The following is a 56,684-nucleotide window of genomic DNA, read 5'->3' on the forward strand; positions in this document are numbered from 1 at the left end:
GCCCTCCGCATACTCCGCATCATCCGCCAACCCACCCCACGACCTAGCCATCGACCGGATCGTCACCGGATCACCCGGAGTCGGATCCGACCCCAGATCCAACACCCACCAATCAGACGGACGCGCCATCACTCAACTCCCCCTCGAAACGTTCAACACCAACCCCAGCCCCAGACACCAGCCCAGTCCGCCCCGTGGAGCACCGCACCCGGACCTCACGACAAGCCACCGTAGCGAAACGGCCCCCACGCGTCACCCCGCGGTCCACAGCCGGGGCGGGGTCACGGCTCGATCGGGGTGTCGATCCCCTCGTAGGGCCGGGCCCGGGCGCCCGCGCTGGCGGTCATCTGGCGTACGCCCACCATGCCGAGCAGCGTCGTGTTGATCTGGAGCCGCACCTCGGTGACGACGACGAGCGGACGAGGATCGGTACCGGAGACCGGCTCGATTCCCACGAAGCTGCACTCGGTCACCGAGCCCAACGCCAACACGCGCCGGCAGTAGGCGTCGACGCGGTCGCGGGCCAGCACCGGGTCGAGCTCCAGGTCGTCTGCGCTGATGTCGACCCCCTGCGCGCCCGCCCGTGCCGCCTCCTCCGCGAAGGCGGTCGCCTCACCCCGGGCGTTGAGCTGCCGTGAGGCGTCGATCGTGAGACCCCCGAGGGCGAGAAGCGCAAAGGCGATGATCGGCACCGCGGGCGCCAGCGAACCGCGTTCGCCCCGCGCGCGCACGGCGCGCACCAGAGGCTCCATCCAGCGCCCGTTCACTGGATGCCCCGGTTCGGGTCGAGCATCGACGTGAACGACGACGAGGGCGTGATCGACCCCGGCGCACCGGGCAGGCCGATGTCGGAGATCGAGTACGTGCACCGCGCGGTCACCGTGATCGGCTCGCCGGCGCGGAAGTTGTCGGAAATGCTGACGGACAACGAGTTCCGGCAGGACGCCGGTGTCGCCTGGAGTGCGTCCGCCACGACCGCACGGGCCCGGTCCTGCGCCTCGGTGTAGCTGCGCGCCACCGTCGCCGTCCGCGCCGCGTCCCGGGTGCCGGACTCGAGCATCCCGTTGACCTGGGCTGCGCGCCCGTAGGCGAAGATCAGCCCGAAGATGAGCAGGATCGAGGGGATGATGATCGTCATCTCGACGGCGAGCGAGCCGCGCTCGCGCGACGCAGCGCGCCCGCCACCGGACCACGGCGACGGTATGCCGGGTGGTGCCCACGCGGCATACCTCACCCTCATGGCTGGTCCCCCTCGAACCGCTCCACCGGGCCGTGCGCCGTCTCGGTGATGTTCAGCTGGAGGAACGGCACCAAGGTGATGGCGTGGCCGCGCACGGTCATGCTGACCCGGCCGGCCTGCTCGTCGTAGGACGGCGTCGCGACCGGGTCGAGCAGGGCCTCGCGACCCACCGTGGTCGCAAAGCTCTCGGTGTTGTCCGCGACCCCGCCGGAGATGTTCTGGTAGACGGCGGCGTCCTGGGCCAGGCGCAGCTGCGAGACGCCTTCGCGCGCAGCCTGGATCGCGACCGACTTCCCGTAGAAGAACAGCGCAGCCTGGACGCAGAAGAAGATGAGGAAGATGAAGCCCGGGGCCAGCATCGCCAGCTCCACGGCACTGACCCCGCGTTCGCCCCTGGGGCGCCGCGGTCGGGTCAGCAGGACGAGCCGGCGGGCTGGTTTGCGCAGTTCTCGAGCTGCGAGCTCTTGTTGCTCACGATGCGGTAGACGACGCCACCGATGATGGACGCCGCCACAACGACCACGGCTGCGATCAGCGCCCACTCCAACGCGCTCGCCCCCCGCTCGTCGCGGCGGGCCATCTGGGCCCGCAGCAGCGCCATGCGCATGAGTGTCAGTCCTACATCCAGCATCGAACCGTGTCCCCTGTCTCGTGATGCTTGTCGACGTCGGCATGAGGATAACTCACGCCTTGAGCAGCTGGGCCACGGCTGGGAAAGCCAGGAACACCAGGAAGGCCGTGCTGATGAGCATCTGCGCCACCAGCATGGACTGTGACTTCTCGCCCTCGTCGCCCTCGGCCTGGGTCAGCTCCTTGCGCCGCATGGTGGCGGCCCGGGCGGACAAGGAGGCCTTGATCTTCGCGCCGTCGTCGGCTGCCAGCGACAGCGCCCCTGACAGGTCGGTCAGCTCCTCGACGCCGATCTCGCGACCCAGCTCGCCGAGCGCGACCCACGGCGTGGTGCCGAACAGGCGTGCGTTGGCGAGGGCCTGCCGAATGCGGATGAGGGACCAGTGGTCGGACACCGTGGAGGCCGCGAGCAGCGCCTCCGGGAGGCCACGTCCGCCGGCGAGGTTCATTGCGACCAGGTCGAGGAAGATCCCCACGGTGCGGCGGAAGTCGCGACGCCGCGCCTCCGCCTCGCTGCGCACGGCCAGGTCCGGCAGGAAGAACCCGAGGACACCGAACGCCAGGGCCGCGAACGCCGGGATCGTCGCGGGCAGCGGGATCGCGAAGAGCCGCATGATCCCCCAGATGAACGGCGCCAGGAGGAACAGCCCGAGCCCGGCCACGACCTTGGTCGCGAGGTGGGCACCGACCGTGCGACCCATGAGCGCCAGGTCGGTGCGGACCTTCCCCAGCTCCCAGCCGCGCTCGGTGGCCAGCACCTCGATCCGGTCGCCGAGCCGCGCCATGAACGACTGCGCCCGACCGGCCATCCCCCCGGACTCCAGCCCGGTCGTGGTGTGGGTCGACATCGAGCGCTGCCCGGTCTCGATCCTCGTCAGGACCGTCGCCAGACCGGGGCGAGGCGCGACGAAGACCCGCACCACGGCATACACACCCAGACCGGTGAGGGCCCCGAAGACCAGCGACGCGATCATGACTGCGCCACCTCGTGTGCCACGGCAGCGGGCGCCTGCACGCCCTCGGTGACGAGGAAGCGGTCAGTCTTGGACGGGCTCGCCAACCGGCGCAACCACAGCAGCCCACCGAGGAACAGCAGCGCGACGACGCCGAGGACCAGCTGGCCGAGGACGCTGTTGTAGGGCTCGACGTACTGCCGGTTGAGCGTGCTCATCATGCCCATGATCCCGAGCACGATGACGAGGACGATCCGCACGCTGCGACGGATGCTGCGCCGGCCCGCCTCGATGCGTCGGCGCATGTCGAGCTCCTCACGCGTCGAGACGGCGAGCGCGGTCAGGACGTCGCGCAGGCCGGGGCCGCGCAGCCGCGCGTTGAGGACGAGCGAGGCGCAGATGACGTCTGCGCTGGGGTCGTCGAGGTCGTCGGCGAACGCCACCAGGGCACTCGGCAGCGGCTCGCGGATGCGCAGCCGGTCGACCAGCAGGTTGAGGCTGGGCCGGATCGCGGGACCTGCGTTGGCCGCTGTCGCCGGGATGGCCTGCTCGAGGCCGATCGCGCCGGCGATGGTGTCGCGCAACGACTCGGTCCACGTGGCGAGGGCCTCGAGGCGGGCGATGCCACGCTTCTCCGAGGCCGAGCTGCCGGCGATGCGGTCCCAGTATGCCGCGAGGAGGCCGAGCGCGATCGCAGCGACGACCCACCGGGTCGCCACGAGGACGAGGGCCCCGACCACGCCGCCGCGGATGAGCCGCTGGGTGCTGTCGGCGAAGCTCGCCCGCTGGCGTCGCGGCTTGCCCGCCACACGCTCGGGCACCCCCACCACCGCGAGGACGCCCACGAACAGGCCGACGCCGAGGACGGCACCGGCGAGGACCGCGAGGAGGGTGGACGAGTCCATCAGTCCCACCGGGTCATCGTGTTCGGCTGGTACCCCGCGGCGATGAGGTCGTCCAGGCAGGACAACGGTGCGTGGCTGACCGCCTCGCCCGTCGGGCCCATCGCGAACACCTCGCTGGACAGCACGCGGCCGTCGACGCCGGTGACCTCGCGGACGCTCTCGATGACCCGGTTGAGGCCACCGCCGGACTCGTAGTCGTTGCGCTTGCGCAGGAAGACCACGAAGTTGATCGAGCCGGAGATGAGCATGTGGGTGGCCTCGACCGGGAGGTTCTCCTCGGCCTGCAACGCGTAGGTGGCGATGCGGTTGAACACCTCGAGCGAGGAGTTGGCGTGGATCGTCGACAGCGAGCCGTCGTTGCCCTGCGACATGGCGTTGAGCATCGTCACGATCTCGTCACCGAGGACCTCACCGACGATGACGCGGCTGGGGTTCTGGCGCAACGAGCGCCGCACCAGCTCGGCCATGCTCACCCCACCGAGACCCTCGGAGTTGGGCAGCCGCTCCTCGAAGGCGACCACGTTGGGGTGCAGGTCCTCGAACTTGTCCAGGCCCAGCTCGAGCGCCCGCTCGACGGTGATGAGCCGCTCGCTCGGCGGGATCTCGTTGGCGAGCGCCCGCAGCAACGTGGTCTTCCCGGAGTTGGTCGAGCCCGCGATCATGAGGTTCTTGCGGGCGCGGACTGCGGCCCGCAGGAACGATGCGACCTCGGTGCTCATCGTGCCGGTGGCGATGAGGTCCTCCAGCCCGACCTTGCCGAGGCGGGAGCGACGCACCGAGATGCTCGGGCGCGCGGTGACCGCCATGACGGCCGACAGGCGCGAGCCGTCGGGCAGCCGCAGGTCGAGCTGGGGGTTGGCGGAGTCGAACGGGCGGGAGGTCAGACCGACGTTCGCGGCCAGGATCTGGATCAGCTCGACGAGCTCCTCGTCGCTGTCGGCGACGGGTTCGGCGAGCTCCTCACGACCGTCGGCGTAGCTGACGAAGACACGGTCGCAGCCGTTGATGTCGATGTTCTCGACGTCGGGGTTGTCCAGCAGTGGCTGGAGCCGGCCGACACCGAAGAGGGCGGCGTGGATCGCGGAGGCGACCACCTCCTCCTCGTCCGGGCTGAGCGGTGTGCGTCCCTCGGTGATCTCGCGCCGGGCGTGGTCCTCGAGGACCTGCACGATCAGCGAGCGAGCGAACTGGCGCTCGTCCTCCGGCGTCATGGCGGCCCGACCGGCCACCTCGTCACTGCGGCGCTGCTGGTTGAGCCGCTCGGCCACCTGGCCGCGCAGGGCGCGGACGAGGACAGGGTCCGCCTGGACACGGGGCATGGTGGTCATGAGCTCCTCCTGGACCGGAGCAGGCCACGGCGGGCGCGGCGCTCGGCGCGGGTGACCTCCGCGTCACCGTCGCCCTCGGACGTCTTCGCATCGGGCTCGGCTTGCGAACCGCCTTGTGCCGCAGTGGGTTCCGCGGACGCGGTCGGGAGGGTGTCGTTGGTGTCGGCGGGGACGCCGTCTGCCTCCGCCAGGCTGAGCCGCGGCTTCACCCCACGGTCGAAGAGCAGCTGGGCGGCGGTACGGCCGCTGCGGGCCAGGAGCGTGCGCTCAGGCCGCAGCACGTCGACGCCGTCGAACATCGGCACCGCCTTGGGGTCCAACGCGACCGCACCGAAGTCGTGCAGCCAGTTCCAGTCCCCGCGCATGGCGCCGACGCTGCTCGTGAGGTCGGTGTCGCCCTTGGGTGGGGCCACCGCGAGGACCCCCGTGAGGCGGCCGGTCGAGGACAACGAGTCGGCCAGGCCCTCGAGGCGCTGGCGGGTGTGGACGACGCTGGGGGCGGTCGGGCGGTAGACGACCACCACGACGTCCGCACGGTCGACCAGCGCGCGGTGCGGCGAGCGGGCGCCCACGTGTCCGGCGTCGACGACCACGTCGGCGTCCGACACGGCAGCGAAGGCGTCGGCGAGCGTGGCCCACAACGGGCCCACCGCGTCGGCCTGCTCGGGGTTGGACAGACCGGCGACCACCGGCTGGCCGCCGAGCGCCACCTGCGAGTGCTGGGCGACCATGTCGGGCAGCAGGCCACGGCGGGCCACGGGCAGCAGCGACAGCAGCCCCCGGTCGCGGGACAGGGCGCGGCCGCCCGCGGCCGGCAGCCGCAGCGCCACGTCGCCACCCATGGGATCGGCGTCCACGACGATTGACGGGCGGGGCCACAGCGACGCGAGCAGCATCGCGGTCGTGGTGACACCAGGCGAGCCCTTGGCGGAGAAGAGCGTGATCAGTGCCATGGCTCAGTCGGCGAAGTCGACGGCCGGCCGGGTGTCCTGCGGTAGCACCGTGATCGCGACGTTGCCGGCGGCGCTCAGCTGCGCCAGCTGGCCGGCGTCCTCGTTCCTCACGAGCACCGTGACGCTGGAGGAGTCGGACCCCTGCCCGGCCCCCACCTGCACCACGCGCGCGGCGTCGACCACCGCGTCACCGGGTGACAGGTCCCCGGTCGGCTGACCGTTCTTCCCACTCACGTAGTAGATGCGGACGACGTCGCCCTCCTTGGGCAGGTCCGTCGTGCGCCGGGTCACGTCCACCACGACGCCGACGAGCTGGGCGCCGGAGGGCACCACGTCGGCGACGGTGAACATCGTGCGGTTGACCAGGGTGCCCTGGGGCACCCTGGTCGTGGCGTAGCTGCCGATGAACCGGGCGCGTGCGCTCGCGTCCACGACGTTGCCACCGTCCGCGGCGACCCGGGCCGTGCCGAGGTCGTCCGCGGTGATCTTCTTGCCGACCGGGATGTCCTGCCTGGCCACGAGCACGTCGACCCGCTCACCGCTGCGGTACGCCAGCAGGGCGCTGCCGAGCGCGCCGACGAGGACGAGCAGCAGCGCCAGCGCGGCCAGCGCCGGCCGGCGGTCACGGCGGGCGGCGGGTAGCCGGCCGCGCGCCTGGTTGGCCGTCGCGGTCGACGGATTCTTGGCCATGGAGCGGGTCCCCCTCAGGTCGCAATGGTGGCACCGGACGCACATGCCGGCGGGCCGAGGATACCGGGCGCAACCGGGACGTGTTGCCCAGGTCGGAAACAGGCCAAGCCCGGCGTACGCCGCGTGCTCCCGTCTCAGATCACGGGAACACCCGGGTGCCCGGTGGCCGCACTCGGGCTCCGGCGGCTATCGTCCTGCGCAGGTCATGAGTGCCAGCGCGAAGCCCCGGCTTGCTGGCCAGCAACCCTCCTCCGCGGTGGGGTGCTCCGGGTGACGACCGGGTCGGCTGCACCCGCAGTCGGCAAGCGCGGACTCGCCGGCACCACGCCGAGGGTCCCACCGGACCCGAGGAGCCGACGCACATGTCGATCGCCAGCAGCCAGCCGCCCGTCGCCCACCGCACCGCAAAGCCGGCCACGCGGCATACCGCACCGCTCGCCCATGCCCGGCACCACGCCCACCTGCGCCCCGTGCCCGACCACGCGGTCGAGCCCGCGCCGAGCCGGCGCATCGGTGAGGTCGGCACGGTGCCGGCCGTGGTGTCGGAGAACCTGCTCGTCCCCACGCTGACCGGGGCGGTCGACTACGCCAACTTCGACCACGCCGCGTCAACCCCGGCCCTGGTGAGCGTGAAGGCGGCCGTCGACACGGCGCTGCGCACCTACTCCTCGGTGCACCGGGGCAACGGCTGGGCCAGCAAGGTGACGTCGGCCTGGTACGAGCAGGCGCGGGCCGAGGTGCGCAGCTTCGTCGGGGCGCGCGAGGGTGACGAGGTCGTCTTCACCCGCAACAGCACCGACTCGTTCAACCTGCTGGCACGCGCGCTGCCGCGTGACACCCAGGTGTTCGTCTTCGAGACCGAGCACCACGCGGCGCTGCTGCCGTGGGCGGCCCGGCGCACCCACCGCCTGCCCGTGCCTGGCAGCGTCGCCGACGCCGAGACCCTGCTGCGGGCCGCACTCAAGGAGCACCACGGCCGCCACCGGCTCGTCGTCCTCGCCGGCGCCTCCAACGTCACCGGCGAGGTCTGGCCGGTGCGGCGGCTCGCGGCCATCGCACGGCGGGCGGGCGCGCGGGTCGTCCTCGATGCGGCGCAGTACGCGCCGCACCGGCCGGTGTCGCTGGACGACCTCGGCGTCGACTACGTCGTGCTGTCGGGGCACAAGCTCTACGCGCCGTTCGGCGCCGGCGTGCTCGCGGGCCGCGCCGACTGGCTCGACGCGGCTGCGCCCTACCTCGCGGGTGGCGGCGCGACGAAGGCCGTCACCGAGCGTGGTGTCGAGTGGCAGGCAGGTGCCGCCCGACACGAGGCCGGGAGCCCCAACGTGATCGGCACGATCGCGCTTGCGGCGGCGTGCAATGCGTTGCGCACCAACGGATCCGCGATCGAGGCGCACGAGACCGAGCTGGGCGACCGGCTGCGCGAGGGGCTCAGCGCGATCGACGGGGTCGAGACCTACTCGATCTTCGGTCCGGACCACGAGCGGGTTGCCGTGGTGACCTTCACGGTCGACGGGCTCGACTCCTCGCTCGTGTCGACGGTGCTCTCGGCCGAGCACGGGATCGGGGTGCGGGACGGGAAGTTCTGTGCGCACCTGTGCGTCGACGCACTGCTCGACGACCCGTATGCCGCGGGCCCGACGACCGCGGTCCGCGCCAGTGTCGGGCTGGCCACGACTGCCGAGCACGTCGAACGCCTCATCGCCGCGGTGACGGAGCTGGCCGCACACGGCCCGCGGGCGGCATACGTCCACGGCCCCGGCGGCTGGGCGCCCCAGCACGACCCGCGCGCCCTGGACGTCGCCCGCCCCTGGTGACCCAGCTTTTCCGCGTCATGCGGGAAGTTGAGGTTCGCATGCACTAGTAGCGCGAGTGAACCTCAAGGTTCGCGAGTGGAGTCTTCGTGGGGAGCGGTCAGGCCGCCGCGCGCTCCGCCGCGAGGGCGGCCCGAACCCGGGCCACGATCCGGCCCGGGACGTACAGGTCTGCCCAGGTGAACCTCACGACCACGTAACCGAGGCGCCGCAACTCGTCCTCGCGACGCTTCTCGGCGATGAGGGCCTCCGTGCCGTCCTCACCGCGGTACTTCTGCAGCCCGTCGAACTCCAGGAGCACCTTGCTCGCCTTGATGCGCAGGTCGACCCGCGCGACGAATCGCCCTCCCTCGTCGCTGATCTCGTACTGCGGCTCGACCTCGATGCCAGCCATGGCGAGCTCGACCCGAGTGCGAGACTCCCCGACTGACTCACTGCGCCCATCGGCATACGCGAGCATGGTCCGCACATGGCTCGACTTGGGCCAGCGCGTCACGAGCTCAGCCAGCTCCTCCACCTCGGCAATCTCGACCCGGGACTCGTGCAGCGCCTGGTCAAGAGCCACGATGCCGGCGATCGGCCCGTCCTCGAGGGCATGCAGCACCAGTGCCGCCGCGATGCCGGCGGCCCGCCCCGCCTCAGTGTCGACGGAGCCCAGCCAGTCGACCTTGGGGCGGGTTGTCCAGTGCTGAGCCACCCGTTCGGCCGTGACCGGCCGGGCGATGAGCGCCCGGCCGAGGTCGACGTCGAACACCGGCAACCCGTGCGCGACCACCGCCGAGCGGCAGATCAGCACCGCATCCGGGTGAAGCCGGGTGATGCCCGCCGTGAGGCGCCGATGAGCATCCTCCGCGCTGAGCGGCTCGGATGGGTGGAACGCGAAGAGGCTGCGCCCGAGGTGGTCGAGCACGGTCTCCCGCGCCAGCTCCACCAGCCTGAAGGAGCCGAGGCCGACCCGGCTTGCATCGCCAGTGGTGAACACGTCCCAGGGGCCGCGGTCGATGAGTTGCAGTTGCTTGTCCATGCGGCGCGACCCTGACAGGGCACCGGCGACCATGGAAGGGGGGCCGAGTGACCCTGTGGACGAGGTTCGCCCACGGGGCTGGCTGTGGACAGCCGGTGCGCGAGGAGCTTCGCTCGGGAACTGTGAGGTTCGCTCGGCTTAGTAGGCCGAGCGAACCTCGTTTTCCCGCTTGACGCGGAAAAGCTGGGGCGGGGTCAGGCTTGGATGACGACGGGGATGATCATCGGGCGGCGGCGGATCTTGCCGCCGACCCAGCTGCCGATTGCGCGACGCACGACCTGCTCGAGCTGGTGGGAGTCGGTGACCCCGTTGCCCGCCGCGTCGGCGAGCGCCTGCTCGATCTTGGGTCGCACCTGGTTGAAGATCTCGTCGTCCTCGGCGAAGCCGCGGGCCTGGATCTCCGGCCCGGCGAGCACCTTCCCGGTCGCGGCGTCCATGACGACGATGACCGAGATGAAGCCCTCGTCGCGCAGGATGCGGCGGTCCTTGAGCAGCCCCTCGTCGAAGTCGCCGACCGCCGACCCGTCCACGTAGACGTACCCGGCGGGCACGGCACCGACGATGCGGGCGCGGCCGTCGATGAGGTCGACGACGACGCCGTCCTCGGCGATGACGATGTGGTCGGCCGGCACGCCCGCGAGCTCGGCGAGCGCGGCGTTGGCGACGAGGTGGCGCCACTCGCCGTGCACCGGCATGACGTTGCGGGGCTGGACGATGTTGTAGCAGTAGAGCAGCTCCCCGGCGCTGGCGTGACCACTCACGTGCACGCGGGCGTTGCCCTTGTGCACCACCGTCGCCCCGAGCCGCATGAGCCCGTTGATGACGCGGTAGACGGCGTTCTCGTTGCCGGGGATGAGCGAGGAGGCCATGAGGACCGTGTCGCCCTCGCCCACCTCGATGCGGTGGTCGCGGTTCGCCATCCGCGACAGCGCCGCCATCGGCTCCCCCTGGGAGCCGGTGCTGATGAGGACCACTTCGTTGTCGGGCAGGTTGTCGAGCTTCTTGATGTCGACGAGCACGTTGTCGGGCACGTGCAGGTAACCGAGGTCGGCCGCGATGCCCATGTTGCGCACCATCGACCGGCCGACGAAGGCGACCTTGCGCCCGGCCTTCTCGGCGGCGTCGAGCACCTGCTGCACCCGGTGCACGTGCGAGGAGAAGCAGGCGACGATGATGCGCCGCTTGGCCTCACGGAAGACCTTGTCGATCGCCGGCGCGATGTCCCGCTCGGGCGTGGTGAACCCCGGCACCTCGGCGTTGGTCGAGTCCGTCATGAACAGGTCGACGCCCTCCTCGCCCAGCCGGGCGAAGGCGCGCAGGTCGGTGAGCCGGCCGTCGAGCGGCAGCTGGTCCATCTTGAAGTCGCCGGTGTGCAGGATCGACCCACCGGGCGTGCGGACGAACACCGCGAGCGCGTCCGGGATCGAGTGGTTGACCGCGACGAACTCGCAGTCGAAGACGCCGAGCTTCTCGCGCATCCCCTCCTTCACGCCCAGCGTGTAGGGCGTGATGCGGTGCTCCTTGAGCTTGGCCTCGACCAGCGCCAGCGTCAGCATCGAGCCGACCAGCGGGATGTCCGGCTTGAGCTTGAGCAGGTAGGGCACGGCGCCGATGTGGTCCTCGTGGCCGTGGGTGAGGACGACGGCCTGGATGTCGTCGAGCCGGTCCTCGAGGTACTCGAAGTCCGGCAGGATCAGGTCGACACCGGGCTGGTGGTCCTCGGGGAAGAGCACACCGCAGTCGATGACGAGCAGCTGCCCGCCGTACTCGATGACGGCCATGTTGCGGCCGACCTCGCCGAGGCCGCCGAGGGGGACGATGCGCACGCCGCCCTCGGGCAGCGGGCCGGGCAGGCTGAGCTCGGGGTGGGGGTGGCTCACAGCAGACCAGACTCCTTGAGCCCGGCGCGCAGCGCCTCCAGGTGCTCGGGCGGCGACTCGACCAGCGGCAGCCGCACCGTCGCGTTCTCCAGCACACCGGTCTCGACGAGCGCGGCCTTGGCCATGATCGCGCCCTGCGACGGCTTCATGATCGCGTCGACCGCGGGGATGAGGCGGGTGTGGATCTCGCGCGCCCCCGCGAGGTCGCCGGCGTCCACGGCGGCCAGCATCGCGGCATACTCGCGGCCTGCGACGTGACCCACGACGCTGACGGTGCCCACGGCGCCCAGGGCGAGCCACGGGAGGGTGGTCGCGTCGTCGCCGGAGAAGTAGAGGAGGTCGGTGTCGGCGAGGACGTGGCTGGTGGCCCACGCGTCGCCCTTGGCATCCTTGACCGCCTTGACGGTGGGCAGCTGCGCCAGCTCGAGCAGCGTGGCCGTGTCGAAGGGGATGGCCGTGCGCCCGGGGATGTCGTAGAGCATCACCGGCAGGTCGCTCACCTCGGCGACCGCGCGCACGTGCTGGATGAGTCCGGCCTGGGTGGGCTTGTTGTAGTAGGGCGAGACGAGCAGCAGCCCGGTGGCGCCGGCGTCGATCGCGCGCCGCGTCATCTCGACCGAGTGCGCGGTGGCGTTGGAGCCGACCCCCGCCACGACTGTGACGCGGTCGCCGACGGCATCGGCGACCAGACGCACCATCTCGATGCTCTCGTCGTCGGACAGGGTCGCGGACTCCCCCGTCGTGCCGTTGACGACGATGCCGTCGTGGCCGGTCTCGACAAGGTGCTCGGCCAGGCGCCTGGTGCCCTCGGGGTCGATGCTGCCGTCGGGTCGCATCGGGCTGACCATGGCGGTGAGAAGGCGCCCGAACGGGCTTGACGTGCTCATACCTGCAGGCTAGCGCGCGGCGGGTGGGTGCCCACGTCGCCGCTCGCCCCACGACACGGATTTGGCGGTATGCCGTCGACGCGTGGCGGTCCTGCACGTCACCTCCGGGCGTCGTCGCCGCCCGGTGTTAGCGTTCGGGACGTGCAGCAGTACCTCGACCTCCTCGACCACGTCCTCACCACCGGCACCGAGAAGTCCGACCGCACGGGCACCGGCACGCGTTCGGTGTTCGGCTACCAGATGCGGTTCGACCTGTCCGAGGGGTTCCCGGTCCTCACGACCAAGAAGCTGCACCTCAAGTCGATCATCGGCGAGCTGATCTGGTTCCTGCGCGGCGACTCCAACGTGCGCTGGCTGCAGGAGCGCGGCATCACCATCTGGGACGAGTGGGCTGACGAGAACGGTGACCTCGGCCCGGTCTACGGCTACCAGTGGCGCTCCTGGCCGACTCCCGACGGCGGGCACGTCGACCAGATCGCCAAGGTCATCGAGTCGATCCGCACCAACCCCGACAGCCGCCGCCACATCGTGAGCGCCTGGAACGTCGCCGACGTCGACGACATGGCCCTCCCGCCGTGCCACACGATGTTCCAGTTCTACGTGGCTGACGGCAAGCTGTCCTGCCAGCTCTACCAGCGCTCGGCCGACATCTTCCTCGGCGTCCCGTTCAACATCGCGTCCTACGCGCTGCTGACGATGATCGTCGCCCAGCTGACCGACCTCGAGCCGGGCGAGTTCGTCCACACCCTCGGTGACGCCCACCTCTACTCCAACCACCTCGACCAGGCGCGGCTCCAGCTGACCCGCGAGCCGTTGCCCCTGCCGACGATGAAGATCGCGCGCAAGGACGCCATCGACGACTTCGACCTCGAGGACTTCGAGCTCATCGGCTACGAGGCACATCCGTCGATCAAGGCGCCGATCGCGGTCTGATCCCGTCGCGCACCGGGCCCACCTCGCGGCATACCCTCGGTGACCATGACCAACGTGACCCTCATCGCGGCCGTGGGAAAGAACGGCGTCATCGGCGCCGACAACGACATGCCGTGGCACCTGCCGGAGGACTTCAAGTTCTTCAAGCGCACCACGATGGGGCACCCGATGGTCATGGGACGCAAGACCTTCGACTCGATCGGGCGCGTGCTGCCGGGGCGGCGCACCATCGTCGTGACGCGGCAGGCGGACTGGCACCACCCGGACGTCGAGACGGCCCACTCGCTGTCCGACGCACTCGGGCTGGCCGGCCCGGCCGACGAGGTGTTCGTGTGCGGCGGCGGTGAGGTCTACCGCGCGGCGATGCCGTGGGCGCAGCGGCTGCTCATCACCGAGGTCGACCAGTCGCCGGCCGGCGACGTGACGTTTCCCGAGATCGACCCGTCGCAGTGGACCGAGACCGAGCGCGACCAGCAGGACGGGTTCGCGTGGGTCACCTACGAGCGGAGCACCCGTGGCTGAGCACCAGCACGGCCACGCGCACGACCACGGCCACGCCCCCGGGCCGCTGGCCGACGCGAGCGTGCGGCTGGCGCGCGAGACCGACACCCCCGCGGTCGGCCTGGTCCAGGCGACGGTGTGGCGTGAGGCGTATGCCGCAGTGTTGCCGCAGGAGGTCCTCGACCAGTTCGAGCCCCAGGCCTTCGCGTCGGTGTGGCGGCGCTCCCTGGCAGCGCCCCCGGACGGCGTCTACCGGTTGCTCGTGGCGCTGGCCGGTGACCAGGTCGTGGGGTTCGCCTCGATCGGCCCGAGCCAGGACCCGGACGCCTCACCGGAGACCGGTGAGCTGACGGCGATCGCGGTGCACCCGCAGGCCCGGCGCGCCGGTCACGGGTCGCGGCTGCTCAACGCCGCCGTCGACACGTTGCGTGGTGCCGGTGCCGAGCTCGTCGCGACCTGGGTGCTGTCGACCGACGAGGACACGCGCGCTTTCCTTGCGGCGTCAGGGCTTTCGCCTGACGGCGCCTACCGCGACCGGGTCGTCTCGGAGGGCGGCGACACCGCCCGCGAGGTGCGGCTCCTGGCGAACATCACCCCTCCGGAGGACCCCGCGGCCGAGAGCCCGTGACCGCCGCCGCCCTGGAGCCGCAACGCCGTCGACAGGTGTTGCGGCAGGCGGCGTCCGTGGCGGTTGCGACGGGCGCCTACGGCATCAGCTTCGGTGCCCTGTCGGTGGCGGCCGGGCTGGACATCTGGCAGACGCAGGTGCTGTCGCTGCTGCTGTTCTCCGGCGGCTCGCAGTTCGCGTTCGTCGGCATCATGGCCGGTGGCCCCACCGGTGCGGTCGCGGCGGTCGCGACGTCGACCCTCCTCGGTGTCCGCAACGGGCTCTACGGGCTGCAGGTCGCCCGGCTGCTCGAGGTGCGTGGACTGCGTCGTCTCCTCGCAGCGCAGCTGACGATCGACGAGTCCACTGCGGTCGGCGTGGCCCAGCCCGAGGCGCGCGCGGGCCGGTTGGGCTTCTGGGCCACGGGTGGCGGGGTCTTCGTCTGCTGGAACGCCATGACCCTGCTCGGTGCCGTCGTCGGCGACCAGCTCGGCGACCCGCGCACGTACGGCCTCGACGCGGCGGCGGCCGCCGCCTTCTGCGGCCTGCTCTGGCCGCGGCTGAAGTCGCGCGATGCGTTCGCCATCGCCGTCGTCGCCGGGGTGATCGCGGTCGTGATCGCACCGCATGCCCCCGCGGGGGTGCCGGTGCTGGTGGCCGCGTTCGCGGCGCTCATCGCGGCCTTCTGGGGCAACGCGCACCGCGACCCGGCGGCGCCGCACCACGGGGACGGCGAGGACGGCGCCGCGCCGGGGACGACCGGCCCGCGAGAGGCCCGGCCATGAGCACCTGGACCGCCGTGCTGACTGCGAGCGTGCTCGCCTTCGTGCTCAAGTACCTCGGCTACGTCGTCCCGGCCCGCTGGCTCGACGGCGAGCGCACCACCCGCGTCACGTCGGCCCTGCCCATCGCCCTGCTCGCCGCGCTGGTGGCCGTCCAGACCTTCACCGGCACCGGCGGCGCCTTCGTGCTCGACGCGCGGGCGGCCGCGGTCGGGGTCGCGCTCGTCGCCCTGGCCCTGCGGGCCCCGTTCATAGTCGTGGTGGTGCTGGCCGCCGTGACCGCGGCCCTGTTGCGCCTCGCCGGGATGAGCTGAGGTTCACTCCCACTCGCGGGCGTCCTCGACGAAGCTGTCCCCCGTCTGCACCGGCACCACACAGAAGGGGACGCCGCCCGGGTCCGTCATCACGGCATACCCGTCGCGTCGCCGGACGAGGCTGGCGCCCAGGCCCTCGAGCCGCGCCACCTCGGCCTCGACGTCATCGGTCTCGATGTCGACGTGGATGCGCGGGCTGCCCTCGTCGAGCCGCTGCACCTCCAGGGCGAGGCTGCCCACCTCACCGACCGAGACGTAGCGTCCCTCCTTGTCGGGGATCGGCCGCACGCCCTGGACCCCGGCCCAGAAGGCGACCCCGGCCTCGAACGTGGCCGGGTCGTGGTCGATCAGGATGACTCCGATGCGCGAACGGTGCATGCGCTCACGGTATGCCGTGGGCCCGCCTCGCGCGTTACGTCCGGCTGGTCGTCGCGGCCCGGTCGGCACGCCACGCGCGCACGGCAGCGCGGTAGTGACGCTGCTCGGCCGCCCGGTCCTTGGCGACGCGGCACGCCTCGGCCTGCTCGAGCTCGGTCACGACGGACGGTGGCACGGGTTCGCCGGCCTTGACCTCGGCCATCATGCGCGACCCGTCGCGGGCCATCCGGAACAGCGGCCACATCGCCAGCAAGGCCACGACGGGGATGAGGACGACGGCGATGCCGAGCAGCACCGGCACCGGCCGGCCGTCGGCGATGAGCGCGAAACCCCGCCACCCGATGGTCGCCGAGTAGAAGACGAGGATGACGAGAAGGACTGTGGCAGTGAGCTTTTCGCGCACGTCAGGCCAGCCCGAGGTAGTGCTCGAGACCCACGGTGAGACCCGGGTGGTCAGCGACCCCGCGGATGCCGGCGAGCACCCCCGGCATGAACGACTCGCGGTCGAAGGAGTCGTGCCGGATGGTCAGCATCTCGCCGGGGTTGCCGAGCAGCACCTCCTGGTGGGCGACGAGACCACGCAGCCGCACCGAGTGGACGGGTATGCCGTCGACGCGCGCGCCGCGGGCACCGTCGGGGTCGTGCGCGGTGGCGTCGGGAACGTCCGCGAGGCCGGCCTCGCGGCGCGCCTCGCCGACCAGCCGGGCGGTGCGGGCAGCGGTGCCGGAGGGTGCGTCGACCTTCGCGGGGTGGTGCAGCTCGACGATCTCGACGGACTCGTAGAACCTCGCGGCCTGCGCAGCGAAGCGCATCATGAGGATGGCGCCGATGGCGAAGTTGGGGGCGATGAGGACACCGACGTCGGGGTGGTCGGCGAGGCGGGCACGCAGGTCATCGAGACGCGCGTCGTCCCAGCCGGTGGTGCCGACCACGACGCTGACGCCGCGGTCGACGCAGTGCGCCACGACCTCGGGTGAGGAGTCCGGCACCGTGAGGTCCACGGCGACCTGGGCTCCCCCGAGGTCGCCGAGGTCGTCGCCGCGGCCGTACCGGCCGACCAGCTCCAGGTCCTCGGCCGCCTCGACCGCCTGGCACGCCTGCGACCCCATCCGGCCGTTCGCACCGATCACCGCCACCCGCGTCGTCGTCGCCACGCGCCCAGCGTAACCACGCGGCATACCGAGGCGGCCCCGCCCCCAAGGATGGGGACGGGGCCGCCGAGGTGTGGCGAACGCGGCTACTTGGCGAACGCCGTGAGGCCCAGCACGACCGGGTCGTGGTCGGACGAGGCGTACGGGTCCGGCCGGTAGAAGTTGGTCGCGTGGTAGTTGTAGCGGCTGTACTGCAGGGCCACCGACTCACCGGCGTTGATGTTCCAGTGCGCCGCACCCGTCGACATCGCCAGGGCGACGTCGTTGACGAGGATGTGGTCGAGCGAACCGGACAGGCCGCTGAACGAGTACGAGTAGCGGTTCGGGTCGAACCGGCTGCCGACGTCGGTGTAGCCCGCCTTGTAGAGCACGTCCAGCGGGTCCTCCTGGGTGTAGGAGTTGTAGTCGCCCGCCATGACCACGGCCTTGGTGCCGGTGTCACCGAGGACCGTCGGCACCCAGTCGCGCAGCGCCTGCGCCTGCAGGATGCGGCTGGTGACCGAGGCGCCCTGGCCGTCTCCGGTGTCCTCGTCACCGGGGAACGGACCGGCCGAGCCCTTGGACTTGAAGTGGTTGACGACGAAGAGGAACTTGTCACCCTTGCCGTACTTCTTCTTGAACACCTGGGCGATCGGCTCACGCGCGTTGCCGAAGGCCTGCGTCTCGCCCGACTGGGTGCCGAGGGCGCGCGAGGCGTCGACGCGCATCACGTTGGCGGGCTTGTAGATGATGCCGGAGGTGATGAAGTCCTGCTGGTCGACCGGCGGCAGCTCCGTGGACGACGGGACGAACGCCCACGTGCCCGCGCCGGCCTTGGCGTTGAGCGCCCCGACCAGGCTCGCGAGCGAGGTGTCGCGCGGCTTGCCGAACTTGGCCGAGTTCTCGACCTCCATGAGGCCGACGACATCGGCGCCCATGGCGTTGATGGCCGCGACCTCCTTGTCCTGCTGTCGCTTGAGGTCGGCCGCGTCCCACGCACCGCGCTGGCCACAGCCGGTGCGCACGGTGACGCCGTTGTCGTCGCGGTCGTAGTAGGCGAGGCAGTTCGGGTCCTGCTCACCGAGGTCGGTGAAGTAGTTGAGGACGTTGAACGACGCGACCTTGAGGTCGGCGGTGCCGCGCTGGTTGATGGCCGCAGCGTCGGGCGCTGCCGTCCGGGTGTTCTCGAAGACGGCCGGCGACTCAGCGTTGTCCGGTCCGACGACCTGCTCGGTCGGCTGGAAGCGCCACAGGTCGAAGCGGTAGTCGACGACGACCGGCTTGGTGAAGGTGACGGAGGCACCGACGCGGACCGGCTTGTCGTTCGAGACGTATGCCGGCGTGAGGTCGCCGTTGAGGACGCACGGCGTCGGGCGGGTGCCACAGGCACCGGCGCTGTAGCTGCTCGCCGTGAAGTTGCTCGAGGCGCCGTCATCGAGGGTCACCTTGCGCCTGGCGTTGTCGGCGACGACCGCGTCGGCCTCCGGGGTGCCGGGCTTGGCCACCTCGGTGTTCTGCATCAGCGGACGGTCGCCGAAGGCCAGGCCGACCTCGCCGTACTGGTTGGTCGAGTAGGTGTTGGTGACCGTGTAGGCGCCGGTGGGCTGCATGAGCATGCCCTCGATCGACTCGCGGGCGGAGTCGGTGCCGGGCCAGGCGATGGTGAGGGGCTGGACCGGGCTGAACTCGGTGCCCGCGTCGGTGATGTCGGCAGCGGCTGCGGTGATCTCGGTGAGACCGCCGTACTCGCTGACCTTGCCCGTCACCTCGACGTAGTTGCCGATGACGACGTCCTCGTCGAGCGGGCTGGAGCTGCCGCCGGACTGGAACACGAAGACGCCGTCCGAGGCGCCGCTGGGGTTGGGCTCGGGTCCGGTGCCCTGGGTCTGCAGGAAGAAGCCGTGGAAGCCGCCGGTTGGGTAGGCCGCGGTGACGACGCCCTTGACGGTGACGTTCTGGCCCACGAGCGGCGAACTGGTGCCGGTGCCCTGGACCTCGGCGATGGTCTTCTCCGTGGGCTCGCCGGGCGGGGTGCCGCCGCCACCGGTGCCGGGCGTGGGCGCGCCGGCCTTGAAGTCGGCGGCGTTGTCGGCGGTGTTGGTGCTGCTGGTGTTGCGCGACACGGACGTGGTGTTGGACGCCGTCGGGGCGGCGGCCGTGCCGGCCCAGTCGTCGGCGGTGCCGTAGCCGACGAAGTCGACGACCTGGGGCAGGTCGGAGCAGTCGGTCGTGCAGGTGGTTCCCGGCAGGGACGTCTGGGTGTTGACCAGTGCCACCTTGCCGTTGGTGCCGCTGAGGTTGATGCCGCCGCTGACGTCGACCGGGAAGCTGGCGCCGGTGGTGCCTGAGGCACCGCCCACGACGAGCTTGCCACCGGCCGGGATCGAGCCGGTCAGGTTGGTCTTGTTGCTCCAGCTGGTGCCGGTGGCGGAGGCGTACTGCACCGACCAGGTGCTGACGTCGACCGCGCTCGTGCCCTTGTTGACGAGCTCGATGAAGTCACGGTTGTAGGGTGCGCCGCTGTTGCCGCCGCCCCCGTAGACCTCGTTGATGACGACCTGCGCCGTCGGCGAGGGCGCCGCCTGCGCGCTCGCTGCCGTGATCGTCACGGCTCCCGCGGCCAGCGCTACCGCGCCCACCGCCCCTGTCCATTGCTTGCGGTGTCCGCGCACAGCAGTCCTCCACGACCGGTACTCGATTGGGTGTGGCCGCCCGGGAACCGGCCCGGGGGCAGAGTGGCATCACACCACGCCGAGGAGGAATGCGGAACAGCCGGGAGACGACGTAAAGGTAAAGGTCAGGTCAGTTCTTCGAGCGGGACGCCGGGGTCGGCCAGCCGATCCGGGTCGACCGCCTTGTCCGAGGCGATGAGAGCCTTGATCTGGTCGCCCACGTCCCACACGTTGACGTTCATCCCCGCGACCACCTTGCCGTCGTGCAGCCAGAACGCGATGAACTCGCGCCCGCTGAGGTCGCCACGCACGACGACGTCGTCCTCGGGGTCCGCAAGGCCGAAGTACTCCATGCCCAGGTCGTACTGGTCGGTGAAGAAGTACGGCAGCTCGGGGTCCGGACCCTCCTGCTCGAGCATGCCCGCCACGACCACCTGCGGCTGGTTGAGGGCGTTGGCCCAGTGCTCCACCCGGACCCGGTGGCCCACGACGGGGTTCTCGACGTTGGCGACGTCGCCCGCGGCGAAGATGTCCGGGTCGCTGGTGCGGCCCTGGGCGTCGGCGGTGACACCGTTGTCGACGTCCAGGCCGGCGTCCTTGGCCAGCTCCACGTTGGGGCTGGCGCCGACCCCGACGACCACCGTGTCGGCCGGGATGTCCGTGCCGTCGGCGAGACGCACGCCGCTGACACCGTCCTCGGTGCCCAGGACCTCCTCGACCGTGACACCCGTGCGGATGTCGACGCCGTGCTCGCGGTGCAGATCGGCAAACACCTGGGCGATCTGCGGGCCCAGCACGCGGACCAGGGGCAGGTCGAGAGACTCGAGCACGGTGACGTCGGCGCCTGCGTCGGCAGCCGCGGAGGCCACCTCCAGCCCGATCCAGCCGCCACCGATGAAGACGACCTTGCGGCCCGGTTGCAGGGCCTCACGGATGCGGTCGCTGTCCTCGATCGTGCGCAGGGTGAGCACTCCCGGTCGGTCGGCGCCGGGCAGGTCGAGGTGGCGCGGCGAGCTGCCGGTCGCGAGCAGGAGCCGGTCGTAGGGGATCCGCTCGCCACCCTGCAGCTCGACCTCCTTGGCGTCCCGGTCGATCGCCTCGACCCGGGTGCCGGTGCGCACCTCGACGTCGTGGTCGGCATACCACTGCGCGTCGTGGACGAACGCGTCGTCGAGCTTCTCCCCGGTCTTGAGGTAGTCCTTCGACAACGGTGGCCGTTCGTACGGCAGGTGCCGCTCGGCGCCGACGAGGACGATGTGTCCCTCGAACCCCTTGTCCCGCAATGCTTCAACGGCCTTGCCACCCGCCAAGCCGGCACCGACCACCACGAACGTCCTCTCGTCACTCATGCGTCCATCCTTGACGGGACACCGGCGACTGGCAACGGGACCACGCGGCCCCCACGCTCACGCATGGCGGCCCGCGGCCAGGCGCCACAGGGCCACGGCGGCCCCGAGCAGTCCGAAGTCGCGCAGCGCCACGTCCCAGTACTCCCCCAGCGTCACGAGGTTGACGATGATCCCGGCCAACCACAGGGCCACGACGGGTGCGCCCCACCGCGGGCGCACCGCGACGAGCAGGCCCGCGATGACCTCGACCACGCCCACGGCATACATCGCCTGTTGCGCAGTGCCCGGCACGAGGTCGTCGATCCACGGTGCGAGGTACTGCGTCCAGTCGGTCATGAGGTTGGTGAACTTGTCGAGGCCGAACACGACGGGTGCGACGGTGAATACGGTGCGCAGCAGCAGGAAGGCCTCGTGTGCGCCGCGGTCGGGTGCAGCTGTCGTCGCGGGGGCTGCCGCGGATGGTGAGGGCTGGGTTGCGGTCATGGCACGCTCCGATCTCTAACGGATAGATATTTTGACTTTAGAAGTCCCGTCGGACAAACGTCAATGGATCTATCCTTTAGAAATGACGACTCCCGATCCGCTGGCCGCCGTGGGCGCGCTCGCCGAACCCACCCGCCGCGCTCTCTACGACGCCGTCGCGCAGGCCGACGCCCCGATCGGGCGTGAGCAGGCGGCCGAGCAGATCGGGGTGCCTGCCCACTCGGCGAAGTTCCACCTCGACCGGCTCGTCGACGAGGGGCTGCTCGAGGTGGAGTACCGCCGGCCGGAGGGCCGCTCGGGCCCGGGTGCCGGTCGGCCGACGAAGCTCTACCGACGGGCCGGTGCCGACGTGACCGTGTCCCTGCCACCACGCCACTACGACGTGGCTGCGCAGGTGCTCGCCGATGCGGTCGAGCAGGCGACGACGGCAGGTATGCCGCTCCCGGACGCCGTGCGTGAGGCGGCAGTCCGCGCCGGGCGGGCGTTGGCCGCCGAGCCGCCTGCCCCGCGGGCCCGACGGCCGCTGCGCCGGCTCGCCGAGCTGCTGCGGCGGCGCGGGTACGAGCCGCGCGTCGACGACCGCGACGAGGAGCTGATGCTCGCCAACTGCCCGTTCGACCGGCTCGCCCGCCACCACACCGAGCTGGTCTGCGGCCTCAACCTCGCGCTGGTCGAGGGTGCCGTGGAGGGGCTGGGCGGTGGCGTGGAGCCCAGACTCGACCCCGCGCCCGGCTACTGCTGCGTCCGGGCCACCGCCACCTGACCACTCGAGCGACTTCGGTCCGTCGCGTCAACGACAACGGGCCGGCACACCGTGTGGTGTGCCGGCCCGTGGCCTGTGACGAACGTCAGGCGTTCGCGTCCTCCGCGGCGGGGGCCTCGGACTGACCGCCCTCACCGTTACCCGAGTCACCGTTGCCGGAGTCACTGCGGTCACCGCGGCCACGACGGCGGCGGTTGCGCGAGCGACCGCCCTCACGACGCTCACCGCGCTCCTCGCGGTCACCCTGGGCGTTGCCCTCGGCCTGGTCGGCCTCGGCAGCACCGGCAGAGTCGCCAGCCGGTGCGGCGGCGGCGGCGGGGGCGTCGCCGCCCTCACCCTCGGGCAGCACCGCGGCAAGCGAGAGCTTGCCGCGCGGGTCGATCTCCTTGAGCTCGACCTGGACCTTCTGGCCGACAGACAGGACGTCCTCGACGGCGTCGATCCGCTTGCCGCCGACCAGCTTGCGCACCTCGGAGATGTGCAGCAGGCCGTCCTTGCCGGGCAGCAGCGAAATGAACGCACCGAACGTGGTGGTCTTCACGACGGTGCCGAGGAACCGCTCGCCCACCTCGGGCATCTGCGGGTTGGCGATCGCGTTGACCATCGCCCGCGCAGCCTCGGCCGAGGGGCCGTCGGTGGCGCCGATGTAGACGGTGCCGTCGTCCTCGATCGAGATGTCGGCGCCGGTCTCGTCCTGGATCTGGTTGATCATCTTGCCCTTCGGCCCGATGACCTCACCGATCTTGTCGACCGGGACCTGCACACTGATCACGCGCGGGGCGAACGGGCTCATCTCGTCGGGAACGTCGATGGCCTCGTTCATCACATCAAGGATGTGCAGCCGGGCGTCACGGGCCTGGGTCAGCGCGCCGGCCAGCACCGAGGCGGGGATGCCGTCGAGCTTGGTGTCGAGCTGGATGGCCGTGACGAAGTCCTTCGTACCGGCGACCTTGAAGTCCATGTCACCGAACGCGTCCTCGGCGCCGAGGATGTCGGTCAGCGCGGCATACTCCGTCTTGCCGTCGACCTCGTCGGAGACGAGGCCCATCGCGATGCCGGCGACCGGGGCGCGCAGCGGCACACCGGCGTTGAGCAGCGACAGGGTCGAGGCGCAGACCGAGCCCATCGAGGTGGACCCGTTGGAGCCCATCGCCTCGGAGACCTGGCGGATCGCGTACGGGAACTCCTCGCGCGTCGGCAGCACCGGCATGAGCGCCCGCTCGGCGAGCGCGCCGTGGCCGATCTCGCGGCGCTTGGGCGAACCCACGCGACCGGTCTCACCGGTGGAGAACGGCGGGAAGTTGTAGTTGTGCATGTAGCGCTTGCGCGTCACCGGCGACAACGTGTCGAGCTGCTGCTCCATGCGGAGCATGTTCAGCGTGGTGACACCCAGGATCTGGGTCTCGCCGCGCTCGAACAGCGCCGAGCCGTGCACCCGCGGGAGCACCTCGACCTCGGCGGACAGCTGGCGGATGTCGGCGAGCCCACGACCGTCGATGCGCACCTTGTCCTTGAGGATGCGCTGGCGGACGAGCTTCTTCTGCAGGGCCCGGTATGCCGCGGACAGCTCGCTCTCGCGACCCGTGAACTCCTTGGGGTCGTCCTCGGTGAACGCCAGGGCGGCCTTCATGCCGTCCTTGATCTCGTCGATCCGGGCCTCGCGCTCCTGCTTGTCGGCGATGGTGAGCGCCTGGGCCAGGTCCGCCGACGTGGCGGCCTCGACCGCGGCGAACGCGTCGGGCTCGTAGTCGATGAAGAGCGGGAACTCCTCGACCGGCTTGGCGGCCTTGGACGCGAGCTCGGCCTGGGCCTCGCACAGCACGCGGATGAACTTCTTCGCGGCCTCGAGACCCTCGGCGACGACCTCCTCGGTCGGAGCCTGCTTGCCCTCGTTCTTGACGAGGTTCCAGGTCGACTCGGTCGACTCGGCCTCGACCATCATGATGGCGACGTCGTCGCCCACGATGCGGCCGGCCACGACCATGTCGAACGCCGAGCGCTCGATGTCGCTGAAGTTCGGGAACGCGACCCACTGGCCGTCGATCAGGCTGACCCGGACGCCACCGATCGGGCCGGAGAACGGCAGACCGGAGATCTGGGTGGAGGCGCTCGCGGCGTTGATCGCGAGCACGTCGTACTGGTGGTCGGGGTTGAGCGCCAGGACCGTGATGACGACCTGGACCTCGTTGCGCAGACCCTTGACGAAGGACGGGCGCAGCGGCCGGTCGATCAGGCGGCAGGTGAGGATGGCGTCGGTCGACGGGCGGCCCTCACGACGGAAGAACGAACCGGGGATCTTGCCCGCGGCATACATCCGCTCCTCGACGTCCACGGTCAGGGGGAAGAAGTCGAAACCCTCGCGCGGGTGCTTCCCGGCGGTGGTGGTGGACAGCAACATCGTGTCGTCGTCCAGGTATGCGGCGACGGAGCCGCCGGCCTGCTTGGCCAGTCGTCCAGTCTCGAACCGGACCTTGCGGGTGCCGAAGCTGCCGTTGTCGATGACGGCTTCGGCGAAGGTGATCTCTGGACCCTCCATTGGGCCCTCCATTTCTTTTGTCTCTCGGGCGATCTCGCGCATCATCGTTGTGCGCTCGATTTCTTCTTTGGTCTTTCCCGTATGCAGTTGTGGTGCCTCGCTCGGGGCGAGACCGTTCTCATGCGAAAGGGACGGCCCTCGATGGTGAGGACCGTCCCTCTCGGATGCTTATCGGCGCAGACCGAGGCGCTTGATTAGCGAGCGGTAACGCTCGATGTCGACGCTCTCCAGGTAACGCAGGAGGCGGCGGCGACGGCCAACCAGGAGCAGGAGGCCGCGACGGCTGTGGTGGTCGTGCTTGTGCTGCCGCGAGTGCTCGGTGAGGTCCTTGATGCGCTGCGTGAGCAGGGCGATCTGCACCTCCGGCGAGCCGGTGTCGCCCTCGGCGGTGGCGTACTCGGCCATGATCTTCTTCTTGACGTCAGCGTCCAACGACATGGAGCGACACTCTCCTTCTCAGGGTTGTTGCGCGGTGCCTCAGGGCTTGTCCACCTGGGCGCTCTGGATCCGCGGCCGGTCTACGGCAGGGTTCAGGCTACCAGCGGGCAGGTATGCCGCCCTAATCGGCGACGGGCCCCACCCGGGAGCCGACTCCCCTACAGTCTGCCCCTGTGGAACGCACAGAGGTCGACGGCGTCACGACGTGGTGGGAGCAGGGGCCGGAGCCGTTCACGGCGGCGCTGATGTTCCGGGCCGGCACCCGGGACGAGACGTTCCGGACGCTGCAGGTGTCGCACCTCCTCGAGCACCTCGTCATGGGTTCGCTGCCGAAGTCGCACTTGGACCGGAATGCGCACGTCACGGCGGACACCACGACGTTCGTGGCCACCGGTCGCCCCGAGCAGGTGCGCGAGTTCCTCGAGCAGGTATGCCGCGGGCTCACCGACCCGCCCGCCGACCGGCTCGCGAACGAGCAGGGAGTCCTGCGCGCCGAGGAGGCAGGCGGGGCCCACCCGGCCCTGTGCTGGGCGGCGGGCCTGCAGTACGGCCACACGGCGGTCGGGCTCCTCAACGCCGAGGGACCAGGCGCGGACCAGCTGTCGATGGAGCAGGTGCGTGACTTCGCCGCCACCTACTTCGTCCGCGAGAACGCCGTGCTCGTGCTGACCGGTCCACCACCAGAAGGGCTGCGTCTGCCGTTGCCGTCCGGACCCAGGCCCGACCGCGTGGCACCCGTGGCGACCGGCCTGCCCACCCCTGCACTCATGCGAGTGCCACCCCACGCCGTCATCTCCTTCCTCTTGCCGCGCGACGAGTGGGCCAGCACGGTGCCGCGGATCCTCGTGGACCGGGTCACCGACGACGTGCGGCACGGCCGCGGCCTGGCCTACGAGATCGACTTCGACGCGCTGCGGGTCGACGACGACCAGTCGCTGGTCGCAGTCTTCACCGACGGCGACGAGGAGAACGCCGACACGATCGCCGAGGCGCTCTGGGACGCCCTGTCATCCCTCGCGGCGGACGGGCCCACACCGGAGGAGCTGGCGCACCATCTCGCCGGCTTCACGGCATACATCGAGGACCCGCGGGCCGAGGCGGACTGGATGGAGGGAGTCGGCGCGCGCGAGCTCTTCGGCGAGCCCGTGCTCGACCGCGAGGCGGCCCGCGCCGCCCTGGCGGCCGTCACGGCGGACGACGTGAGGCGCTGGGCGGCGGCCGCGCTGCCGACCGCGGTGCTCGGTGCGCCACCGGGACCCGACGAACCCATTGCCGGGCTGGAGGACCGCACCGAGTGGTTGCCGAACCCGCCTGCCACGTTGTCCGAGGGCCAGCGGTTCGGGCGCAGGCTGATGTCCTTCGCACCCCGCGACCTGTCGGTGACGGTCGGGCCGAACGGCCTGTCGCAGACGGTGCAGGGTGACACCATCGCCGGCACGTGGGACGACGTGGTCGGCGTCGCGCGGGCAGCGGCCCTGCGCGTGGTGCACCTGCGCTCGGGCAACGCGATCCTGTTGCACGGCAGGGACCTCAAGAACTCCGATCGGTTGTTCGCGCTGGTGGACGAGCGCACCGAGCACATGGCGTACGAGACCACCGAGGACGAGATCCTCGGTGGTCTCGACGGGTGACCCGGCACCGAGCTCTCAACCACCGGGATGTCCATGGCCGGAACTTTCGGCCACTCGCCCGATTCTTCGGTCCTGTCACGGGCCGAACCGCCGAACTTTCGGCCACTCGCCCGAAAGTTGCCCAGCCGCAGCAGTTGTCGGCCGCCGCGCGGTGCAGTGTGATGAGCCCCATGGACATGCCCAAGCACACCGACGAGGCCAAGGAACACTTTCGCTCCCTCATCACCGAGGCACCCGGGGTCGAGGTGAAGCCGATGTTCGGGAGCCTCGGCGCGTTCGTCAACGGCAACATGTTCGCCGGGCTCTTCGGCGAGGAGGTCGGGGTCAAGCCTGGTGAGGAGGCGTTGGCCGAGCTGCGCGAGGTGCCGGGGACGGGTCCGTTCGGTCCGGCCCAGCGGCCCATGAACGGCTGGCTGTCGCTGCCGGCGGACATGGCGGACGAGGACAAGACCGCATGGACCGACCGCGCCCGGGACCACATCGCCACCCTGCCACCCAAGGTGAAGAAGAAGTAGCAGCCCGACTCGTTGCCGGTGACTCGGCGTCCGCGGCTCGAACCGCCCCACCATGCCGACCACCCGGCAACGAGTGGTCAGCAGGTGGGTCCGGGCGCAGTGAGGGTGGCGTGCAGGTCGGCGGGCAGGTCGACGCCGAGACTGCGCGCCGCCAGCCAGGCCGCTCCCCCGACGCCGGAACCGGTGTGCGTGACCTGTGACCCCGGCCAGCCGTCCTCGATCCGCTCCGTCACCAACCCGTTCAACAGAGGCGTGCCGAGCAGCCCACCACCCAGCACCACGACGGTCGTCTCGCCGGCGTCACGTACCTGCGCCAGCGTGGCCACCAGCTCGTCGGCCGCAGCCGACAGGATCGCCTCGGCAACAGCAGAACCAGCGTCGGCGGCCGCAACCACGACCCCGGCCAGCTCGGACAGCCGCACCGGCTCCGCGGCGTACGCGGCGGCGATGAAGGTGGACCGGTCGACCTCGCTGCGTCCCGTGAGCCGCACCGCAACCTGCTCGAACAACGGGTCGGCCAGGTCCGCCCGCGGGGACAACGCCCGCCGGACCGCCTCGCGCCCCACCCAGAAGCCCGACCCGTGGTCACCGAGCAACCACCCGAGACCATCAGCCACCGCCCCGGGCCGGCCCCCGGCAATCGACCCGGCCACCGCACCGGTGCCTCCGATGAGGACCGAGCCGTCGAGAGCGTCCGTTCCCGACGCGAACGCCACCTCGATGTCACCCGCGACGACCGGCTCACCCGGCATACCGAGCTCGCGCCAGACCTGCGCCAACGCCTCGTGCGCCGTTCCCGCGCCAAAGCCGGCGGCGCCGATCACGTTGCCCTGCACCGCATTCCGGTCCACGGCGACCCCGTCGACTCCCGCGAGCGCCTGCTCCAACGCGTCACGGATCGCCGCCATCGCCGGCCCGATGCCCCGCGAGATGGGGTTGCCGCCGCCACCGACACCACGCCCCATCACACGACCCGTCAGGTCGGTCACGACGGCCCGGCTGCTCGTGCCGCCGACGTCCATGCCGAGGACGAGCGTCGTCACCGGGGCGTCCTCACAGCCCCCGCCGCAAGCGGCCGGCATACCGAGCCTCGAGTGCGTTGTTGTGGGCGTCGCCCTCGGGGATGTTCGCCGACAGGTAGACCGGGGGCCGCTGCCCCGCAGCCAGCAGCCGCACGAGCGTCTCGGCGACCATCATCTGCGCGAGCAGCGCAGCGGTGATCGACGACAGACCGCAGGCCGCACCGCCACCGGGCAACGGCAGCACCGCATCCCCATAAGGGGCACCGTTGTCGAGCACGATGTCGGCCACCTCGAAGAGCCGCAGCCCACTCGGGTGCCGCGACGTCACCTTGGTCGTGTGCGCGAGCGAGGTCACGGCGATGAGCGGGTGCCCCTTCTCCTTCACCAGCCGCGCGAACTCGACGATGCTGCCGTTGCCGCCCGAGTTCGACGCGATGAGGAAGACGTCGCTGGGCTGCACGTCCGGCACGAGGTCGTAGATGAACTGCGCGAACGCCGGGTCGCGCTCGAGCTCGGCGAACTGGTCGGGGTCGGTGTCCGCCCGCGCCGCCTCGGCCGCCGCCACCGCGTCGCGCAGGGCGAGCCGGTTGGTCGGGATGAAGCCGCCCGCACGCCCCGCGATCTCCATCGCAAACGCCTCCGAGTGCCCCGTGCCGAACGCCTGGAGCACTCCCCCGTCACCGATGCAGGTCGCCATGAGATCGGCGGCCGCCGCGACCGCCTCGGCCTGTGACGTCGCGACCGCACTGATCGCCTCGCGGGCGACGTCGGCGTATGCCGCGGCGCTGAGCTCGGTGGCGCCCGGCACCTCTGCGGGGACGGGCGTTGGGGTGGGGGCCACGGGTGTTCCTCTCGTCAGGCGGGTGTTGGCGCAGTGGGTGAGCCGTTCGTGCGCCACTGGTCGGCGCGGATCGCGTAGATGGCCAGGTCGGTCCACTCGTCCTTGAACCATGAGCCCTGGACGAACAGTGCCTCGCGCTGCATGCCGATCCGCTCGCAGAGCCGGGCCGATGCGTCGTTGCGGCCGTCGAGCTGGGCCCAGACCCGGTGCAGCCCGAGCTCGTCGAAGGCCACCTTCATCAGGGCAACCGCGGCCTCGGTGGCATAGCCCTGACCCGCCACGTCCGGAGCGAACACCCAGCCGATCTCGGCCTGCTTGTCGTCCGGACCGTCGGGACCGGACAGGTGCAGTAGCACGTCGCCGACGACCCGGCCGTCGTGCTCGACCGCCAGCGTCATGTCCGACTTCCTCAGGTCGAGCAGCCCGGCTGTCCCGCTGTGCGCCACCATGTCGCCGACCTGCTCGAGCGTCTTCGGGTCACCCGGGATGTAGCGCACGACTTCGGGGACCGACCGGTAGGCGAGCACGTCCCGTTCGTCCCCCGGCCGCAGGCTGCGCAGCACGAGACGCTCAGTCGTGATGGGAAGCCGCACCCGCGGCATACTCGGCTCTCCTCGCTCGCCCGGGACGGAAGGCGACTCAGAGGTTGATCATGTGGCCGGCGATGCCCTCGACGGCCTCCTTGACCGCCTCGGACAGCGTCGGGTGGGCGAACACGTTGCGGGAGACCTCGTCGGCGGTGAGGTCCCACTTCTGCGCCAGCGTCAGCACGGGCAGCTGCTCGGTGACGTCGGGGCCGATCATGTGGGCGCCGAGGATCTCGTTGTGCTTCGCGTCGGCGACGACCTTGACGAAGCCGACGGTCTCGCCGAGCCCCATCGCCTTGCCGTTGGCAGTAAAGGGGAACTTCGCCGTCTTGACGTCGAAGCCGCGCTCCTTGGCCTGCTCCTCGGTGTAGCCGAACGAGCCGATCTGCGGCTGGCAGTAGGTCGCCCGCGGGATGAAGTCGTACTCCACCGGCATCGTCTCGGCGCCCGCAATGGTCTCGGCGGCGACGACGCCCTGGGCCTCCGCGACGTGGGCGAGCATGAGCTTGGCGGTGACGTCACCGATGGCGTAGATGTTCGGGACGTTGGTGCGGCAGTACTCGTCGATCTCGATGGCGCCGCGGTCGGTGGTCTTGACGCCGGTCGACTCGAGGCCGTAGCCGTCGAGCCGCGGCGCGAACCCGATGGCCTGGAGCACCTTGTCGGTCTCGATGACCTGGGACTCGCCACCGGCCGCCGGCGAGACGGTCACCTTGACCTTGTCGCCGCTGTCGTCGATCGACTCGACCTTGGTGGACAGCATGACGTTGACCCCGAGCTTCTTGTACTGCTTGAGCAGCTCCTTGGACACCTCGGCGTCCTCGGTCGGCACCATGCGGTCGAGGAACTCCACGATGGTCACGTCGACGCCGTAGTTCTTCATGACATAGGCGAACTCGACCCCGATCGCGCCCGACCCGGCAATGACGATCGACTCGGGCAGGTTGTCGGTCATGATCTGCTCTTCGTAGGTCACGACGCGCTCGGACAGCTGGGTGCCCGGGATGAGCCGGGTGGTGGCGCCGGTGTCGAGGATCAGGTTGTCGAACGTGATGGTGCGGTTGCCGCCGTCGTTGAGCGCGACGTCCATCGAGTTCGGGCCGGTGAGGGTGCCCCAGCCGTGGATCTCCTCGATCTTGTTCTTGCGCATGAGGAAGTGAACGCCCTTGACGATGCCCTCGCTGACCGAGCGCGACCGCTTCCACGCCGGGCCGTAGGTCATCGTGGCGTCGCCCTCGATGCCGAACTTGTCCTTCTCGTGGGTCAGGACGTGCGCGAGCTCGGCGTTGCGCAGCAGCGCCTTGGACGGGATGCAGCCGACGTTGAGGCAGACCCCTCCCCAGTACTTCTTCTCGACGATCCCGACCTTCTTGCCGAGCTGGGCCGCGCGGATCGCCGCGACGTACCCACCGGGACCAGCACCGAGGACCACCACATCGAAGTCAGCCATGTGGGCAGCCTAACGACTCAGGTATGCCGCGTGGTCACCGAGGCGTGCGCCCTCGGCGAACGCTCCGGGCCGGGCCGGTTGCCGTGTGGTTCAGGGCAGCGTGCGCAGCACGTCGTGGATGGCCCGGGCGGCCGGTGCCGCCGTCGACCCGCCGAGCCCGCCGTGCGCGACGACGACCGCCACGGCATACCGCGGGGCGGCCGCCGGCGCGTAGGAGAGGAACCACGCCGTGTCGCCTGCCCCGAACGACTCGGCCGTGCCCGTCTTGCCGGCAATCGGCCACTGCCGCAACGGGAAACCGCGGAAGGCGCCCTCGGCCGAGCCGTTGGTCACGACCCCTTGGAGCGCCGAACGCAGGTAGGAGAGCGTCTTCGGCGGGATCGTCACCGTTCCGGCCGCCTTGGGCGCGACCTTGGTCACCGAGCCGTCCGCGGACCGGATCTCGCGCACCACCTGCGGCGTCCACACGGTCCCGCCGTTCGCGATCGCGGCATACGCCCGCGCCATCTGCAGCGGTGTCGTGGCGACGTCGCCCTGGCCGATCGCGAGGTTGGCGGCGTCGCCGCCGCGGAACTGGAAACCGGTGCGGCAGTTCTCGACGGCGAGCGCCTTGAGGTATGCCGCGCGGCCGGGGTCGGTGCCCGCGACCTCCGGGTAGCCCGTGCGGGCGCGGTTGCAGGTGTCGGTCCGGGTGCCCTCCCAGGTCTTCAGCTTCTGGTCGCGGCTGGGGATGCGGCCCGCCACCTCTCCTGGGAGGTCGATGCCCGTGCGGGTCCCGAGCCCGAAGGCGTTGGCCATGGCGACGAAGGGGTCCTTGGCGTCGGTGGCCGCCTTGAGCCCTCCCTGCGCGAGCCACGAGCGGTAGGCGAAGTCGTAGAAGATCGTGTCGCAGGAGACCTCGATCGCCCGCTTGAGCGTGATTGGGCCGTACGCCCGCGACTCGAAGTTGGCGAACGAGCGGTCGCCGATGCGGTAGCTGGACGTGCAGTCGTACTTCTTGTCCAGCGAGTTGCCCGCCCCAATGGCCGCCGGGAGGCTGATCGCCTTGAACGTCGACGCGGGCGGGTAGGTCGCACCGGTCACGCGGGACACGAGCGGGTTGCCGGAGCCCTTGCCGGTGAGCTGCTCGAGCTGGGCCGCGGTGACGCCTCCGGTCCAGATGCCCGGGTCGTAGGTCGGGTAGCTCGCGGCGGCGACCACCCCACCGGTGCGCACGTCTAGCACGACCGCAGCCCCACCGTCGGCCTCCTGGCCGCGCGCCCGCGCGTCGCGCACGGCCGTGGCGAGTGCCTTCTCGGCTGCGGCCTGCACGCGGGAGTCGATCGTCGTGACCAGGTCGCTGCCCGGCACCGGGTCACGCCGGTCGACCTCGTCGGTGACAGCGCCGCGCGGGTCGACCGTGACCGTGGTCTCGCCCGGGCGACCGCGCAGCTGCTCGTCGTACTGCTGCTCGAGGCCGCCACGGCCCACGAGGTCGAGGTCGCCGATCTTCCCCTTGGACTTCGTGACCTCCTCGGCGGTGGGTCGCCCGAGGTAGCCGAGCAGCTGCGCCGCGTTGACCGTCGCGTCCTGCGGGAAGTCGCGGACGGGCTCGGCGACGACGTCCACGCCCGGGTAGAGGTCTGGTCGCTCGAGCAACCCCAAGGCCTTCGCCGGGTCGACGCCGATCGCGAGCGGCACTGGCACGTAAGGCGATCCGCCCCAACAGGTCGGCGCCGGCGGCGCACCCCGCGTGCCGCACAGGAAGGTGCGACCCCACACCTGCTGGGCAGGGAGGCCGAGCGCGTCCGCGACCCGGTCGACGACGGCTCGTCCGCCATCGGGCGCATCGAGCAGCTGGGTGCGCGAGATGGTGACGGTCGTGCGGGTCGTGTTGTCCACCAACGGTTTTCCGGCGCTGTCGAGGATGCGTCCGCGCACGGCGGGTTGCGTGACCGTGCGCGTGTCGGCGGTCTGCGCAAGCTGTTGGTATGCCGCGTGGTCGAGCACCTGCACCTGTCCCAGCCGGGTGACGAGGACACCGACGAGGGTGAGCGCCAGCAGCCCGAAGGCCCACACCCGGGTGGAGTGGTCTCGCGGGCGCCGGTCACGGCTGGCAGGACGACGCGGACGGGCCGAGCGCAGTCGCAGCAGCGGACGACGTCGGACGGGGCGACGTCGCAGCGGATGACGTCGGAGCGGACGACGCCTCATGCGGTCCTCCGCCGCCACCACTGCTCCCCCGCCACGAGCAACGGCACCATGAGCGCACACCACAGGGCCGAGAGCGCGACGCCCTGGGCCCGCGCGAGGGGGTCGAACGGCTCACCGCCCACCATTCCCACGACCAGTCGTCCTACTCCGGCCGTGACGGCGGCACCGACCCCGACCACGGCCACCCAGCCCCACGGCGTCGACCCCTCGCGACGTCCCGCCCCGGCGAGGAGGCCGCACGCGGCATACACCAGGGCACTTGTGCCGAGCACCGGCGAGCCGGGCGGCACGATGTCGACCACCCACCCGGCCGCCAGGCCCCAGGTCGCACCGCGGACCGGGCCGGCCACGAGGCCGGCCGCGGCCACGAGCGGCAGCACGAGGTCGGGCAGCGAGGCCGACGTGCGGTGACCGAGCAGCACCGCGGTCACGGCGGCGAGGACCACCAGGGCCGCACGGGCCACGCCGGTCAGCGACTGAGTCGTCATCCGGCGCCCCCGGTGACGGCCGGCCTGGGCGCGGTGCGTCGGGTGGGGAGCAGCACGCCGACCACGTCGAGGGTGGTGCGGTCGACCGTCGGGGTGACGGTGCCGGTGGCGGTGAGCGATCCCGGCGACGTCTCGATCCGGCCGACGGTGCCGACGCGCAGGCCTTCGGGCAGCGCCCCTACGGCCGTGCCGCCCAAGGTGGTGACCGCGTCACCGGGCGCGGCCCGGCCGCGCTCCACGAGCTTGAGCGCGAGCGGGGCGCTGGCTCCAGGCACTGCGGTGGGGCCGGCCGAGACCGAGCCGAGGGTGCCGTCGCGGCCGACGCGGACGGCCGCAACGAGCTCGGGCGAGCCGACGAGCACGACGTCGCTCGTCCACGGCGCCACCGCCGTGACCCGGCCGACCACTCCGTCGGCGGCGACCACGGCGAAGCCCTCGCCAACCCCGTCCCGCGAGCCGACGTCGATGGTCACCCGGTCTGCTGTCGTCCCGGCCCGGGCGGCGACGACCCGCGCGGGGACGAAGGACCGCCCCTTGGTCTCCGGGGCGGCGAGCAGCTGCGCCACGCGGGTCGCCCGGGCGTCGACCGCCGCCTTTCGGTCGCCGGCGAGCGCATCGTCGAGCCTGCGGCTGGCTGGATCGGACGCGGGGGCGCCGGCACCACCGGCAACCCGTTCGAGCGGCCCGAAGACCGTCGCACCGGCGGCGCGCAGGGCGCCCGGCCCGGGACCACCGGCCACGTCGAGACCGGCCAGCACGACGGTCACGAGGGCCGCGACGGCCAGCACCTGCCGGGGCCGACCGGATGGCCTGCGACCGGGCACCCACCGACCGGGCTGGTCCGGCGAGAGCGGGCGTCCGGAGTCCGGTCGCGGGGAGCGGCGCCGTGCTGGCATGGCGTCAGTAGCGGTTCTGCTCGACGAGGACCCGCTCGAGCGTGGCGAGCTCCTCGATGCAGCGGCCCGATCCGCGCACCACGGCGCGCAGTGGGTCGTCGGCCACGCGGACGGGGACACCGAGCTCGTGACGGAGCCGCTCGTCCAGACCGGGCAGCAGGGCGCCACCGCCGGTGAGGGTCACCCCGTTGTCCAGGACGTCGCCGGCGAGCTCGGGTGGGCAGACGTCGAGGGTGGCGCGCACGAGGTCGACGACCTGCAGCAATGGACCCTCGATGGCGCGGCGCACTTCCTGGCTCGCGATCGTCACGGTCTTCGGCAGCCCGGTCACCAGGTCGCGACCGCGCACGCGGGTCGTGACCTCCTCGCGCAGGGGGAACGCAGAGCCGGCGCTGACCTTGATGTCCTCGGCGCTGCGCTCCCCCAGCAGCAGCGAGTATTCGGTCTTGACGTGGGCAATGATCGCCTCGTCGATCTCGTCACCGCCGACGCGCAGGGACCGCGAGGTGACGATGCCGCCGAGGCTGATGACGGCGACGTCGGTGGTGCCGCCGCCGATGTCGACGACCATCGAGGCAGCGGTGTCGTTGACCGGCAGGTCGGCGCCGATCGCGGCCGCCATCGGCTCCTCGATGACGTACACGCGGCGGGCGCCCGAGCGGATCGCGGCGTCCTCGAGCGCTCGGCGCTCGACACCGGTCACCTCGCTCGGGACGCAGACGACCATGCGGGGCCGCACGAGCCGGGACGGGCGCACCTGGTCCACGAAGTAGCGCAGCATCCGTTCGGTCACGTCGGCGTCGGAGATGACACCGTCCTGGAGCGGGCGGATGGCGCGTACCGTGCCCGGGGTGCGCCCGAGCATCTCCTTGGCGCGGGTGCCGGCGGCCACCAGCCGGCCGGTTCCCGCCTCCACGGCCACGACCGACGGCTCGTCGAGGACGACGCCCCGACCGCGTTCGTACACAAGGGTGTTCGCGGTGCCAAGGTCGATCGCGAGGTCTCGTCCGACCGACCACCATCCACGCGTGCCACCCACGCCGCGATGCTAGGTCGCGGGCGTGGGCAGCCGGTGGAGGCACACCCGCGCGTCCCCCGATCTGGGGCTGGTGTGACTGGTGTGACAGCCCGGGTATGCCGGGTGGTCGCCTCAGGCGGCCAGCGCAGCGTCCTCGCGGGTCGCCTCGGTGACCGGCACCTGGCGGCGCACGGCGGCACGCAGCCGCCACGCGGCATACACGGCCATGAGGCTGATGCCCACGTGGATGGCGATGAACGCGTCACCCAGCCCGGCACCCAGGATGACCCCGGCCACGAGCGGTCCGACCGCCGAGAAACCGGTCTGGAGCGCGGTGAACATGCCGAGGGTGGTGCCGACGAGGCCGCTCGGGGCGAGGCTCGCGGTGAGCGGGTTGAGGACGGGCGCATACATCGTCTCGCCGACCGCGAAGATGCCGTAGGTCGTCACGAAGATGACCGCGGCGAGCTCGGGGGCGTGCGCGGCGCTGGCCAGAACCACCCACGACAGCACCCAGATGCCCGCGACACCCATGAGCAGGGTCGGTGCCGACGTGCCCTTGGTGAGTCGGACCACGACCATCTGCAGGACGATGATGACGACGCAGTTGACCGCCGCCGCCAGACCGATCGTGGTCTCCTCGACGTGGAGGATGGTGAGCGCGTAGGCGGGCAGGCCGGACTCGAACTGGGCGTAGAACCCGAGGGCGAGGGTGACCGTGACGAGCGCGGTCCAGCGCAGGGCCGGGACGGCCCAGACGGCGCGCAGCGCCTCGCGCGGGCTGACGCGGGGGCCGGCGTGGTCCACGGCGACCGTGTCGTCGGCTGGCTCGAGGTCGTGGTCCGTGGCCCACCGCGGCAGCCCGGCCAGGGCGATGAGACCGGCGGACACGAGGAAGCCGCCCGCGGCGGTCGCGAAGGCCGGCCACATGCCGGTGGTGACGTCGAGGTCGACGACGTACCCCGCGACGAAGGCGCCGACAGCCATGCCGAGCGCCTGGCCGGTGAACTGCCACGCGAACACGCGGCGGCGGTCGGTGCCACCCACCCAGCGCAACACGAGAACGGACTGGGCGGGATTGGCGCCGGTGATGCCGATGCCGAAGAGCAACATGGCCCCGAGGAAGGCGGCCGGGGTGCCGGCCCAGATGAGGGCGAATGCCGCGATGGCGGCGACGAGCTTGGCCGTCACCGCGACGTGCACCGGGTTGAAGCGGTCGGCGAGGCGGCCGCCCACCGGGGCAGCCAGGAGCGCGCCGACCGAGAAGAGGCTGGCCGCACCGGCCGCCACGAGGGAGCCCCAGTCACGGGTGGTGGCGGCGTAGGCGTACTGGTAGGGCAGCACAGTGCCCCAGCCGAGCATGGCTATGGCCGAGGCGAGGATGAGGAGACGTGCGCGCATGATGGGGTCAACCCTCCTTCGATGGTGAATATTTCGATAACGCAGATTTCGATATCGAAATATTAGCATGCGAAGATGGCCACATGCCCACGACCCGGCGCCGCCCGCGCAGTGCCCAGCAGCGCTACCAGGAGGCCGTTGCGACCTATGTCGCGGCCGGCGGCGACGAGTCGGTCCAGCGGGTCATCACCGCGGTGAACTCGTTGGCCCGCAAGCTCGACCAGTGGTACGCGCGGCAGCTGGTGGACCTCGACCTGACGCAGGGCGAGTGGGCGGTCATCGCCGAACTTGCCACCGCCGACGGCACGCCGGTGACGCCGAGCCGGCTGGCCGATGCGGGCAACGTCGCCGCGTCGTCGATGACGCACCGGCTCGACAAGATGACCGAGCGGGGCCTCGTGCGCCGCTCCCCCGACCCCGACAACCGCACCCGCGTCCTGGTCGAGCTGACCGACGACGGGTGGGGGGTCTTCGAGGCGGCCGTCCGTGAGGCCAACGTGGTGGAGTCAGACGTGCTCGCCGGGCTGGGTAAGAAGCAGCGAGCCGAGCTCGCCGACCTGCTCGAGGTCGTGATCGCCGACCTCGACGCCCTGGAGACCTGAGGTCGGTCAGCGCGCTGGCTGCGGTGTCATTCGAGCGTCGAGAGATGGCAGCAAGCACTGTCAGTGGTCGATGGTTGGGTTGTTCCCATGAGCAGCGTTGCCGTGATCGAACCCTCCCCGGTGGAGGTGGTCCGCGGTGCGCTGGCTCGGATGGACGCGGCCGTCGACGACGCACTGGCGGGGTTGTCGGCGATGGCTGCGTCCAGGTCCGGGGTGTCGGAGCGCGAGTGGCGCGAGACGCTGGGGACTGTCGAACGGCTCGGCCGGCGCGTGGACGCTGCGCGGTTGCGGACAATCGCTGGTGCGGAGGCGGCGGGGGCGCCCGGACAGATGGGTTTTGTCGACACCGGTTCCTGGGTGTCGAGGCACACACGGGCCAACCGGCCCGCCGCCGCGAGCGACGCCCTGGTTGCTGGTGCGCTCGGCGATGGCGACCCGGCTCTGGTGCTCGTCGGCACCTACGGTCAGACTCCTGAACCGGGTCGAGGCGGCTCGGACGGAGGGATGGGCGCCGGAGGCGAGAGGGTTGCCGAGGGGACCGCCCGTATGGCCGGCCGCACCGCGACCGGAATGGCGCTCGACGCCGGAGACATCTCGGCCGACCATGCGCGAGTCATCGTGCACGCCTTGGCCGGCCTGCCAGCCGCGGTCAAGGAGGGCGAGCGCGCGAAATGTGAACGGGAGCTGGTGCGGCTCGCGGCGAACCGCACCCCGGCACAGCTGCGCAAGGCCGCCCGGCGGGTGCTCGAGGTCGTCGAGGCGGACGCCGCGGCCGTCGATGCTCACGAGGAGCAGGTCGTCGCCGAGGCCGAGACCCGGGCACGGGAGCGGTCGGCATTCTGGATCAAGGACAACCACGACGGCACGATGACCGGCCAGTTCACCGTGCCCTGGTACTCCGGCGCCGCTCTCAAGAAGATCATCGACGCCATGACGGCACCCCGACGCTCGAGCCGGCTGGCAACGGTCACGGGGTCCGGCAGCGCAGCAGATCCGGCCGCAGGCGGGGCACCAAGCACTACCGGGGCCGGCAGCCCAGCCGACCCGGTCGCAGGCGGGGCACCAAGCACTACCGGGGCCGGCAGCCCAGCCGACCCGCTCGCAGGCGGGGCATCCGGCACTACGGGGGCAGGGGGCGCCGGAGACGACGACGCCACCTGGCGGGCCGAGGAGCTCAGCTGGCAACAGCGGCGCGGGCTGGCCTTCGCGGACCTGCTCCAGCGGGTGCCGACGGACCATCTGCACCCGAAGACGGCAGCGACGGTGCTCGTGACGGTGGGTCTGGAGACGCTCACCGGCGCGGCGGCGCGGGTGGCGGGCACCGACGTCGGCGACGACATCTCGGCCGGGTACGCGCGGCGGCTCGCCTGCGAGGCGGGCATCATCCCGGCGGTGCTGGGTGGAACCTCTGTTCCGCTCGACCTCGGCCGCCAGCGACGGCTTCACTCCGAGGCCCAACGGGTCGCCCTGGCGCTGCTCTACGACGAGTGCGCGGCCGACGGGTGCGACCGCCCACTGGCTTGGACCGAGACCCACCACCTCATCGCCTGGCGTGACGGTGGCAACACCCGGGTCGACGAGGCGATACCGCTGTGCGGATCACACCACCACTTGATCGACCGGGACGACACCGAACACACCGTCGAGCGACATGCCGATGGTCGGGTCACTATCCATTTCCGACGAGCCGAGGGCTGACCGCCCGCCCCGAACTCGTTCCTGCCTCACGAGCCTGACCCCTGCCACAGCGCGGTCGGTGTGTAGTGGCCGGCCACAACTCGGGTTTGACCGCGGGGACTCACGACCCGCCAGGCGGTCACGCCAGCGGCGACACGGCATACCTCGCGTCGAGGTGACGGGCGCGGAGGCGCCCGTCAGGGCCGCGGGAATCAGTGAGCGACGCGGAGGCACCGGTCAGCGCTGCGGGAACCCAAGTGACGCACAGACGGCGGTCAGAGCTCGGGGAACCAGATGCCGATCTCGCGCGCGGCCGACTCCGGCGAGTCGGAGCCGTGGACGATGTTCTTCTGCACCTTCTCGCCCCAGTCGCGGCCGAGGTCGCCACGGATCGAGCCGGGCGCGGCCTCGGTGGGGTTGGTGGCGCCGGCGAGCGACCGGAAGCCCGGGATGCACCCCTCGCCCTCGATGACGGCGGCGGTGACGGGGCCGGACGACATGAAGTCGACCAGCGGCTCGTAGAACGGCTTGCCCTCGTGCTCGGCGTAGTGCTCGGCGAGCTTCTCGCGGGTGGGGGTCGTGACGGCGAGCGCGACGAGGGTGTAGCCCTTCGCCTCGATGCGGCGCAGCACCTCCCCGGTGAGACCACGGGCGAACCCGTCGGGCTTGACCAGGACCAGCGAGCGTTCCTTCTGCGTCGTCACGGCGCTCACCCTACCCAGCCGGCGGGTGGCCGGCCGACGTGCCCCGTTCGCGCGCGGCGACCTGCTGCTCGACACGGTGGCACAGGACCAGCGAGCCGACCCACAGGACGAGGAAGATGAACGCGACCGCCAGCATCGCCGGCACCACGACGGCGCTGGCGAAGGTCGCCACCTGGATCAGCCAGCCCAGCGTGACGCCCCACGGGTGACGCATGAGCCCGGCCGCGAGGAAGCACAGCACCGCGAGCCCGACCCCGACCCAGAGCCACGCCTGGGCGTTTTCGTCGTCCTGCGCCTGCCCGATGCCACGCGCCACGAGCGCGCCGAGGAAGACCACGACTCCCTGGGCACCCAGCACCGTCGCCAGCATGCGCCACGTGAACTTGCCGAGGGTCCCGTAGAAGACGATGCCCTTGAGGTTGTTCATCGGCCGCCGCGGTTGCTGTCACGGAACTTCGTGACCAGCCAGAAGAGGACCGCCACGACGACGATGATGACCAGGATCTTGCCCATGGCTCCAGCGTATGCCGTGTGCGTGCGACGCACCGGTCGCGGGCCGGCGCGCGCAGCCCAGCCCTGCGCCAGTCGGCGCCGTCCGGGTGAACAGCGCGCGGCCAGCAGCCGTCGGCTGGCTGCCGGCGGTGGCACCACCGGCAGCAGCTGTGCTGGTGTGGAGCGATGGCAGACCTCGACCGCTTCAGCGTTGCGACGTTCAACCTCTACAACCTCCAGCTGGCCGGCAAGAAGATGAACCCCGGGCAGAAGCCGTGGACGGCCAAGGAGTATGCCGCGAAGGTGCGGTGGACTGCCGACATCCTGCGCGACCAGGACGCCGACATCGTCGGGCTCCAGGAGCTGTGGCACGCCGGGGCGCTGGAGGACGTGCTCGACAAGGGGCGGATCAAGAGCCGGTACGACGTGCTGGCCGCCCCGGCGGACGGGTCGCGGATCGTGTGTGCAGCGTTGGTGCGCAAGGGGTTGCTGACCGGCGAACCGAAGTGGGTCGAGGCGTTTCCCGACGACGTGCACCTGGAGTCCACAGGGGTGGACGACCCGCAGGCGCCCGACATCTCGGTCAAGGTCAAGGGCTTCTCCCGGCCGGTCCTCACCTTCTCGGTGGCCCTGCGGGAGGGGGCACCTGACGTGGCCTTCTTCGTCGCGCACCTGAAGTCCAAGCGCCCGCACGAGGTCACGGACGAGAAGTGGTACCGCAAGGCACGGCACGGCGACCACCGGACGGCGCTGGGCTACGCCCTCGCCACGATCCGCCGGACGTCCGAGGCGGCGGCGCTGCGGGTCCTCCTGACCGCGGTGATGAAACGCACCGACACCCCGGTGATCGTCCTGGGCGACCTCAACGACGACAAGCTGTCGGACACCGTCAACCTGCTCACCGAGCAACCGCGCTACCTCGTCGGCGACAGCGTCGGCGGCGGCGACAACGCGCTCTACACGGGCCAGACCCTGCAGGAGTACCGCGACTCCCGCGACGTCTACTACACGCACGTCTTCCAGGACCAGCGCAGCTCGCTGGACCAGGTCCTGGTGAGCGAGCAGTTCTACGACAACAGCCGCCGGCGGCTGTGGTTGTTCGACGGGCTGACCATCGACAACGACCACCTCAACGGCCACCCGGGCGCGCAGGACGCGGAGGCCTCGGAGGCCGCCGACCACCGCGCCCGTGGCACCGGGGACCACGGGATCGTGCGGATGGGCTTTCGGTGGGCGCCGATGGACGCAGGCCTGGCGCCGTCGCCGTCCACGACGGACACCACCGGCTGAGGCCTACGGTGTCGACCGTGGGCCAAGCCGTCGAGCGAAGCCGTCGGGCTCAGACGTCGGTCGTGCCGAGCAGCATGCGCACCTCGGCGGCGGTGGTGACCGAGCCGGTGGCGAGCACAGCTCCGGCGACGCCGCCCTCGTCGGCGAGGCCGGCCGCGATGTCGAGCGCGTCGGGCAGGTCCTCGACCACGCTGACGCGGTCCTCGCCGAAGATGTCGGTCGCGATCTCGCCCAGCTCCGCCGGTCGGGTGGCCCGGGGTGAGGTGGTGCGCGTGACGACGACGTGGTCGAGCACCGGCTCGAGGACCTCGAGGATCTCGGTGGCGCTCTTGTCCTTGAGGATGGCCACGACGCCGACGAGGCGGGTGAAGTTGAACGACTCCTCGATCGCGCGCCGCAGCGCCATGGCGCCGGCCGGGTTGTGCGCGGCGTCGACCACGACGGTGGGCGAACGGCGCACGATCTCGAGGCGGCCCGGCGACTTTGCCGAGGCCAGCCCGGCCCGCAGGACCTCGGGGTCGAGCCGCTGCTCTCCCCCGCCGACGAACGCCTCGACGGCAGCCACTGCCGTGACGGCGTTCTGGAGCTGGTGCGCGCCGAACAGCGGCAGGAACAGCTCGTCGTACTCGCCCGCGAGCCCCTGCATCGAGAACTGCTGCCCACCGACGGCGAGCTCGCTGCTGCGGATGCCGAAGTCGAACCCCTCGACCGCCAGCCGGGCACCGACCTCGACCGACCGCTCGCGCAGGATCTCCAGGACGTCCTCGTAGGGCTGCACCGAACTGACGGCCAGCGCGCCCTCCTTGATGATCCCGGACTTCTCGGTCGCGATCTCTTCGACGGTGTCGCCGAGCAGGTGCATGTGGTCGAGGTCCACCGGCGTCACGACCGCCACCTGGCCGTCGGCGACGTTGGTCGCGTCCCACGCACCCCCGAGCCCGACCTCGACGATGGCGACGTCGACCGGGGCATCCGCGAACGCGGCATACGCCACGGCCACGAGCGTCTGGAAGTAGTTCATCCGCGGCAGTCCCTGCTCGGCGGACTGCGCGTCGACGATCTCGACGAACGGGATGACGTCGTCGTATGCCGCGACGAACTTGTCCTCGCTGATCGGCTTGCCGGACAACACGATTCGCTCACGCATCGAGTGCAGGTGGGGCGAGGTGAAGCGGCCGGTGCGCAGCCCCATCTCGAGCAGGATCGACTCGATGATGCGGCTCGTCGACGTCTTGCCGTTCGTGCCGGTGACGTGGATGACCGGGAAGGTGCGCTGCGGGTCACCGAGCAGCTCCATTACCGCGCGGATCTGGTCGAGCGAGGGTTCTACGTCGCTCTCGGGCGCGCGCGCGTCGATCGCCTGCTCGACCTCACGCATCCGCTTGGTCAGCTCGAGGTTGCGGGCGGCTTCGCGCTGGGCTGCGTCGGGGCGTCCGGAGCCGGCCATCAGAGCTTCATCACCTTGATGCGCACGGGCTCATTGTCGCCCACGGTCGCCTCCGTCACATCGTCACGGGCCGGCAGGGCGTCGAGCTGCGGCGCCGAGCCGAACTGCTCGGCCAGGGTCTCCTCGACGATGAGGCCCTGGTGGGTCACCGTTGCCTGCCAGACCGCCTCGGAACCGGTGACGGTCAGCGAGATGCGGTCCGACACGTCGAGCCCGGCGTCGCGCCGCGCCTGCTGCACCGCCCGCACCAGGTCACGCGCCAGGCCCTCCTGGGCCAGCTCCGGCGTCACCTCGGTGTCGAGCACGATGAAGCCACCGCTGGGTAGCATCGCCGTCGCGCTCGAGCCGCCCGCGGCGTCGTCCACCACGGTCTCGAGCGTGTACTCGCCTTCGACCAGCGCGAGGCCGCCCGCCGTGACGGTGCCGTCCTCGGCCACCGACCAGTCACCGGACTTGCTGCCCTTGATCGCCTGCTGGACGTCCTTGCCCAGCCGCGGACCAGCCGCGCGCGCGTTGACGGTGAGCTTCTGCGAGATGCCGAAGTCGGCCTCGCTGGCTTCGCTGATGTCGCGCAGGGTGACCTGTCGGACGTTGACCTCATCGGCGATGATCGCGCCAAAGTCCTTGAGCGCCAACGCATCCGGAACGACGACGGTGAGGTCGGCCAGCGGCAGCCGGACGCGCAGCCCCGCCGCCTTGCGCAGCGACGACGCCACCGAGCAGATCTCGCGGGCGCGGTCCATGCCGGCCACGAGGGCCTCGTCCGACGGCAGGTCGGTCGCGTCGGGCCAGTCCGTGAGGTGCACCGACCGGCCACCGGTGAGGCCGCGCCAGATCTCCTCGGTCAGCAGCGGCAGCAACGGCGCGGTCACGCGCGACGCCATCTCGAGGGCGGTGTAGAGCGTGTCGAACGCCTGCTCCGCGGAGCCATTGCCGCCGTTGCCCGAACCTTCCGCGCCGGAACCGGTGTCCCAGAAGCGTTCCCGCGACCGGCGCACGTACCAGTTGGTGAGCACGTCGATGAAACCGCGCGTCGTCTCGCACGCGCTGGCCACCTCGTAGGAGTCCAGCTGCTCGGTCATGGTCTCGACGTACTGGCGCAGCTTGGCCAGCAGGTAGCGGTCGAGCGGGTCGGCCGACGCCGTCGACCACTTCGCCGAGTAGCCCTCTCCCCCACGGAATGCGTTGGCGTACAACGAGAAGAAGTACCACGTGTTCCACAGCGGGATGATCACCTGGCGGACACCGTCACGGATGCCCTGCTCGGTGACAATGAGGTTGCCGCCGCGCAGGATCGGGCTGCTCATGAGGAACCAGCGCATCGCGTCGGCACCGTCGCGGTCGAACACCTCGCGCACGTCGGGGTAGTTGCGCAGCGACTTGCTCATCTTCTGCCCGTCCGAGCCGAGCACGATGCCGTGGCAGATCACCGACTTGAACGCCGGCCGGTCGAACAGCGCGGTCGCGAGGATGTGCAGGGTGTAGAACCAGCCCCGCGTCTGCCCGATGTACTCGACGATGAAGTCGGCCGGGAAGTGGTGCTCGAACCACGCGGCGTTCTCGAACGGGTAGTGCACCTGCGCGTAGCTCATCGACCCCGAGTCGAACCACACGTCGAGCACGTCCGGCACCCGCCGCATGACCGACTTCCCGCTCGGGTCATCGGGATTCGGCCGGGTCAGCTCGTCGATGAACGGCCGGTGCAGGTCGACCTCGCCCTCACTGTTGCGTGGCAGCCGGCCGAAGTCGCGCTCGAGCTCCTCGAACGAGCCGTAGACGTCGATCCGCGGGTAGGCCGGGTCGTCCGAGCGCCACACCGGAACCGGGCTGCCCCAGAACCGGTTGCGGGTGATCGACCAGTCACGCGCGTTCTCGAGCCACTTGCCGAACTGCCCGTGCTTGGTGTGCTCCGGCGTCCAGTCGATCTCCTCGTTGAGCGCGAGCATGCGCTCCTTGAACTTCGTGACCTCGACGAACCAGCTCGACACCGCCATGTAGATCAGCGGCTGCCGGCAGCGCCAGCAGTGCGGGTAGGAGTGGGCGTAGGTCTCGCGCCGCAGCAGGATCGTGCCCTCGGTGGTCGACTGCACGTCGGCGTCGCCCGTGGCTGTGCCCGCGTCGTGGCGGGTGCGCGCCTTGAGCGCGTCGATGATGAGGGTGTTGGCGTCGAAGACGAGCAGCCCTGCGTACTCGTCGACCGGGTGGGTGAACGCGCCGTCCGCGCCCACCGGGACGACGGGCGCGATGTCCTCGCGGTCGGTCGTCGTCTTGTCCTCCTCACCGAAGGCGCCGGCGTTGTGGACCAGTCCGGTGCCGTCGGTGGTGGTGACGTAGTCGTCGGCGACGACGCGGTGTGCGTTCTCGTGCCCGAGGAAGTACTTGAACGGCGGCACGTAGTGGCGACCGACCAGCTCACTTCCCTTGAGGCGCTTGGTGATCCGCGCGGCATACTCACCCTCGTCGGTGGTGCCGAAGAGGTCCTTGGCGTATGCCGGGAGGCGGGCCTCCGCGAGCAGGTAGCGCTCCGTGCGCCCGCTGGCGTCGGACTCGACCACGACATAGTCGATGTCCTCGCCGATGACGACGAGCAGGTTCGACGGGAGGGTCCACGGCGTCGTCGTCCAGATGAGCGCGTGCACGCCGGTCAAGTCGTCCTCGGTGCCGTCGGCGGCCTCGGTGAGCCGGTACCCGACGGTCACGGCCGGGTCCTGGCGCACCTGGTAGACGTCGTCGTCCATCCGCAGCTCGTGGTTCGACAGCGGCGTCTGGTCGTTCCAGCAGTAGGGCAGCACGCGGAAGCCCTCGTACACCAAACCCTTGTCGTACAACGACTTGAACGCCCAGATCACCGACTCCATGTAGTCGGGGTTGAGCGTCTTGTAGTCGTGGTCGAAGTCGACCCAGCGCGCCTGCCGGGTGACGTAGTCGCGCCACTCGTCGGTGTACTTGAGCACCGACGACCGGCAGGCGGCGTTGAACTTCTCGATGCCGAGGTCGAGGATCTCGTCCTTGGTCTTGATCCCGAGCTGGTCCATCGCCTCGAGCTCGGCCGGCAGGCCGTGGGTGTCCCACCCGAACCGGCGCTCGACCCGCCGCCCGCGCATCGTCTGGTAGCGCGGGATGAGGTCCTTGACATAGCCCGTCAGCAGGTGGCCGTAGTGCGGCAGGCCGTTGGCGAACGGCGGCCCGTCGTAGAAGACGAACTCGTTGTCGCCGTCCTTGCCCTCGGGCCGCTGCTCGATCGACGCACGGAAGGTGTCGTCCTTCTCCCAGTAGGCGAGGATGCGCTCCTCGATCTCCGGGAAGCGCGGGGAGGCGGGCACCCCGCGCGCGCCCGTGGTGGCGTCGGGAGTGTTCTCGCTGGAGACCTTGGGGTAGGCCACGTCTGTCGTTCCTTCGTCGCTCGTGCAGTCCTGCCACGAGGACGACGTCGCCGGGATCGCCCAGCGGCACCGCGGTACCACCTCGCTTGCCGCACCCGCGCGCACGAGGTGCGCACGCGGCATACGGCCGCTCTTGCCCAAGGCCGTGACGTGGCCCAGACGTTCGGGTCTAGTGAGCGGGAGCCCGTATGCCGCGTGGGCGCCCGCCGTTCTTCCGAAGGCTCACCGGTGATGGCCGGGTCGATGCCTGTGCGCCCGAGTCTACCGGGCCCGCGGCGGCCGTCGCGCCCCGGTTTGATGTGGGAGGCTCGGCGCATGGGGTGGTGGAAAGGGTGGGGCAAGCCCAAGGACGGCGAGGTCGCGACGGGTGCCGTTGAAGGCGACGTGAGCCCGTGGGTCGCGGGTGCTGTGCGGATGGGCTGGGAGGTCCGCGCGGCCGACCCCGAGGCGTGCACGGTGAGCGTCAGCTACACCGAACCCTTCGCGTTCCCCGTGTTCCTTGGCGTGGTGCTCCGCGGGGCGGTGGCGGTCAAGTCCCCGGACTGGGAGTACACCGCGACCGAGACGTTCGAGGAGGCCGATGAGAGCCTGCGCACGACCCATGGGCACTTCCTGCTGGCGACGAGCCGCACGCTGCTCTCCGTGGGCGACCGGCACACGGCCACGGTGCCCGTGCCGGCTGACGACGTGGTCGGCGGGCTGTTCATGTCCCGCACCAACCGCGCGTGGGTCCGTCACGCCGCCGGGGTGCTCGTGCTGCTCGACCACGACCGCCCGCCGCATCTGTTCGACCTCGGCTTCCGCGACATCCCCCGCGACGAGCTTCCCGTGCACGAGTACGACCTGGTCGTCGACGGTGAGCCACGTCTCGTGCGCCGGCCGCCTGCGACGGGCGAAGGAGGGACGCCCCCGGTGTAGGGTGAGGCGGTCGCCTCCGGGCGACACCCACGACGCACTCCAGGGGAAGCCGGTCGAATTCCGGCGCTGACCCGCAACCGTAGGCCACCGCGAGGTGGCGAGCCGGACTGCCTGGGGTGCGGAGCGGCTCCATTTCCGTCGAGGTACGCGGGGCGGAGCCCGGACCAGGTCCGAGCCGCCCCCGATGTCGCGCGAGCGACGCCGGGGGTTTCGTCGTTTCTGGTGCCGGTGCCCGTCGCGACACCGCTCGTTTGAAGAGGCACCATGCACCGCACATCGCGCACGACCCTGCGCAGCGCTCGCCCCGCTGCCGTCGCCGCCCTGGCCGTCGGCCTGGCCCTGCTCGTCCCGGGCAGCGCCCTGGCCGGCACAACCGCCCCGACTCCGGTCACCACCACGACCGCGCCGGCTCCCACCGAGACGACGTCGCCGACCACCGGCACGGGCAGCACCGGCAGCACCACGACCGCCACGGGCGGCACGGGCACGGGCACGGGCTCGGGCAGCACCACGACCACCTCCGACTCGTCGACCACGGGGACCCCCAGCAGCTCCCCGAAGTCGACCAGCTCGCCCAGCTCGCCCAGCTCGTCCAGCTCGTCCACGAGCGCTCCCTCACCGCGGCTGGTGCCCGGCGGCAACGCCCAGCGGTACGGGATGGCCGCCGCGGCCGGCCCGGCCACGTCGACCGACCCCACCCTGGTCGCCGCCCACTACCTCGTGCAGGAGCTCGTCAGGGGCGAGCACCACTTCTCCACGGTCGTCGACGGGGTCGGCACCTTCGCCGACTACGGCGTGACGGCCGATGCAGTGCTCGCGCTCGACGCCGCCGGCGCCGGCCAGACCGAGGCCACGGCCACCACCTCCTACCTGGCCGAGCACGCCGTCGACTACATCGGCTTCGGTGACAAGACCGAGGTGGCCGCCGGCCCGGTGGCCAAGCTCCTCCTCGTCGCGTCCGCCCAGGGCGTCGACCCGCGAGCCTTCGGCGGCTACGACCTCGTCGCCACGCTCGAGTCCCTGGCCAAGCCCAACGGCAAGTACGCCGACCAGTCGAAGTACGGCGACTACTCGAACCTGTTCAGCCAGTCGCTGGCGATCATGGCCCTCGACCGCGCAGGTCGGCCGGTCCCGGCCCAGGCGGTCTCCTTCCTGCGCGCACAGCAGTGCCCCGGCGGCGGTTTCCGCCTCTTCTACCCGGCAACGGGTGACCAGGGGGCCCCGTGCACGGACGCGACGGCGGCCGACCCGGACGCCACCGCTATGGCCGTGCAGGCGCTGATCGCGGTCGCGAGCACGAGCGACAGCGGTGCGGCCGCGGGCCTGGACTACCTCGCCTCCCGCCAGGGTGCCGACGGGGGCATCGGCGGCGGTGGTCCCCAGACCCAGCGCAACGCCAACACGACCGGCCTCGCCGGCCAGGCGTTCCTCGCCGGCGGCCGCAAGGCCCAGGCCCGGCTGGCCGCCGAGTTCCTCGGCAACCTCCAGTACGACTGCTCGTTCCCCAGCACCCTGCGCGGCGGGATCGCCTACGACCAGACCGCTTTCGGCGCCCAGAAGGCGGCCGGCTCGAAGGCCGAGCCGGCTGACCAGGACCGCCGCTCGACGACGCAGGCCATCCTCGCGCTGGCAGGCACGCCGCTGTATGCGGTGTCCGCAACTGGTGCCGACGCGAACGCACCGGCCCTGACCTGTGCGGCACCCACGACCTCGACCAGCGGCACGCCGAGCACCTCGTCGAGCTCCAGCTCCAGCACCAGTTCGAGCACCGACGGCACCAGCACGACGGCCGCGCCGGGTGAGCCGGGTGAGCCGGGTGCGGGCGGTTCGGGTGATGCCGGGAACCAGCCCGTCGCCTCCTCCACCCCAGCCGGTCTCGCCTTCACCGGCGCCAACCTGGCAGTCACGCTGGCCCTGGCCGTGCTGCTCCTCGCAGCCGGCGCCGCCGCCATCGCCGTGGCTCGACGCAAGGGATCCCACGCGTGAGTCGTTGGTTGGCGCGTGTCGTTCCGGCCATCCTGCTCGCCGGGGCAGGCGGCTTCGCGGTGCCGGTGGGCAGCGCGGACGCGGCCGCCTGCTCCGGTACGAGCGGGGTCAACGTCGTCATCGACTACGGGTCCAGCACCACGGTGTCGTGTGCGCCGGGTGACCCCAGCTCGGCGATGGCCGCGCTGAAGTCGGTGGCCTCGGTCGTGAGCCCGCAGCGTTACCCCGGTACCGTCGTGTGCCGCATCAACGGAATCCCGGCCAGCGACCCCTGCGTGCAGATGCCCCCGGCGAACGCCTACTGGGCCTTCTACCACGCACCCGCAGGGGGAAGCTGGACGTACAGCAACGTCGGAGTCGCCGGCTACAACCCGGCCCCGGGCAGCTCGATCGGCTTCGCGTTCGGCGCCGGTGCGCGTCCCTCCGTGGCGCCACCGGCCTCCGCGCCGAAGCCGTCGCCCAAGCCGAACCCGTCCTCGAGCCGGCCCAAGCCTCCGGCACCGCCTGCGCCCAAGGGGACCGCGTCCTCGCCCAAGCCCAAGGCAAGCTCCACCGCCGGCACGCCGGGCGCCCCGCGCGGCTCGGCGTCGGCGGGCAGCGGCGCCGGCTCGACACCCAAGGTCACGGTCCTGCCGAACGGCAAGACCAGCACGCTCGCGCCCACGTCGTCGACGACGTCGTCCACGACGACCTCGGCCACCACGACCAGCGGCACCAGCACCACGACGACCGACGGTGCCACCACCCAGGGCAGCGGGGACGGCGGGGGCCAGGCCATGGCGCCGACGTCACAGCCGGCCGACGGCTCGGGAAGCAACGCACCGTTCTGGGCCGGGGTCGGCCTGGTCGTGCTCATCGGCGCAGCCGCGGCATACCTCGCGCGCCGGCGCCGCGCCCAGCACTGAGCCCGGGCAGCACGACGCACGATGGCCGGTCGCATCACCCCACTGCCCCGTCACCTCCACCCGGTGGCGTGGTGGGTGTGGGCGATCGGCCTGGCCGTCGCGGTGTCACGCACGACGAACCCGCTGCTGCTGGGCCTGGGGATCGGGGTCGCGGCCCTGGTCGTCAGCGCCAAGCGCGGCAGCTCTCCGTGGGCGCGGGCGTTCGGCCTGTACCTGTGGCTGGGCGTCTTCATCGTCGCCGTGCGCGTCGTGCTGCACGTGCTGGTGGGCTACAAGTTCGGCACCCACCGGTTGTGGACCCTGCCCAGCGTGGACCTTCCCGGGATCACGCTGCTGGGGCCGGTCCACCTCGAAGGTTTGCTGGCCGCCGCAGTGGAGGGGCTGCGGCTGGCCAGCATCATCGTCTGCATCGGCGCGGCGAACGCCCTCGCCAACCCCAAGCGGCTCCTGCGGGCGCTGCCGGGGGCGTTGCACGAGGTCGGCACCGCCGTCGTCATCGCGGTGACGGTGGCACCGCAGCTGGCCGAGAGCGTGCAGCGGGTCCGTCGGGCCCGGGTGCTGCGCGGTGACGGCGGCACGGGGCTTCGTTCGGTGGGCCGCGTCGCGCTGCCCGTGCTCCAGGACACCCTCGACCGGTCACTGCTGCTCGCCTCCGCGATGGACTCGCGCGGTTACGGCCGCCGGGTCGAGCAGCCCCCAGCCGCGCGCCGACTCACCGGAGCCCTGACGCTCGTCGGGCTCGCGGGTGCGGCCGTCGGCACCTACGGGTTGCTCGACGGCACCGCCCCGGCGGCCACCGGCGCGCCGATGCTCGTCGGCGGGCTGGCCCTGTGTGCGCTCGGGCTGTGGGTCGGCGGTCGCAGCGTGCGGCGCACCGTCTACCGCCGCGACCGGTGGGGTGGGCCCGAGTGGCTGGTCGCCGCCAGTGGCGTGGTTGCGGCCGTCGCGATGTTCGCCCAGCAGCACCGTGACCCGATGGCGCTGGTCCTGCCCGTGGACCCGATCGGACTCCCTGCCCTGCCGTTGCTCGTGGTCGGTGGGCTCCTCGTCGCCGCCCTGCCGGCGTTCCTCGCGCCCGACCCGCCACGACCGCGCCGCGAGGTGCGCGGATGAGCCCCGTCGTCGTGCTCGACGACGTGACGATCCGGTATGCCGCGTCGCCGCGTCCCGCGCTGCGCTCGGCGTCCGTGGTGGTCGAGGAGGGCGAGCTGGCCCTGCTGGTCGGGCGGACGGGCTCGGGCAAGTCGACGCTGTTGGGCACGATCTCGGGCCGGGTGCCGCACTTCACGGGGGGCCACCTGTCCGGGCGGGTGACGGTCGCGGGGCTCGACACCCGCACCCACCGGCCTCGCGACCTGGCCGGCATCGTCGGGGTGGTGGCGCAGGACCCCATGGCCGGGTTCGTGACCGACACGGTCGAGGAGGAGCTCGCCTACACCCTCGAACAGCTGGCGGTCGACCCGCCGACGATGCGTCGCCGGGTCGAGGAGGTGCTCGACCTCATGGGCATCGCCGAGCTACGCGACGCCCCGCTGCGCGACCTGTCCGGCGGTGAGCAGCAGCGGGTCGCCATCGGTGCCGTCCTCACCGCGGGACCGCGGCTGCTCGTCCTCGACGAACCGACCTCCGCACTCGACCCCGTCGGCGCGCAGGACGTGCTCGCCACCGTCACCCGGCTGGTCCACGACCTCGGCCTCACCGTGGTCATGTCCGAGCACCGCCTCGAACGCGTGGCGGGGCTGGCTGACACCGTGCTCGCGGTCGCCGAGGACGGCACGGTGCGCCAAGGCGAGCCACGGTCGGTCTTCGCCGACCTCGCCCTGGCGCCGCCGGTGGTCGAGCTCGGCCGGGTCGCCGGGTGGCAACCCCTGCCGCTGACTGTGCGCGAGGCTCGTCGCGCCGCCACGGACTTGCGAGACCAGCTCGTCACCACGGTCACTCTTTCACCTGAAACTGCTACTCCGCCAACGCATTTGGCGGACGGCACAGACCAAGGCGCCCACCCGACCGCAGGCCTCACCGCTACGGCGAGCGCGCACGCGCCGACCACGGCGCTGCAGGCCACGGGGGTCACCGTCCGCCACGGCGAGGTGGACGCGGTCCGCGGCATCGACCTGAGCCTGGCCGGCGGCGAGGTCGTCGCCCTCATGGGCCGCAACGGCTCCGGCAAGTCCTCGCTGCTGTGGGCACTGCACGGCAGCGGGCCCCGCACCGGCGGCGAGGTCCTCGTGACCACCCCCGACGGCAGCCACACCGACCCCGCCGACGCCGCACCCCGGACCCGCCGTCGCCTCGTCGGGCTCGTCCCGCAGAGCGCACCCGACCTGCTCTACCTCGACACCGTCGCCGCCGAGTGCGCCCAGTCCGACCACGAGTCGGCGGCGACCACGGGCACCACGCGAGCGCTCCTCGACCGGCTCGCACCCGGCATACCCGGCGCGCAGCATCCGCGTGACCTCTCCGAGGGGCAGCAGCTCGCACTCGTCCTCGCGATCCAGCTGGCGACCACCCCGCCGGTGCTGCTGCTCGACGAGCCCACCCGCGGCCTCGACCACCCCGGCAAGGAGGCCCTCGCGACGCTCCTCGCCCACCTCACCACCGACGGGCACGCCGTCGCCCTCGCCACCCATGACGTCGAGTTCGCCGCCACCGTGGCGGACCGCGTGGTCGTCCTCTCCCGGGGCCACGTCGTCACCGACGGACCCGCCCGCGAGGTGCTGACCGAATCGCCGGAGTTCGCGCCGCAGGTCGCCGCCGTCCTCGCGCCCGTGCCGTTGCTGACCGTGGCCGAGGTCGCCGCCTGCCTGACCACGCCTCCGGTCGAGGTGAGCGACGACCCTGCCGCGGTATCCGATTACCTCGAACCGGACGGACGGGGTGCACGATGAGCAACGTCATCGCCCTGCGCCCGCGGTCGACCATCGCCCTGGCCATCGTGTCGGTCGCCGGGCTCCTGATCTTCCTGTGGCCGCTGTTCGCGACGCCGGACGCCCGGCTCGGCCAGAACGCCGACGCCCCGCTCGTCTTCGCGCTGCTCATCCCGCTGCTCATGGCGGTGGTGCTGTTCGAGATCAGCGAGGGCGGGCTGGACGTCAAGGCCGTCGCGATGCTCGGTGTGCTCTCCGCCGTCGGCGCCGCGCTGCGCCCGCTCGGCGCCGGGACAGCCGGGCTGGAGACGGTGTTCTTCCTGCTGGTGCTGGGCGGCCGGGTCTTCGGCCCCGGGTTCGGGTTCGTGCTCGGCTCGACGACGCTGTTCGCGTCGGCCCTGGTGACCGGAGGCGTCGGCCCGTGGCTGCCCTACCAGATGCTCGGCGCCGCCTGGGTCGGCCTCGGCGCGGGCCTGCTCCCCCGCGTGCCAGGCCGGTGGGAGGTGCCGCTGCTCGCGGCATACGGCGCCGTGGCGGGACTGCTCTACGGCTGGCTGCTCAACTTCTCGTTCTGGCCGTTCGCGGTCGGGCTCGGCGGCGACCTGTCGTTCGTGGCGGGCGCACCACCGTGGGAGAACCTGCGCCGCTTCGGCACGTTCTCGGTCGCCACGAGCCTGTGGTGGGACCTCGGCCGCGCCCTCACCAACGTCGTCCTCATCTCCATCACCGGGAAGGCCGTCCTCGCGACGCTGCGCCGCGCCAGCCGTCGGGCTGCGTTCGACGACGAGGTGACCTTCGACGAACCGGTGAGCACGCGGCATACGCTGGCGGGATGACGCCACCACCCACCGTCCTCGCCGTCGCCACGGTCAGCGACCCTGACGTCAAGGCGGGGTATGCGACGGATGAGTCGGTCGGGGCGCAGGCGCCGGAGCACTTCGAGGTCGTGCGGGCGCGCAGCCTCGACGACGTGGTCGAGGTGATGCGCTGGGCCGACGCGACGGGCACGCCGGTCGTGCCGCAGGGCGCGCACAGCAGCCTCACCGGCGCCTCGGTCGCGATCGAGGGCGGCGTCGTCCTCAACACCGAGGGCATGGACTCGATCACGACGATCGACCCGCTCGAGGGGTATGCCGTCGCGGGGCCGGGTGTGCTCAACAAGGCACTCAAGGACGCGGTCGCCGCCGAGGGCATGTTCTACCCGCCGGACCCGGCCAGCTCGGCGTTCTGCACGATCGGCGGCAACGTCGCCACCAACGCCGGTGGGCTGTGCTGCGTGAAGTATGGCGTCACCGGCGACTACGTGCGCGCGCTCCAGGTGGTGCTGCCCGGCGGCGAGGTGATCCGCACCGGCCACCGCACCGCCAAGGGCGTCGCCGGGCTCGACCTCACCGGGCTGTTCGTCGGGTCGGAGGGCACGCTCGGGGTCGTCACCGAGGTGACCACGCGGCTCATCCCGGCGCCCGACCCAGCGCTCACCGTGCTCGCGACCTTCGACTCGCTCGACGCGGCGAGCGCCGCCATCGTCGCGCTGCGCCGCGAACGCCACCTGCCCAGCCTCGTCGAGCTGCTCGACCGTGCCGCGATCGCCGCGGTGCAGGCCCTGGCCGACTACGGCTTCCCCGACGACTGCGAGGCCGTGCTGCTCGTGCAGTCCGACCGGCCCGGGCACACGAGCGAGGACGTGCAGCGGTATGCCGGCCTGCTCACCGACGCGGGCGCGGTCGACGTCGCGGTGGCCGACGACCCGGCCGAGGCCGACCTGCTGCTCGCGGGACGGCGGGCGCTCAGCCCGGCCCTGGAGGCGGAGGGGCCGCGCTACCTCGAGGACGTGTGCGTCCCGGTCGGGCGGCTCGTCGACCTGATCCGCGAGGGGCAGCGCATTGCCGCCGAGCGCGGGCTCGAGATCGTCATGGCCGGGCACGCCGGCGACGGCAACCTGCACCCGAGCATCTTCTTCGACGCCGCCGACCCCGCGAGCCGCGAGCGCGCCCACGCGGCATTCACGCTCATCGTCGACGCGGCACTCGGCATGGGCGGCACCATCACCGGGGAGCACGGCGTCGGCTCGCTCAAGGCGCCCTGGCTGCCGCGCGAGCTCGGCGACCCCATGATCGAGCGGCAGCGCGCCATCAAGGCGCTGTTCGACCCGCGCGGCATCCTCAACCCCGGCCGCGTCTACTGGTCCTGACCGCAGTCACAGCTTTTCCGCGTCCCACCAGTCACAGCTTTTCCGCGTGACGCGGGAAAGCTGGCTTCGCTCGCCTTACTGGACCGAGCGAACCTCACACTTCCCGCGGGACGCGTAAAAGCTGAAGCGTGCCGGGCTGGTAGAAACAAGGCATGATTCGCAAGGACGCCCTATGAGCTCGCTCGAGGTCGAACCGTCCGGCGCGTGGCTGTCTCGAGAGGATCTCGACGCAGCGCGCGAGCGGCTCCCGATCCTCTACGTCGACGCTGTCCCCGTGCGCGTCGACGACAAGGGCTCGGTCACCGCGGTCGGCCTGCTGCTGCGCGCCTCCGACGGCGAGGTGCGGCGCGAGCTCGTGTCCGGTCGCGTGCTCTACCACGAGCGGGTCCGCGACGCCCTGCTCCGGCACATCGAGAAGGATCTCGGCCCGATGGCGCTGCCCCAGGTGCCGCCGAGCCCGCAGCCGTTCACCGTCGCCGAGTACTTCCCCATCCCCGGCGTCACGCCGTTCCACGACCCGCGCCAGCACGCCGTGTCGCTGGCGTTCGTCGTGCCGGTCGCCGGCGATGCCCACCCGCAGCAGGACGCGCTCGACCTCACCTGGCTCACCCCGCGGGAGGCGCTGGCGCCCAGCGTCCTCGACGAGATGGACGGCGGCCACGGCGTCCTCCTGCGCCAGGCGCTCGCCCACCTCGGCCACCCCGTCTGACGGGCGACCGACCGGACGGACCGGTCAGCCGCGCGAATCGCCTTGCGGCGCCTGGCGTTGCCGGCGCTCGCGGTCGGCGGCGTCGAGGGCGTCGGCCTCCTCCAGCGTGGGCGCGCTGCCGCCGAGCCGGGTCGGCAGGAGGTGCGCCTCGGCGTCCGGCCAGGCCGGGTATGCCGCCTGGTCGGCTTCGAGCTGCGCGGCCATCGCCGCCTTGACGGTCGCCGTCGCTGCCGCGGGGTCGTCGGCCGCAGCCACCTCGAGGGGGGCGCCGACCGTGATGA

General features: G+C 71.4%; 54 protein-coding genes and 1 riboswitch (1 of these 55 running past the window's edge). Of the genes, 20 read left to right on the plus strand and 34 right to left on the minus strand.

The features are described 5' to 3' along the window. Positions 1-281: 281 nt before the first annotated feature. From HJG52_RS08350 to HJG52_RS08390, 9 genes are all read right to left on the minus strand, one after another. A complete protein-coding gene (locus HJG52_RS08350) occupies positions 282-740 on the minus strand; it encodes a pilus assembly protein TadG-related protein (RefSeq protein WP_171243172.1) in 459 nt (152 codons plus the stop codon). Between the two features lie 23 nt (positions 741-763). Continuing rightward, entirely contained in the window at positions 764-1,240 is a 477-nt protein-coding gene (locus HJG52_RS08355) for a TadE/TadG family type IV pilus assembly protein (protein ID WP_171243173.1), read from the minus strand. After that, on the minus strand, positions 1,237-1,611 hold the full coding sequence (locus tag HJG52_RS08360) for a TadE family protein (protein WP_346767636.1): 375 nt from the start codon (positions 1,609-1,611) through the stop codon (positions 1,237-1,239). The genes HJG52_RS08355 and HJG52_RS08360 overlap by 4 nt, the downstream gene beginning before the upstream one ends. Before the next feature lie 41 nt (positions 1,612-1,652). After that, complete coding sequence (locus HJG52_RS08365; RefSeq protein ID WP_240977763.1) at positions 1,653-1,841, minus strand: hypothetical protein; 189 nt, start codon at positions 1,839-1,841, stop codon at positions 1,653-1,655. Between the two features lie 82 nt (positions 1,842-1,923). Beyond that, positions 1,924-2,844 carry a type II secretion system F family protein gene (locus tag HJG52_RS08370; protein WP_171243176.1) on the minus strand — a complete coding sequence of 307 codons (921 nt, stop codon included), beginning with the start codon at positions 2,842-2,844 and terminating at the stop codon, positions 1,924-1,926. After that, positions 2,841-3,728: a type II secretion system F family protein gene (locus tag HJG52_RS08375; RefSeq protein ID WP_171244060.1), complete on the minus strand. Its 888-nt coding sequence runs from the start codon at positions 3,726-3,728 to the stop codon at positions 2,841-2,843. Before HJG52_RS08375 ends, HJG52_RS08370 begins: the two co-directional genes overlap by 4 nt. Beyond that, the gene (locus HJG52_RS08380; protein ID WP_206070469.1) at positions 3,728-5,056 is read right to left on the minus strand and encodes a TadA family conjugal transfer-associated ATPase; all 1,329 of its coding nucleotides are present in this window, start codon (positions 5,054-5,056) and stop codon (positions 3,728-3,730) included. The genes HJG52_RS08375 and HJG52_RS08380 overlap by 1 nt, the downstream gene beginning before the upstream one ends. After that, positions 5,053-6,009: a CpaE/TadZ family protein gene (locus tag HJG52_RS08385; protein WP_171243177.1), complete on the minus strand. Its 957-nt coding sequence runs from the start codon at positions 6,007-6,009 to the stop codon at positions 5,053-5,055. The genes HJG52_RS08380 and HJG52_RS08385 overlap by 4 nt, the downstream gene beginning before the upstream one ends. 3 nt (positions 6,010-6,012) lie before the next feature. Continuing rightward, a complete protein-coding gene (locus HJG52_RS08390) occupies positions 6,013-6,699 on the minus strand; it encodes an SAF domain-containing protein (protein WP_171243178.1) in 687 nt (228 codons plus the stop codon). A gap of 201 nt (positions 6,700-6,900) precedes the next feature. Continuing rightward, a riboswitch (SAM riboswitch) is annotated at positions 6,901-7,013 on the plus strand. A 48-nt stretch (positions 7,014-7,061) separates the two neighbouring features. On the opposite strand from HJG52_RS08390, the gene HJG52_RS08395 reads away from it, so the two are divergent. Continuing rightward, positions 7,062-8,516 carry an aminotransferase class V-fold PLP-dependent enzyme gene (locus HJG52_RS08395; protein WP_171243179.1) on the plus strand — a complete coding sequence of 485 codons (1,455 nt, stop codon included), beginning with the start codon at positions 7,062-7,064 and terminating at the stop codon, positions 8,514-8,516. 97 nt (positions 8,517-8,613) lie between these two features. Here HJG52_RS08395 and HJG52_RS08400 read toward each other — a convergent pair whose 3' ends face one another. The 3 genes from HJG52_RS08400 to dapA form a co-directional block, all read right to left on the minus strand. Further along, a complete protein-coding gene (locus tag HJG52_RS08400; RefSeq protein WP_171243180.1) occupies positions 8,614-9,537 on the minus strand; it encodes a hypothetical protein in 924 nt (307 codons plus the stop codon). A gap of 194 nt (positions 9,538-9,731) precedes the next feature. After that, on the minus strand, positions 9,732-11,417 hold the full coding sequence (locus tag HJG52_RS08405; RefSeq protein ID WP_171243181.1) for an RNase J family beta-CASP ribonuclease: 1,686 nt from the start codon (positions 11,415-11,417) through the stop codon (positions 9,732-9,734). Then, the gene (dapA, locus tag HJG52_RS08410; protein WP_171243182.1) at positions 11,414-12,304 is read right to left on the minus strand and encodes a 4-hydroxy-tetrahydrodipicolinate synthase; all 891 of its coding nucleotides are present in this window, start codon (positions 12,302-12,304) and stop codon (positions 11,414-11,416) included. Before dapA ends, HJG52_RS08405 begins: the two co-directional genes overlap by 4 nt. Before the next feature lie 141 nt (positions 12,305-12,445). Between dapA and HJG52_RS08415 the strand changes: the two genes are divergently transcribed. From HJG52_RS08415 to HJG52_RS08435, 5 genes are read left to right on the plus strand one after another with little or no spacing between them, the layout of a single operon-like run. Beyond that, positions 12,446-13,237 carry a thymidylate synthase gene (locus HJG52_RS08415; protein ID WP_171243183.1) on the plus strand — a complete coding sequence of 264 codons (792 nt, stop codon included), beginning with the start codon at positions 12,446-12,448 and terminating at the stop codon, positions 13,235-13,237. Between the two features lie 45 nt (positions 13,238-13,282). After that, positions 13,283-13,759, plus strand: coding sequence for a dihydrofolate reductase (locus HJG52_RS08420; protein ID WP_171243184.1), 477 nt, complete (start codon positions 13,283-13,285; stop codon positions 13,757-13,759). Then, positions 13,752-14,366, plus strand: a complete 615-nt coding sequence (locus HJG52_RS08425; RefSeq protein WP_171243185.1) for a GNAT family N-acetyltransferase — start codon at positions 13,752-13,754, stop codon at positions 14,364-14,366. The genes HJG52_RS08420 and HJG52_RS08425 overlap by 8 nt, the downstream gene beginning before the upstream one ends. A gap of 56 nt (positions 14,367-14,422) precedes the next feature. Next, positions 14,423-15,130 (plus strand): AzlC family ABC transporter permease, encoded by a 708-nt coding sequence (locus HJG52_RS08430; RefSeq protein ID WP_430413337.1) that lies wholly within the window; start codon positions 14,423-14,425, stop codon positions 15,128-15,130. Further along, entirely contained in the window at positions 15,127-15,441 is a 315-nt protein-coding gene (locus HJG52_RS08435; RefSeq protein WP_171243187.1) for an AzlD domain-containing protein, read from the plus strand. The genes HJG52_RS08430 and HJG52_RS08435 overlap by 4 nt, the downstream gene beginning before the upstream one ends. Before the next feature lie 3 nt (positions 15,442-15,444). Here HJG52_RS08435 and HJG52_RS08440 read toward each other — a convergent pair whose 3' ends face one another. The 6 genes from HJG52_RS08440 to HJG52_RS08465 form a co-directional block, all read right to left on the minus strand. Then, entirely contained in the window at positions 15,445-15,819 is a 375-nt protein-coding gene (locus tag HJG52_RS08440) for a VOC family protein (protein WP_171243188.1), read from the minus strand. A gap of 34 nt (positions 15,820-15,853) precedes the next feature. Further along, positions 15,854-16,222, minus strand: coding sequence for a hypothetical protein (locus HJG52_RS08445; protein ID WP_171243189.1), 369 nt, complete (start codon positions 16,220-16,222; stop codon positions 15,854-15,856). A 1-nt stretch (position 16,223) separates the two neighbouring features. Next, the gene (gene dapB / locus HJG52_RS08450) at positions 16,224-16,973 is read right to left on the minus strand and encodes a 4-hydroxy-tetrahydrodipicolinate reductase (protein WP_430413338.1); all 750 of its coding nucleotides are present in this window, start codon (positions 16,971-16,973) and stop codon (positions 16,224-16,226) included. 83 nt (positions 16,974-17,056) lie between these two features. After that, on the minus strand, positions 17,057-19,588 hold the full coding sequence (locus HJG52_RS08455) for an ExeM/NucH family extracellular endonuclease (protein ID WP_346767637.1): 2,532 nt from the start codon (positions 19,586-19,588) through the stop codon (positions 17,057-17,059). Between the two features lie 158 nt (positions 19,589-19,746). Continuing rightward, complete coding sequence (locus tag HJG52_RS08460) at positions 19,747-20,970, minus strand: NAD(P)/FAD-dependent oxidoreductase (RefSeq protein ID WP_171243192.1); 1,224 nt, start codon at positions 20,968-20,970, stop codon at positions 19,747-19,749. Between the two features lie 57 nt (positions 20,971-21,027). Next, a complete protein-coding gene (locus tag HJG52_RS08465) occupies positions 21,028-21,453 on the minus strand; it encodes a DoxX family membrane protein (RefSeq protein ID WP_171243193.1) in 426 nt (141 codons plus the stop codon). A gap of 82 nt (positions 21,454-21,535) precedes the next feature. Between HJG52_RS08465 and HJG52_RS08470 the strand changes: the two genes are divergently transcribed. Further along, on the plus strand, positions 21,536-22,216 hold the full coding sequence (locus HJG52_RS08470; RefSeq protein ID WP_171243194.1) for a helix-turn-helix transcriptional regulator: 681 nt from the start codon (positions 21,536-21,538) through the stop codon (positions 22,214-22,216). Positions 22,217-22,301: 85 nt separating this feature from the next. Here HJG52_RS08470 and HJG52_RS08475 read toward each other — a convergent pair whose 3' ends face one another. Together HJG52_RS08475 and rpsO are read right to left on the minus strand one after the other, a co-directional pair. Continuing rightward, positions 22,302-24,752, minus strand: coding sequence for a polyribonucleotide nucleotidyltransferase (locus HJG52_RS08475; protein WP_171243195.1), 2,451 nt, complete (start codon positions 24,750-24,752; stop codon positions 22,302-22,304). Between the two features lie 168 nt (positions 24,753-24,920). Next, positions 24,921-25,190 (minus strand): 30S ribosomal protein S15, encoded by a 270-nt coding sequence (rpsO, locus tag HJG52_RS08480; RefSeq protein WP_171243196.1) that lies wholly within the window; start codon positions 25,188-25,190, stop codon positions 24,921-24,923. Between the two features lie 173 nt (positions 25,191-25,363). On the opposite strand from rpsO, the gene HJG52_RS08485 reads away from it, so the two are divergent. Together HJG52_RS08485 and HJG52_RS08490 are read left to right on the plus strand one after the other, a co-directional pair. Further along, positions 25,364-26,821: a M16 family metallopeptidase gene (locus HJG52_RS08485; RefSeq protein WP_171243197.1), complete on the plus strand. Its 1,458-nt coding sequence runs from the start codon at positions 25,364-25,366 to the stop codon at positions 26,819-26,821. 176 nt (positions 26,822-26,997) lie between these two features. Beyond that, positions 26,998-27,336 (plus strand): TfoX/Sxy family protein, encoded by a 339-nt coding sequence (locus tag HJG52_RS08490; RefSeq protein WP_346767638.1) that lies wholly within the window; start codon positions 26,998-27,000, stop codon positions 27,334-27,336. Positions 27,337-27,413: 77 nt separating this feature from the next. Here the strand turns inward: HJG52_RS08490 and HJG52_RS08495 are convergent, their stop codons facing one another. The 9 genes from HJG52_RS08495 to HJG52_RS08535 form a co-directional block, all read right to left on the minus strand. Further along, complete coding sequence (locus tag HJG52_RS08495) at positions 27,414-28,379, minus strand: BadF/BadG/BcrA/BcrD ATPase family protein (RefSeq protein ID WP_171243199.1); 966 nt, start codon at positions 28,377-28,379, stop codon at positions 27,414-27,416. Positions 28,380-28,389: 10 nt separating this feature from the next. Beyond that, entirely contained in the window at positions 28,390-29,199 is an 810-nt protein-coding gene (locus HJG52_RS08500) for a sugar isomerase domain-containing protein (protein WP_346767639.1), read from the minus strand. 14 nt (positions 29,200-29,213) lie between these two features. Next, positions 29,214-29,801, minus strand: a complete 588-nt coding sequence (locus tag HJG52_RS08505) for a GNAT family N-acetyltransferase (RefSeq protein ID WP_171243201.1) — start codon at positions 29,799-29,801, stop codon at positions 29,214-29,216. A 37-nt stretch (positions 29,802-29,838) separates the two neighbouring features. Continuing rightward, positions 29,839-31,236 carry a dihydrolipoyl dehydrogenase gene (lpdA, locus tag HJG52_RS08510; RefSeq protein ID WP_171243202.1) on the minus strand — a complete coding sequence of 466 codons (1,398 nt, stop codon included), beginning with the start codon at positions 31,234-31,236 and terminating at the stop codon, positions 29,839-29,841. A 90-nt stretch (positions 31,237-31,326) separates the two neighbouring features. After that, a complete protein-coding gene (mrdA, locus tag HJG52_RS08515; protein ID WP_346767640.1) occupies positions 31,327-33,294 on the minus strand; it encodes a penicillin-binding protein 2 in 1,968 nt (655 codons plus the stop codon). A gap of 131 nt (positions 33,295-33,425) precedes the next feature. Then, positions 33,426-33,917 (minus strand): hypothetical protein, encoded by a 492-nt coding sequence (locus tag HJG52_RS08520; RefSeq protein WP_171243204.1) that lies wholly within the window; start codon positions 33,915-33,917, stop codon positions 33,426-33,428. Continuing rightward, a complete protein-coding gene (gene mreC / locus HJG52_RS08525; protein WP_171243205.1) occupies positions 33,914-34,813 on the minus strand; it encodes a rod shape-determining protein MreC in 900 nt (299 codons plus the stop codon). The genes HJG52_RS08520 and mreC overlap by 4 nt, the downstream gene beginning before the upstream one ends. A 4-nt stretch (positions 34,814-34,817) precedes the next feature. Further along, positions 34,818-35,852, minus strand: a complete 1,035-nt coding sequence (mreB, locus tag HJG52_RS08530; RefSeq protein ID WP_171243206.1) for a rod shape-determining protein MreB — start codon at positions 35,850-35,852, stop codon at positions 34,818-34,820. Positions 35,853-35,963: 111 nt separating this feature from the next. Continuing rightward, complete coding sequence (locus HJG52_RS08535; RefSeq protein WP_171243207.1) at positions 35,964-37,232, minus strand: MFS transporter; 1,269 nt, start codon at positions 37,230-37,232, stop codon at positions 35,964-35,966. 83 nt (positions 37,233-37,315) lie between these two features. Here HJG52_RS08535 and HJG52_RS08540 point away from each other — a divergent pair, with 83 nt between their 5' ends. Both HJG52_RS08540 and HJG52_RS08545 read left to right on the plus strand, forming a co-directional pair. After that, on the plus strand, positions 37,316-37,834 hold the full coding sequence (locus HJG52_RS08540; RefSeq protein WP_171243208.1) for a MarR family winged helix-turn-helix transcriptional regulator: 519 nt from the start codon (positions 37,316-37,318) through the stop codon (positions 37,832-37,834). Positions 37,835-37,921: 87 nt separating this feature from the next. Next, positions 37,922-39,532, plus strand: a complete 1,611-nt coding sequence (locus HJG52_RS08545; RefSeq protein ID WP_171243209.1) for an HNH endonuclease signature motif containing protein — start codon at positions 37,922-37,924, stop codon at positions 39,530-39,532. Between the two features lie 254 nt (positions 39,533-39,786). Here the strand turns inward: HJG52_RS08545 and ndk are convergent, their stop codons facing one another. Both ndk and HJG52_RS08555 read right to left on the minus strand, forming a co-directional pair. After that, positions 39,787-40,215, minus strand: a complete 429-nt coding sequence (gene ndk / locus HJG52_RS08550; protein ID WP_171243210.1) for a nucleoside-diphosphate kinase — start codon at positions 40,213-40,215, stop codon at positions 39,787-39,789. Between the two features lie 10 nt (positions 40,216-40,225). Continuing rightward, positions 40,226-40,642, minus strand: a complete 417-nt coding sequence (locus HJG52_RS08555) for a DUF4233 domain-containing protein (protein WP_171243211.1) — start codon at positions 40,640-40,642, stop codon at positions 40,226-40,228. A 251-nt stretch (positions 40,643-40,893) separates the two neighbouring features. Here HJG52_RS08555 and HJG52_RS08560 point away from each other — a divergent pair, with 251 nt between their 5' ends. Continuing rightward, entirely contained in the window at positions 40,894-41,997 is a 1,104-nt protein-coding gene (locus HJG52_RS08560) for an endonuclease/exonuclease/phosphatase family protein (RefSeq protein WP_171243212.1), read from the plus strand. 49 nt (positions 41,998-42,046) lie between these two features. Here HJG52_RS08560 and HJG52_RS08565 read toward each other — a convergent pair whose 3' ends face one another. After that, on the minus strand, positions 42,047-43,444 hold the full coding sequence (locus HJG52_RS08565) for a bifunctional folylpolyglutamate synthase/dihydrofolate synthase (protein ID WP_171243213.1): 1,398 nt from the start codon (positions 43,442-43,444) through the stop codon (positions 42,047-42,049). Then, positions 43,444-46,827: an isoleucine--tRNA ligase gene (ileS, locus tag HJG52_RS08570; RefSeq protein WP_346767641.1), complete on the minus strand. Its 3,384-nt coding sequence runs from the start codon at positions 46,825-46,827 to the stop codon at positions 43,444-43,446. Before ileS ends, HJG52_RS08565 begins: the two co-directional genes overlap by 1 nt. A 315-nt stretch (positions 46,828-47,142) precedes the next feature. On the opposite strand from ileS, the gene HJG52_RS08575 reads away from it, so the two are divergent. The 8 genes from HJG52_RS08575 to HJG52_RS08610 all read left to right on the plus strand — a co-directional run bounded on the left by HJG52_RS08575 (position 47,143) and on the right by HJG52_RS08610 (position 56,403). Continuing rightward, complete coding sequence (locus HJG52_RS08575; protein ID WP_171243215.1) at positions 47,143-47,745, plus strand: hypothetical protein; 603 nt, start codon at positions 47,143-47,145, stop codon at positions 47,743-47,745. 264 nt (positions 47,746-48,009) lie between these two features. Continuing rightward, positions 48,010-49,731, plus strand: a complete 1,722-nt coding sequence (locus HJG52_RS08580) for a hypothetical protein (protein WP_171243216.1) — start codon at positions 48,010-48,012, stop codon at positions 49,729-49,731. Continuing rightward, positions 49,728-50,636 carry a hypothetical protein gene (locus HJG52_RS08585; RefSeq protein WP_171243217.1) on the plus strand — a complete coding sequence of 303 codons (909 nt, stop codon included), beginning with the start codon at positions 49,728-49,730 and terminating at the stop codon, positions 50,634-50,636. Before HJG52_RS08580 ends, HJG52_RS08585 begins: the two co-directional genes overlap by 4 nt. A 21-nt stretch (positions 50,637-50,657) precedes the next feature. After that, positions 50,658-51,749, plus strand: a complete 1,092-nt coding sequence (locus tag HJG52_RS08590; RefSeq protein WP_171243218.1) for an energy-coupling factor transporter transmembrane component T — start codon at positions 50,658-50,660, stop codon at positions 51,747-51,749. Further along, the gene (locus HJG52_RS08595; protein ID WP_171243219.1) at positions 51,746-53,524 is read left to right on the plus strand and encodes an ABC transporter ATP-binding protein; all 1,779 of its coding nucleotides are present in this window, start codon (positions 51,746-51,748) and stop codon (positions 53,522-53,524) included. The genes HJG52_RS08590 and HJG52_RS08595 overlap by 4 nt, the downstream gene beginning before the upstream one ends. Continuing rightward, the gene (locus HJG52_RS08600; protein ID WP_171243220.1) at positions 53,521-54,339 is read left to right on the plus strand and encodes an ECF transporter S component; all 819 of its coding nucleotides are present in this window, start codon (positions 53,521-53,523) and stop codon (positions 54,337-54,339) included. Before HJG52_RS08595 ends, HJG52_RS08600 begins: the two co-directional genes overlap by 4 nt. Beyond that, positions 54,336-55,694, plus strand: a complete 1,359-nt coding sequence (locus HJG52_RS08605) for an FAD-binding oxidoreductase (protein ID WP_171243221.1) — start codon at positions 54,336-54,338, stop codon at positions 55,692-55,694. The genes HJG52_RS08600 and HJG52_RS08605 overlap by 4 nt, the downstream gene beginning before the upstream one ends. A gap of 172 nt (positions 55,695-55,866) precedes the next feature. Beyond that, complete coding sequence (locus tag HJG52_RS08610; protein WP_171243222.1) at positions 55,867-56,403, plus strand: NUDIX hydrolase family protein; 537 nt, start codon at positions 55,867-55,869, stop codon at positions 56,401-56,403. Positions 56,404-56,427: 24 nt separating this feature from the next. On the opposite strand, the gene HJG52_RS08615 is transcribed toward HJG52_RS08610, so the two are convergent. Continuing rightward, on the minus strand, positions 56,428-56,684 hold the end of the coding sequence (locus tag HJG52_RS08615; RefSeq protein ID WP_171243223.1) for a lysophospholipid acyltransferase family protein. Its footprint extends 511 nt past the window's final position; 257 of the gene's 768 nt are visible here — the last part of the coding sequence; the start codon falls outside the window, past its right edge; its stop codon occupies positions 56,428-56,430.

It is taken from the genome of Knoellia koreensis (genome assembly GCF_013041615.1).
In the GTDB taxonomy this organism is placed as follows: Bacteria; Actinomycetota; Actinomycetes; order Actinomycetales; family Dermatophilaceae; genus Pedococcus; species Pedococcus koreensis.

Bases quoted from the DNA above. Each gene is read 5' to 3' on its own strand.
- HJG52_RS08505 (WP_171243201.1), bottom strand. From the start codon at position 29,801: ATGCCGCGGGTGCGGCTTCCCATCACGACTGAGCGTCTCGTGCTGCGC.
- HJG52_RS08545 (WP_171243209.1), top strand. From the start codon at position 37,922: ATGAGCAGCGTTGCCGTGATCGAACCCTCCCCGGTGGAGGTGGTCCGC.
- HJG52_RS08370 (WP_171243176.1), bottom strand. From the start codon at position 2,844: ATGATCGCGTCGCTGGTCTTCGGGGCCCTCACCGGTCTGGGTGTGTAT.
- HJG52_RS08580 (WP_171243216.1), top strand. From the start codon at position 48,010: ATGCACCGCACATCGCGCACGACCCTGCGCAGCGCTCGCCCCGCTGCC.
- HJG52_RS08540 (WP_171243208.1), top strand. From the start codon at position 37,316: ATGCCCACGACCCGGCGCCGCCCGCGCAGTGCCCAGCAGCGCTACCAG.
- HJG52_RS08470 (WP_171243194.1), top strand. From the start codon at position 21,536: ATGACGACTCCCGATCCGCTGGCCGCCGTGGGCGCGCTCGCCGAACCC.
- HJG52_RS08355 (WP_171243173.1), bottom strand. From the start codon at position 1,240: ATGAGGGTGAGGTATGCCGCGTGGGCACCACCCGGCATACCGTCGCCG.
- HJG52_RS08600 (WP_171243220.1), top strand. From the start codon at position 53,521: ATGAGCAACGTCATCGCCCTGCGCCCGCGGTCGACCATCGCCCTGGCC.
- HJG52_RS08420 (WP_171243184.1), top strand. From the start codon at position 13,283: ATGACCAACGTGACCCTCATCGCGGCCGTGGGAAAGAACGGCGTCATC.
- HJG52_RS08610 (WP_171243222.1), top strand. From the start codon at position 55,867: ATGAGCTCGCTCGAGGTCGAACCGTCCGGCGCGTGGCTGTCTCGAGAG.
- rpsO (WP_171243196.1), bottom strand. From the start codon at position 25,190: ATGTCGTTGGACGCTGACGTCAAGAAGAAGATCATGGCCGAGTACGCC.
- HJG52_RS08380 (WP_206070469.1), bottom strand. From the start codon at position 5,056: ATGACCACCATGCCCCGTGTCCAGGCGGACCCTGTCCTCGTCCGCGCC.
- HJG52_RS08460 (WP_171243192.1), bottom strand. From the start codon at position 20,970: ATGAGTGACGAGAGGACGTTCGTGGTGGTCGGTGCCGGCTTGGCGGGT.
- mreC (WP_171243205.1), bottom strand. From the start codon at position 34,813: ATGCCAGCACGGCGCCGCTCCCCGCGACCGGACTCCGGACGCCCGCTC.
- HJG52_RS08390 (WP_171243178.1), bottom strand. From the start codon at position 6,699: ATGGCCAAGAATCCGTCGACCGCGACGGCCAACCAGGCGCGCGGCCGG.
- HJG52_RS08475 (WP_171243195.1), bottom strand. From the start codon at position 24,752: ATGGAGGGTCCAGAGATCACCTTCGCCGAAGCCGTCATCGACAACGGC.
- HJG52_RS08490 (WP_346767638.1), top strand. From the start codon at position 26,998: ATGCCCAAGCACACCGACGAGGCCAAGGAACACTTTCGCTCCCTCATC.
- HJG52_RS08365 (WP_240977763.1), bottom strand. From the start codon at position 1,841: ATGGCGCTGCTGCGGGCCCAGATGGCCCGCCGCGACGAGCGGGGGGCG.
- HJG52_RS08385 (WP_171243177.1), bottom strand. From the start codon at position 6,009: ATGGCACTGATCACGCTCTTCTCCGCCAAGGGCTCGCCTGGTGTCACC.
- HJG52_RS08465 (WP_171243193.1), bottom strand. From the start codon at position 21,453: ATGACCGCAACCCAGCCCTCACCATCCGCGGCAGCCCCCGCGACGACA.
- HJG52_RS08520 (WP_171243204.1), bottom strand. From the start codon at position 33,917: ATGACGACTCAGTCGCTGACCGGCGTGGCCCGTGCGGCCCTGGTGGTC.
- HJG52_RS08375 (WP_171244060.1), bottom strand. From the start codon at position 3,728: ATGGACTCGTCCACCCTCCTCGCGGTCCTCGCCGGTGCCGTCCTCGGC.
- HJG52_RS08560 (WP_171243212.1), top strand. From the start codon at position 40,894: ATGGCAGACCTCGACCGCTTCAGCGTTGCGACGTTCAACCTCTACAAC.
- HJG52_RS08400 (WP_171243180.1), bottom strand. From the start codon at position 9,537: ATGGACAAGCAACTGCAACTCATCGACCGCGGCCCCTGGGACGTGTTC.
- HJG52_RS08555 (WP_171243211.1), bottom strand. From the start codon at position 40,642: ATGAACAACCTCAAGGGCATCGTCTTCTACGGGACCCTCGGCAAGTTC.
- HJG52_RS08575 (WP_171243215.1), top strand. From the start codon at position 47,143: ATGGGGTGGTGGAAAGGGTGGGGCAAGCCCAAGGACGGCGAGGTCGCG.
- HJG52_RS08605 (WP_171243221.1), top strand. From the start codon at position 54,336: ATGACGCCACCACCCACCGTCCTCGCCGTCGCCACGGTCAGCGACCCT.
- HJG52_RS08590 (WP_171243218.1), top strand. From the start codon at position 50,658: ATGGCCGGTCGCATCACCCCACTGCCCCGTCACCTCCACCCGGTGGCG.
- HJG52_RS08395 (WP_171243179.1), top strand. From the start codon at position 7,062: ATGTCGATCGCCAGCAGCCAGCCGCCCGTCGCCCACCGCACCGCAAAG.
- HJG52_RS08435 (WP_171243187.1), top strand. From the start codon at position 15,127: ATGAGCACCTGGACCGCCGTGCTGACTGCGAGCGTGCTCGCCTTCGTG.
- HJG52_RS08565 (WP_171243213.1), bottom strand. From the start codon at position 43,444: ATGGCCGGCTCCGGACGCCCCGACGCAGCCCAGCGCGAAGCCGCCCGC.
- dapA (WP_171243182.1), bottom strand. From the start codon at position 12,304: ATGAGCACGTCAAGCCCGTTCGGGCGCCTTCTCACCGCCATGGTCAGC.
- HJG52_RS08595 (WP_171243219.1), top strand. From the start codon at position 51,746: ATGAGCCCCGTCGTCGTGCTCGACGACGTGACGATCCGGTATGCCGCG.
- HJG52_RS08440 (WP_171243188.1), bottom strand. From the start codon at position 15,819: ATGCACCGTTCGCGCATCGGAGTCATCCTGATCGACCACGACCCGGCC.
- HJG52_RS08535 (WP_171243207.1), bottom strand. From the start codon at position 37,232: ATGCGCGCACGTCTCCTCATCCTCGCCTCGGCCATAGCCATGCTCGGC.
- lpdA (WP_171243202.1), bottom strand. From the start codon at position 31,236: ATGGCTGACTTCGATGTGGTGGTCCTCGGTGCTGGTCCCGGTGGGTAC.